This is a genomic window from Micromonospora sp. NPDC050686, from assembly GCF_040654475.1.
In the GTDB taxonomy this organism is placed as follows: domain Bacteria; phylum Actinomycetota; class Actinomycetes; order Mycobacteriales; family Micromonosporaceae; genus Micromonospora.
In genome coordinates, this window is record NZ_JBFAID010000028.1 from 1 (window position 1) to 57,671 (window position 57,671).

Genomic DNA, 57,671 nt, shown 5'->3' on the forward strand with positions numbered 1-57,671 from the left:
GGTCCGTGGACTGGCGCCCCACCCGGCCACGATCTCCCACATCCCAGCCAGGATGTCTCCGGCCTTCCGACTGGGGATCATGACTGCGTCCGTGATCCGCGAGTACCCGCAGGTCATCGCGAGCACCGGCAGGATCCGCTCAGCCCCACCGCCAACCGGGATCGGCTGGGGTGGGAACCACAGGTCGCACTGGGCGACCTCGCCCGGGTCGTACTCGACTCGGTCGGTCGGGTCCGGTGGAACGAACAACGGGCGCAGCTCCCGAACCCGGTCCTTGAGGATCGTCAACGATTTCGTCCACCCGATCCGCTCAGCGATCACCGTCGCCGGCATCCGCGGGAACTCCGCGAGCAACGCCCGGATCTGCGGCTCGACCTCGTCCACAAGCGAACCGCGGGGGCCGCGCTCACGCGATGGCGGCGCCTCGGCCCGAAGCGCCGAACGGACCGTGTTACGCGCCAAACCCAGCCGGCGCGCGATCTCCTTGATCGGAACACCCTCGGCCCGATGCAGCCGACGGATCTCAGCCCAATCTTCCAATGCGATCACCCCTCCAGCCTCGGAGGGGTCAGTCCCAATCCGCCGCTAGAGGGTCAGTCTCAGCGCGTCGTCGACACCGTGCCCGACCCGTGCCTGGTGGACCGGTCAACAGGGGTCAACAGCGGCCTGTCGCAGGGCAGCGAAACGTTCCTTCCGCGCTCGGCAACCAGGTGGGACGACCACCCGAGCGGTGATCAATGCGGTTCCCAAGCTGACCGTGCGACATGCCGGCGATGACCGGTCCTGGGGCCGCCGCTGGGCCGTCTGGGCCGGCCAGTTGAAGGCCAGCCGAGGGCCATGCTCAGGAACGAGTACTCGGATGCCGGCAATCGTCCTTCGCGCGGCGGCATTCCGGCATTGAATGGCTCGCATGGAAAGTGCTGGTGCGGCCACAGGTGTGGGGGTGAGGCTCCTCCGGGGCGAGCGAAGCAAGCAGGAAACGAGCTTCGTCGAACTCTTCTTCGATCTTGTGCTGGTCTTCGCTCTCAATCGAGTGGTGGCTACCAGCACTTCGCAACTGGCGTCTTCCCCCTCTGGTGCAGGGGGGTGGGCGAGGTTACTGCAGGCACTGCTGCTGATCCTGCCGCTGATCTGGGTCTGGTCAATGACGGCCTACAGCACGGCGCGCTTCGAGCCCCGCCGCCTGGCGGTACAGGTCATGGTGCTGGCGACGGCCTTCGGTGTGCTGCTCCTGGGCATCTTCACGCCGAAGGCGTTCGACGGCAGTGCGTGGATGTTCGCCGGGGTCTACGTCGCGCTCCAGGCCGGCCGGGCGCTGGTGGTCGCTTTGGCGCTGCGCTCACATTGGCTACAGCGCCTCTATTGGGGAATCCTGGTTTGGTTCTGCGTGTCCGCGGTGGCGTGGCTGCTCGGTGCCGCCGCCCACGGTACGGCCAGGATGCTGCTCTGGTCGCTCGCGATCGTCATCGAGTACGGATCAGCCCGGCTGGGCTGGTGGGTGCCGTGGCAGGGACGGGAGCGCATCCTGGCTTGGGAGTCCTCTGCCGGACATCTCGCCGACCGGTACCAACAGTTGGTGCTGATCGCGCTCGGCGAGACGATCCTCGCGGTCGGGATCGCCTACACCGAGACGCCCGGGAACCCACGCCTGGCGCAGACGTTTGGGCTGGTGATCGCGTTCATCACCGCTGTGCTGCTTTGGCGCATCTACTTCTACAAAGCAGGTGAGCTGTTCGGGACGGCGGTCAAGTCGGCCGCCAGTCCCGCCAGCCTGGGCCGAGTAGCCGGCACCGCCCATCTGCTTATGATCATCGGGGTTGCCGCCACCGCCATCGGCAATGAACTGGTGCAGAAGCACCCGAGCGGCCACACGTACAAGTCCTGGCTTGCGTTGATGCTCGGCGGCCCGGCTCTGTACGTGGCGGGCCGCACGTCGCTGGAGTGGGTTGTCTTCTCCCGCGTATCCAGGCACCGACTGCTCGGCATTGCTGCCTTGCTGCTGCTCGCCGTGCCGCTGGCCTTCGCTCCGCCGCTGACGGTGGTCGCCGCAGTGCCCGTGGCGCTGCTCGCGATCGCCGTCGCCGACGCTCGCCGGGCAGTTGGAAAGCCGCCTGAGGCACCCACGCCGCCGGGCTGACCATGGGCGGCAGACTGAGGACGCCATGCTTCGTAAACAAGGCCGGCGGGCAAGGCTGGAGCGTCAGTAGGAAGTCAGCCGACCCCTCCTCGCCCAGCACGCGATCGATGGCCGAGGCAGCCTGACGAGCCCGCGCCGGCAGGACGTGCCCGTAGGTGTCGGCCGTCATCCAGATCGTGGAGTACCCGAGCAGCTCCATCACCGTGCGTAGCTCCTCGCCCTTGTCGAGCAGGAACGTGGCGAACGCGTGCCGTAGATCGTGCAGGTGCAGCCAGTCCAGGCCGGCAGCCGCACGCAGCTGCTCGAAGCGCCGGTTGACGTTCCGCCGGTTCTGCAGCAGCAGGAGCAGAGAGACAAGTCGGCTAGCGCGCACGCCGGAGGATCTATCCCGGCCCACTGACAAAAGATGTCAGGGGAGGGTGCCTAACCTGCGGGACATGGACAACAGCACCGCATTCGGCTTCTTCACCGGCACCTACGACGTCGTCAACCGGTGGCGCACCGACTTCCTCGACCCCGCCGAGGGCGCCGATCGCTGGGAGGAGTTCCCCGGCGTCACCCGCGCCTCGGTGCACTTCGACGGCCGGGCCAGTTTCGACGAGATCACCTTCCCGACGAAGGGCTTCGCCGGTCTGACCCTGCGCCTGTACGACCCGGAGGTCGATGCCTGGTCCCTGTACTGGGCCAGCAAGCGCACCGGCATTCTCTTCCCACCCGTTACCGGCCGATTCGGCCCGGACGGCACCGGCGTTTTCCACGGAGACGACGAGCACGACGGCCGCAAGATCCGGGCTCGCTTCATCTGGTCGGAGATCACGGAGAACAGCGCCCACTGGGAGCAGGCGTTCTCCTTGGACGGGGAGCAGACCTGGATCACCAACTGGCACATGCACATGACCCGCCGCCCCGCCTGAGCCAGCGAGTCAGCAATGCGGCCGAGAGCGCGACGACCAGGGCGACGCGGACGTTGCGGGGCGGCTGCGGAGTGGCCTTGGGAATCTACGGATCAGATGGCGGCACCCGTTCTCGGCCTCGTCGCGGGGGCGCCAGCTCGTGCAGTAGACGAGTTTGATCTTCAACCGACCAGAAGTTTTCCATCAGCGCGTTGTCGAACGAGTCGCCGACGGAGTCCATCGACGGCAGGATCGCGTTGCCTTGCAAGCGTTCCGCGAACCGGAAGGACGTGTAGTTCGACCCCCCGATCGCTGTGATGAATCGACTGGCCGTCGCGGACGTCGCGGGACCAGATGCCGTACTCGAGGGCGGCGAGGATCAGGTCGGTGTCGCAGCGGTCGGAGGTCTTCCACCCGACGATCCGCCGAGAGAACGCATCACGGACCGCGGCCAGCCAGAACACGCCTTCACCACACGGGATGCGGGTGGCGTCGGCGACCCACAGCCGGTTCGGTACGGCAACCAAGTTTTGTCATCGGTGTGCATCGTTGTGTGGTGCGGGTGGGTGTGGTCCGTCCGGGTTGGCGGCGAGGCGTTCCAGGACGTCGGAGACGTCCGGGGCCTGGACGGGTTTGGCGATGTAGTAGGTGGTGGTGACCTCTTCGCTGGAGTGTCCAAGCTGTGCCGCGCCGCTCTTGGTGTCGGCTTCTTCCTTGATGAGTGTGGCGACGGTCTCGCGGAAGGTGTGTGGGGTGACCCAGTCGAATTCGGTGTCGACGCGAGCCTGGCGCCACTGGTGGTGGACGTTGTTGGGGGCCGGAAGAACCGTTAGCGAGACAGGCCCATCCGCGCCGGCGTTGGTGCGCCAACGACCGGCCGTCAGGGTTGCTGGGCGGTGACTGGTTCGATGTGGTGCCGGCGTGCCAGTACGACGATGGCCAGGACCGCCATGGTGACGATGGCCAGGAGTGAGAGGAGGTAGGGCTTGCCCGGGATTACCTGGGCTGAGATGAGGGAGAAGTCCCACATCCCGTGGATGATGGCCGGCACGGTGATGCCGCCGGAGCGGCGCCGGATGAGGTAGAGGAAGTAGCCGGCGACCATGGTGGTCAGTACCTGGGCGAAGGCTACGGCACCTACGGCGAGCAGGTTGGTGGCGTGGGCGAGGGCGAAGATGACCGTGGACCACAGGGCGACCTTTCCTTCGGTGAACCCGGTGGAGCGGAACACGGTCACCCCGAGCCCACGGAACATCAGTTCCTCGCTGGCGCCGATCAGCAGCGCGGAGAGCAGGAGTGTCAGGGTGAAGGTGGCGCCCTTGGTGGCGAGGACGCCGTAGTCGGTCACGATGAGAGCGCAGGTCGCCATGCCGATGGGCACGACCACGACCCAGCGCTGGACCGGATGGTTATCCCGCAGGACCGGCGGCCACCAGCGAAGCCAGGAGATGGCCGCGATCACCAGCACGACGGAGACCGCCTCCGGAACTGTGATGCCGCGCCACATCTCGTTCAGCGTTCTGGGCGCGGCGTACCTCGTTTCCAGGCCACTGGTCAGGGTCAGTGCCAGCCCGTGGAGCACGACCAGGTAGGCGACGACCATGCCGACGAACGTGACCACGGACAGGCGTCGGCTGTCCGCCGGCAGGAGGTGCCGCGAGTGCGGCGGCGGCGTCATGCCACCCTCTGTTCCTTCATACCGAGTCAGGTCCACGCCTCGCCGCCGTATCACGGCGCCGGCTACCCCGCTTCGGCCGAATCATTCCGGCCCGTACCGTGCCAAAACTTTGTTTAGGGCTGTGTGCTGGAGATTTGCCTGGCGGATCAAGCGGCTCGACGATTGATGACGCCGCCCAGGACGCGGCGTCGCCGGATCGGCTCGTCGATCCGGCGAGGGCGTCGGGGTCGTAGTGGATGCTGCTCCAGGCTCTGGTGGGGCCGGTGCCGGACGAAGTGGTCCTCGTAGTCGCGCACATCGGGCTTGTGCGGCTTTGATGAGCTCTTTGACCGTCTGGTTGCCGGGGGTGTTGAGGACGCGGGCAGTGCTGTCCACCGCTTTTCGCTTCCGGGGGGCGCCAGCCCGTAGCGCGCTGGCCACCGCCAAGACACTGGGGTGCCTTCCGAACCACGATGTTGCCTTCCGGGTCGAGATTTCGCACCCAGGCTGCCAGGTCCCGCAAGGCTCGCTCCAGCTTCGGCCGCGGCCGTGCCTTCACAGCCTTGCCGTAGGCGGCCACCAGCTGCACGACGGCCCCGCCGACGTGTTCGGCGTGGTTGTCCTGCGCCCACCGGTCCAGATCAGTACTCCGTTGCTGGTCGTGTTGACCCCGTAACAGCACGCCTCGGGCGGGGCGACCATGCCGGGGGCCGGGGCGGCGAGGTCGGCCGAGGGGTCACCCGGGAACGTTCGTTGGCCGGATCCGGCCATGCCCATCCATTGATCCTGGCGGCGCCCATTGTGAAGGATGCACTTCGAGGTAGTTAGAACGTTTCATATCGTCGACAGGAGCCGGCGCATGGTGCCAGCAGGACGTCTCCGAGCCGGACGGTGCGCCGTACTCGCGCTGCTCGTCGCACTCTCCGGGCTCGTGCTCCCAGCAGGTCCGGCCGCCGCGCTGGCGCCGGAGGCGCCGCAGCTGACGATCGGCGACGTGACCACCGAGCGGGCGACGAACCCGATCGGGTTGGACGCCCCGAAACCACGCCTTGGCTGGACAATCAGCGCCTCCGCCCGCGGCGTCGTCCAGGAGGCCTACCAGGTGCGGGTGGCCACCAACCCGGACCGGCTCGATGACCCAGACGTCTGGGACAGCGGGCGGGTCACCTCCCGGCAGAGCTCGCTGGTGGCCTACGCGGGCCCGGCACTGGAGCCCCGCACCCGCTACGCCTGGCAGGTCCGGGTCTGGGACACCGCCGGACGGACCTCCGACTGGAGCACGCCCGCCTACTGGGAGACCGGCGTCAAGGGCCCCGACGGCTGGCAGGCCGACTGGATCGGCCTCGCCTCGCCCACCGCGTCCTGGACCGACTACACGGTGCGGACGACGGTGCGGCTGGAGAAGGACGCGGTGGGCATCTTCCTCCGGGCCAGCGGCCCGGGCAACGCCTACATGTGGCAGTTCTCCATCACCGGTGGGGTACCCAAGCTCCGGCCGCACGTACGTACCGCCGGGAACTGGGCGGTCATCAAGGAGGTGCCGCTCAGCGACATCGTCCCGGCCGACAAGCTCACCGCCCCGCACACCCTGCGCATCACGGCCAACGGCGACACCTTCACCACCTGGGTCGACGACGTCCAGGTCGACGTCACCACCAGCGGGGCGCACCGCTCCGGGTCGGTCGGCCTGCGCTCCAGCGGGACCGAATCCGGCGTCTTCTCCAACTTCTCGGTCACCAGCGGCGACCAGACCCTGTTCGCCGCCCCGCTCACCGACGGCGAGAACCCGTTCGCCGGAGGCACCCCGACCCCGACCGGCCTGCGGGTCTCGGGCGACACCGAGGCCATGCTGACAGCGCTGGACGCCAACCCGCTGCTGCGCCGCGGCTTCCGGGTCGACGGCGAGATCTCCCGGGCGCGGGTCTACGCGACCGCGCTCGGCGTCTACGAGCTGTCCCTCAACGGCCAGCGCGTCGGCGACCACGAACTGGCACCCGGCTGGACCGACTACGCCAAGCGGGTCCAGTACCAGACCTACGACGTGACCAGCCAGCTACGGCAGGGCGACAACGCCTTCGGCGCCATGCTCGGTGACGGCTGGTACTCCGGCACGATCGCCTGGTTCGGCACCGACAACTACGGGTCCCGGCCGCACCTGAGCGCACAACTCGTCATCGACTACGCCGACGGCCGCACCGAGACGGTCCGCACCGACGGCACGTGGCGGGCGACGCCCGGCCCGTTCCTGCAGAGCGACCTGATACACGGTGAGACCTACGACGCCCGGACATTGCCGGCCGGCTGGGACCGGCCCGGGTTCGACGACTCCGGCTGGTCACCGGCCACCGTCGACGACACCGACGCCACCGCCAAGCTGGTCGCCCAGGTCGACCCGCCCGTCCGGGTGGTGCAGGAGCTGCCCGCCCGGGCCCTGACCCAGCCCACACCCGGCACCTGGATCTTCGACCTCGGCCAGAACATGGTGGGCAAGGTCCGGCTCAAGGTCGACGGGCCGACCGGCACGACCGTGCGCATCCGGCACGCCGAGGTACTCAACCCGGACGGCACCGCCTACACCGCCAACCTCCGTTCGGCGAAGGCCACCGACTACTACCGGCTCGCCGGCGGCGGCCCCGAGACGTACGAGCCGACCTTCACCTTCCACGGCTTCCGCTACGTCGAGCTGACCGGCTACCCGGGAACCCCCGACCTCGGCACCGTGACCGGGCTCGTCATGCACACCGACGGGGAACTGACCAGCCAGTTCGAGACCTCGAACCCGATGGTGACCAAGTTGCACAGCAACATCACCTGGGGCCAGCGGGGCAACTTCCTCTCCATCCCCACGGACACGCCCGCCCGCGACGAGCGACTCGGCTGGACCGGAGACATCAACGTCTTCGCCGAGACGGCCACGTTCAACATGGACAGCCTGACGTTCCTGACCAAGTGGCTCCAGGACCTGCGGGACGCCCAGTCGGCCAATGGCGCCTACCCCGACGTCGCGCCCCGCGTCTGCTGTGGCGACGGCGCGACCGGCTGGGCGGACGCCGGCATCACCGTTCCCCACACGCTCTGGCAGCGCTACGGCGACACCCGCGTCATCGAGGAGCACTACGCGTCGATGGTGCGCTACGCCACCTGGCTGCAGAACACCAGCTCCGGCAACCGGCGTACCAACGCCGGGCCGTACCTGGACTGGCTCAACCTCGACGACTCGACCCCCGCCGGTGTCCTCGGCACCGCCTACTACGCCTACAGCATCCGGCTGCTCGGCGAGATGGCGGCCGCCATCGGCAAGGACGCCGACGCCGCGCGCTACACGGCGCTGTCCAGGGACATCGCCGAGGCGTTCGTCGAGGCGTACGTGGCGGCCGACGGCACGGTCCAGGGCGACAGCCAGACGGGGTACGTCCTGGCCATCGGCATGGGCCTGCTGCCCGACGGGTTGCGGGCCAGGGCCGCCGAGCGGCTGGTCGCCAACGTCGAGCGGCACGACTGGCACCTGGCCACCGGCTTCCTCGGCACGCCCGACCTGCTGCCCGCGCTCAGCGACACCGGGCACCTGGACGTCGCCTACCGGCTGCTGCTCAACGACACCTACCCGTCGTGGGGCTACGAGATCGCCAAGGGCGCCACGACCATCTGGGAACGGTGGAACTCGATCATGCCGGACGGCAGCTTCGGCGACGTGTCGATGAACTCCTTCAACCACTACGCCTACGGCGCCGTCGGTGACTGGATGTACCGCACCGTCGCCGGCATCCAGCCCGACCCGCGCAACCCGGGCTACGCCCACGTCACGATCGCGCCCCGGCCCGGGGGGAACCTCACCTGGGCGCGGGCGTCGTACCGGTCGATGCACGGCGTCATCAGCACCGACTGGAAGCTCGACGAGCGGGGAGACATGCGCCTGAACGTGGCCGTCCCCGCCAACACCACGGCCACCGTTCGCATCGCCGCACCATGGCGGCACGCGGTCACCGAGGGTGGGCGGCCGGCGGAGCAGGCCGACGGCGTGCGGTTCGTCGAGCTGGACGGCGGCGCGGCGGTCTACGAGATCGGCTCCGGCTCGTACGCCTTCGCGGTCGACCGGGTGCTCGGCGACCTCGGCGAGGCCGCCGACGCGGTACGGGGCGCGGTCGCGCTGGTGGACGAGCTGGCCGGCGACCTCCGCCCGTCCGTCGCCCAGCACCTGCGCGCCCAGCTCGCCAAGCTCACCACCGAAACGGCGAAGACGGGCACGTCGTACGCGACGGGCGATGCGCCCGCCACGGCGGCCGATGTGCACCGCGCCCTGGCGACCGCCGCCGACCTCGACCGGTGGCTGCGTACGCAGGTCAAGGCCGGTCGGATGCCCGCGGCGACCGCGGACCGGTTCAACTCGCTGCTCGGCCGGGTCGACCAGCGGCTCTCCGCCGCATCGTCGGCGCTGATCGGTGCGGTGGCGAAGCTGGACCTTCCGGTGGGCGAGCGGCTCCCGGGCGATCTGGTCCGGGCGACGGTCGTGATCAGCAACGGCGGTGCGAAGCCGCTGACCGGTGTGACCTCGACCGTGCAGGCGGGTGAGGACTGGACCGTGACGCCGGTGGGCAGCCACGACACGGAGGTCGCCGCGGGAGCGGCCGTACGGCACAGCTACGACCTGCGGGTCCCGGCCGATCAGTCGCCGTCGACGGTGCCGGTGACCGGGTCGGCCAGCTACCGCCACCAGGGCGGTACGGCGACCGTGCCGATCGCCGGGTCGCTGACCACGGTGCCCGCGGTGGTCATCGTGTCGACGACCGCCGAGCCGGCCGAGGTCACGCCCGGTGGCACGACGACGGTGCGTACCGTACTGCGCAATCGTTCGACGGCGCCGGTGGCGGGCAAGCTCACCGCCACGCCGCCGGACGGGTGGAACGTCGAGCCGGCAACCAGGTCGTACGAGCTGGCTCCCGGCACGGAGACCGCCGTGACGACCGCTCTCACCGCACCCCTGTCGGTGACGGAGGGGCCAGCCGGTGTCACGGTCGCCACCGGGGCCACCGACGCCGAGCGCCGCAGCCTCACCGTGCCGGTGCGGTTCGACAACCCGCCGCCGGACGCGCTGGACCACGTCGACCTCGGCGACGCGGCCTCGGAACAGGCCCACAAGCTCACCGCCTCGACCCACTCGGGCACCAACGTCGAGGCCGGGCGGACGCGGCGCTACACGAACGTCACCTACCCCGGCGGCTGGTTCGAGTTCGACCTCGCCGTCGAGCCGGGCCGACCGTTCGTCCTGCGGGCGGTGGAGACGTACGACCAGGCGCAGCTGAAGGACTACGAGGTCGTCGTCGACGGTGCGGTCATGCATTCCCGCTCGTACCGGCGCACCGCGGGCGGGGCCGGCACGGTGAGCTTCCAGTTCGTCGTGGACCTGCCGGAGGCCACCCAGGACGGCATCGTGCGGGTGCGGTTCCGCGACACCGGCGAGGGCTACGACCCGTCGATCGCCGACGTCTGGTCGATGCCGGTGCCGGCCCGCCCGGTCGCCGGCGACCTGCCCTGAATCCGCCCATCGGCCACGTCCGAAGTTTTTCGAGGAGAAGACCATGGCGCAGACACCACCCCCGATGCCGGGCGAGCCGGACGCAGGGCTCGGCCGCCGCTCGTTCCTCGGCCTGGGCGTCGCCGGTGCGGGAGCCATCGCGATCGGCACCACGGTCGCCGCGCCGGCGGCGGCCGCCCCGCCCCCCTCGGCCAGCGCCGGACCCCTCGCGCTGGACCGGCTGACCACCGAGTACGCCGGCGAGCGGCTCGGGACCGACGTGCGACAGCCCCGGCTGTCCTGGACGGCCACCGCGCCGGGGCACGGCGCCACCCAGAGCGCCTACCAGGTACTCGTCGCCACCAGCAGGGGTCGGCTCGCGCCCGGTGCCGCCGACGTCTGGGACTCGGGCCGGGTGGCGTCCCCGCAGGCCGTCGCAGTGGCGTACGCGGGGCCGCCGCTGGCGGCGCGGACCCGCTACCACTGGACGGTGCGGGTGTGGAACGCCGAGGGCCGGGTGACCGACTGGGCTCGCCCCGCGTGGTTCGAGACCGGCCTGCTCGGCGAGGGCTTCGGCGCGGCCCGGTGGATCGGGGCCCGACCCGACGTGGAGCAGGCGCCGCTCGACCTCACCGGCGCGTCCTGGATCTGGTCGCCGGGCGCGACGGCGAGCAACGCGCCGGCCGGGACACGTTGGTTCCGCGGGCGGCTCGACGTCCCCGCCGGCACCGAGATCGTCGCCGCGCACCTGGTGATGACAGCTGACGACGACTACACCGCGTACGTCGACGGCCGGCAGATCCTGCACGCCCCGCAGCAGACGAACGGCTGGCGCAGCGCCGAGGTCGCCGACGTCACCGAACTCGCCCGGGCCGCCGTCGGCGGCGCCCTCGTGGTGGCGGCCGTGGCCACCAACCGGCCGGGCCCGTCGGTGAATCCGGGCGGGCTGGTCGGGAAGCTCGTCCTGGTCACCGCCGCCGGGGAGCGTCTGGTGCGCAGCACGAACGGCACCTGGCGCAGCAGCGACACCGAACGCCCCGGCTGGCAGGAGCCCGGGTACGACGACAGCGGCTGGGCAGCGGTGGCCGTCCTCGCCCCGTACGGCCAGGGGCCGTGGGGCGGCAACGTCACCGTTCCCCAACCGCGGGCGCTCGACATGGTCGGCTCGTCGTGGATCTGGGGCCCGGGTGCGACCGTCGACAACGCGCCCGTGGGGCCGCGCTGGTTCCGTGGCCGGCTCGGCCTGCCTGCAGGCCTCGAGGTCGCGTCCGCGCGGTTGATCATGTCCGCGGACGACGACTTCACGGCGTACCTGAACGGCCAGCTCACCCTCTCCGCCCCCCAGCAGACCGACGGGTGGCGCACCGCGCGCATCGCTGACGTGACCGCTCACGTTCGCCATGCGCTCGGTGGTGACCTGGTGGTGGCCGCTGTCGCCACGAACCGGGGCGGTGCGTCGGTCAACCCGGGCGGCCTCATCGCGAAACTCGTCGTCCGTACTGCCGACAGCCGGGAACTGGTCCTGGTCACCGACGGCGGATGGCGGACGGCCGGCACCAACGAGCCCGGCTGGGAGCAGCCCGGCCACGACGACGCAGCATGGTCGCCGGTCGTCGTGCTGGCGCCGTACGGGCAGGGACCGTGGGGGAGCGGGATCGAGCCACCGGTGGACGAGAAGCCGGCGCCGTTGCTGCGGCGGGCGTTCCGGCTCACCAAGCCGGTGGCCCGCGCCCGGCTGTATGCGAGCGGCCTCGCCTACCAGGTGCTGCAGCTCAACGGGGCGCGGGTGGGAACGTCGGTGCTCGACCCTGGGTTCACCGACTACGACGAGACCGTGCTGTACGTGACCCACGACGTGACGGACCTGCTGGACGAGGGAGAGAACGTCCTCGGTGCAGAGCTCGGGCGCGGCTTCTACGGCATGACCACTCGGAACGTGTGGCGCTGGCACGAGCCGCCGTGGCACGGAGAGCCCCGGCTGCTCGCGCGGCTGGTCGTCGAGCACCCGGACGGTTCGCGTACCGAGGTCGTCAGCGACGACGCCTGGCGTGTCACCGCGGGCCCGACCCGGTCCAACTCGCTCTTCGCGGGGGAGACCTACGACGCGCGGCGGGAGTTCGCGGAGTTCTCGGCGCCCGGCTTCGACGACTCCGCCTGGGACCGCGCGACCGTCCTGGACGCCCCGGCCGGCACCCTGACCGCACAGGAGCACGAGCCGATCCGCGTGATCGAGAGCGTGGCACCGGTGCGCCTGACCTCGCCGCGGGCTGGAGTGTGGGTGGCCGACTTCGGCCGGACCACCGCCGGTTGGGTGCGGCTGCGGACCACCGCCGCGGCGGGTACCAGCATCCGCCTCCAGTACGGGGAGAAGCTGCGCGCCGACGGCACCGTCGAGGCCTCCACAGGCCATGTCCAGGGTGGACGGTTTCAGCAGGACGAGTACATCGCTCGCGGTGGCGGCGAGGAGGTGTGGGAGCCGCGCTTCTCGTACAAGGGATTCCGGTACGTCCAGTTGGACGGGCTGCCCGGGGCGGCCACCACCGGCACGGTGACGATGCAGGTGGTGCATTCCGACGTCCGCGACGCCGGGGAGTTCCGGTGCAGCGAGCCGCTCTTCGAGCAGTTCGAGCGGATGATGCACCGTACGGTGCGGAACAACCTGCACGGCATTCCCACCGACACCCCGATGTACGAGAAGAACGGCTGGACCGGCGACGCGCAGGTGGCCGCGTCGACGATGGCCGGCCAGCTCGACCTGGCCCGGTTCTTCACCAAGTGGCTCGGCGACCTGCGCGACAGCCAGGTCGCCTCCGGGCAGGTGCCGGTGATCGTGCCGAGCGGTGGGTGGGGATACCAGGAGCTGGCGCCCGCGCCGGAGTGGACGACGGTCTACCCGTACCTGCTGCGGGAGATGCACCGGTGGTACGGCGACGACCGGCTGCTGCGCGACCACTGGGAGCCGGTGGTCGACTACCTGGACTGGGAACTGGGGCGGCTGCAGAACGGGCTGGCCGTGACGGCGCTCGGCGACTATCTGTCGCCCGGCACCGGGGGCAACCCGCCGGAGGACACCCGGTTGACCGCGACCGCGTACCTGCACCGGGCGCTGATCTCGATCGCCGAGGTGGGGGAGCTGACCGGGCGCGACGCGGACGCGGTCCGGTTCCGGCAGGCGGCGGCCGGCCTGCGCGACAGGCTCAACGAGACCTTCCTGGACCGGTCGCGCGGGCTGTACCGGACCGATCGGGACCCCGGCTACCGGCAGACGTCGAATGCCGTACCGCTGGCGTTCGGGCTGGTGCCCGACGACATGGCGCAGGCGGTCGTCGACAACCTGGTGGCCGACATCGAGGCGCGCGGCTGGCATCTCAACACCGGCTGTCTCGGCACCAGCGTCCTGTTGCCGGTGCTGACCGCGCACGGCCGTGCCGACGTGGCGGCCCGCGTGGCGCTGCAACGGACGTACCCGAGCTGGGGCTACTGGGTCGACAACGGCGCCGACACGATGTGGGAGATGTGGCCGACGTCGTCCCGGTCGCGGCAGCACTACTTCCAGGGAACGGTCGTCCAGTGGCTGTTCGAGAACGTGGCGGGACTGCGGCCGGCCGCCAACGGCTGGGAGCGGTTCGTCGTCCGTCCGGACGCGCGCAGCGCCGTGTCGTCGGCCTCCCTGGGCATGGATACGGTCCGGGGCCGGGTGTCGTCGGCGTGGCGGCGCGCGGACGGCGAGTTTCTGCTGACCGTCGAGGTGCCCGTCGGGGCGACCGCGGAGGTGCACGTTCCGGCCGAGCGTGCCAAGGACGTGGAGGCGTCGCCGGGTGGGCTGGTCTCTGCGCGGCGGATGGCGCCCGGCTACCTCGTTCACACGGTGGGGCCGGGGACCTGGCGATTCGTGAGCCGGTCGGAACCGGCGACATGACAGCGGTTGACCTGGAGGTAAGACTGTGCAGGAGCCTGATGCCCGCCTCGCCGCGGGTCTGACGCGGCGGCGTCTGCTCACCACGACCGGCGCCGTCGCGGTCGGCGCCGCCACCTCGCCAGCAGCGGGGCTTGCGGACGGTACACCGGCAGCAGCCGTACCGGCGGACGGTCCGGCACCGTCCGGCCTGTTGACGTCCCTGTTGGACATCCCGTTGGGCGTGTCCGCGGGCCGGCCGCGGCTGAGCTGGATCGTGCCGGCGCTGGGCCCCGCGCCCCGCCAGGTCGCGTACCAGGTCCAGGTCGCACACACCCGCCAGGAGCTGCTGGCCGACGGCGGTGTGGTGTGGGACAGCGGCCGGGTCGCCGCGAGCGACTCGGTCGCCGTAGAGTACGGCGGCCCGACGCTGCGGCCCGCGTCGCTCTACCACTGGCGGGTCCGGACCTGGACGACCCCCGACCTCGTCTCGAACTGGTCCGAGCCGCAGCAGGTGGTCACCGCTGCCGGCGACACCTGGACCGCGACACCGGTTTGGGCGCGGGACGGCTCGGTGTCCCTGACCGACGGCGTGCTGGACGCCTCGGTCACCGTCACCTCCGTCGCCGCCAGCCTCTGGTTCCGTGCGCAGAACGCGTCCAACAACTACCTGTGGCAGCTGCGTGCCGGTTCGCCCGGCGTGCTCAAGACGCACGTGCAGCGCAACGGCACCTACACGGTGCTGAGGGAGCAGCCGATTGGGCTTCCGGTCCCCACCGGCGTACCGGTGCGGCTCCGCATCGAACTGAGCGGACCGACGATCCGGACGTACCTCGACGGCACCTTGATCGACACGACGGTCGACGGCACGTACGCCACCGGCGGGATCGGCATGCGCAACGGCAGCACGGAGTCGCAGCGCTACCATTCGGTCTCTTTCACCGATCCGACCGGCAAGGTCCTGGTCGACGAGGACTTCGTCACCGGCCCGGGGGTCTTCGTCGGCGGCACGGTCACGGGCGGCGACCTGGTTCTCGACCGCGGTGCATCCCTGCTCGCCGCGCTGGGCGAGAGCAACGACTGGGCCGTGCTGCGCACCGAGTTCGACCTGCCGGACAAGCCGGTGGCCGCGGCCTTCGTCTACGCGACCGGACAGTCCCCCGAACCGGCTCGGCAGTACGTCTACAAGATGTGGCTCAACGACACCGTCGCCGGTGTCGGGCCGGTGCGGGCGATGGCCGGTGAGGCGCGCTACCAGACCCACGACGTGACGGCGGCCCTGGCTCCGGGACGCAACGCGTTCGCCGCGCTGTGCTACTCGTCGCAGGAGCGGGCGTTCCTCGCCGAACTGGTCGTGGTCTTCGCCGACGGCAGCCGCCAGGTGGTGACCACCGGCGAGCACTGGCGGGCCCGGCGGGCCGGCCGCTGGCGGCCGTCGGCGGGTTTCACCGGCGGCGGGTACTACCAGGCGCCGCAGGAATACATCGATGCCCGGCATGAGCCGGTCGGCTGGAGCGCCCCAGGGTTCGACGACGACGCGTGGGAGCCGGCCGCTGCCGTGCCGCTGACCCGACGCCTGGAACCGGCCTGGCTGAACGCGATGGCCTACACCTACCTGCGACCCGCAGCGGTGGAGCAGCTCGGACCGGGCCGGTGGCTGTGTGACCTCGGGCGGGCGGTCGTCGGCGGCATCCGGCTGTCGGTGACCGGCACCGCGGGTCAGACGGTGGAGGTCCGGCTCGGCGAGGAACGCACCGCCACCGGCGCCCGCTACCAGCTCCGGGCCGGTCAGACCTACCGCGAGGTGTGGACGCTGCGGGACGGCCCGCAGCAGCTCGAGCACTGGGGCTATCGCGCCTTCCGGTGGGTCGAACTCGTCGCCGACCCCGCACTGGACCTCGGCGACGCCGTCGAGGCGGCGGTGTTGAAGCTGCCGTGGAACGACGACGACGCCGCGTTCGAGAGCTCCGACCCCGACCTGGACCGGGTCTGGGAGATGTGCCGGTACTCGATCGAGGCGACCCGCCAGGACCTCTACCAGGACACACCTACCCGGGAGCGCGGGCCATACGAGGGCGACGCCATCATCAACCAGCTCTCCGAGTACGCGACCCAGCGCTCCTTCGCGCTGGCCAGGTACTCCATCTCGTACCTGGCCCGCCGCCCGACCTGGCCGGCGGAGTACCGCCTGCAGACCGTGATCACCGCGTGGGAGGACTACCTTGCCACCGGTGATGCCACCAACCTGGCCGCCGACTACGAGCTGTTCGTCGATCGGCAGCTCGACGAGGCGCTCAACGCCTCCGGTCTCGTCGAGAAGAACCCCGGCAGCTCCAGCCAGTCGAACGCCGACCTCGTCGACTGGCCGGCCAGCAACCGCGACGGCTACGTCTTCACCCGGGTCAACACCGTCATCAATGCCTGGCAGTACGCGGCGTTCGGCGCCCTGTCCCGCATCGCCGGCGTGCTCGGCCGTGGCGCCGACGAACAGCGCTACGCCGAACTTGCCGCGCGGCTACGGGCCGCGGCCGATGCGCAACTGCTCGACCGCACCGCCGGCACCTACCGCGACGGGGCGGGCACCGGTCACCACGCCCAGCACGCGACCGCGTTCCCGGTGGCGCTCGGCATGGCGGACGACCGCGACGTGCGCGCGCTGGGGGAGTGGCTGGCCGAGCGGGGCATGCGGGTCAGCGTCTACGGGTCCCAGTTCCTGCTCGAGGCGCTCTACCGCGCCGGCCTGGGGCATGCCGCCCACGCCCTGCTCACCAGCCGGGAGCAGTCCTCCTGGCTGCACATGATGGACGACCTGGGCGCCACCATCGTCATGGAGGCGTGGGATCCGTCGATCAAGCCGAACACCACGTTCTCGCACGCCTGGGGGTCCGCACCGGCAAACATCGTGCCGCGGTTCGTCGCCGGTGTCCGGCCACTCGCCCCCAGCGCCCGCGAAGTGCTGGTCGCCCCGCAGCCCGGTCCACTGCAGTGGTTGCGGTCGAAGGTGCCCACGATGCGGGGCCCGGTCGAGGTCTCGCTCGACCGCCGCGACGGGTTCCGGTTGGCCGTCACCCTCCCTGCGAACGTGTCCGGTCGTATCGAACTCGACCTCGCGCAGCTCGGTGTGGCCGACCCCCGGGCCCTGCACGTGCGCTCCGAGGGGCGCGCCCCCCGCAGGTCGGTGACCGACGGGCGGCTCGTCGTCACGTCGGTCGAGCCGGGCCGCACCGTGATCACCTCCGACCGCCGGAACTGAGCCCGCCGGCGGCCTCCGACCTCCAACAGGGAGAGGAACACGTATGTCACGAGCGTCCATCCGTCCCCGCGTCGTCGCGTTCGTTGCCACCGCGACCATCGCCGGGGGCGTGCTCACCGGCGCGCCGCAGGCGACGGCCGCGCCGGGACACGCACCATCGGTTCCGGCCGCCTTGACGGTCGACGACCGTGCCCACCCACTCAACGTCGAGGGGATGCCGCGGTTCAGCTGGCTGCCGCAGGACCGCGACCCCGGCGAGGTGCAGACCGCGTACCGACTCACCGTCTCGCAGGCGGGCGGCGACGTGGTCTGGGACTCGGGCAAGGTGGCGTCCGGGCAGCAGTCGTACGTGCCCTACCGGGGGCCGGCGTTGCGGGCGGGCGCCGCCTACGAGTGGTCGGTCCGGACGTGGGACCGCAGCGACCGGGAGTCCCCGGCCGGCACCGGGAAGTTCGAGACCGGCATCTCCGACGCGCAGTGGGACGGTGCGAGCTGGATCCGGCGCGCCACGAACGAAGCCGACGACTACACCCTGGCCCGCACCGAGGTGCGGGTGGGCGCAAGCCCGGTCGTCCGGGCCCGCGCGTACACGGCGGCGGATCACACCTACGAGCTGTACCTGAACGGGCGGCGGGCCGATCGGGGCACGTCGTTCGGCTATCCGGGCGAGGACTACTACCAGGCCGCCGACGTCACCGCCCTGGTGCCGGCCGGTGAACCGCTCACGATCGGTGTGCGCTACCACTGGTATGGGAGCGGCCAGGGCCGTCCCACGGGTGCTCGTGGGCTCCTCATGAAGCTCGTGGTCGAGCACGCCGACGGCTCCCGGGAGGTGTTCGTCACCGACAACTCATGGCGGGTCACCCGCGACACGCTGTTCCCCGACGGCTCCGGCCGTCGCAACGGCGAGGGCGACCGGATCGAGCGGCAGGACGCGCGCGCCGAGGTGGTCGGGTGGACGCAGCCGGGGTACGACGACAGCGCGGCACCCTGGGCACCCGCGCAGGTGGTCGGGGCGCATCCGAACGCGACCTACTCCCACCTGATCGGGCAGGAGACGCGGTTGGCCGAGACGACGGTGGCGCCAGTGGCGGTGAGCACCGCCGAGGACGGCACCGTGGTCGCCGACTTCGGTGTGGTCATCCCCGCCCGCCCGGCCGTACGCTTCGACGCCGGTGTCGCCGGCCGCACCGTCACCGTCCGGGCCGGCTACAACCTCACCGACACCGGCCGGGTCGCCACCTCCACCCTGCTGTCACAGGGCACCGACATGAGCTACCCGTACACCCAGAAGGACGGCGAGCAGGAGTTCCGGGCGTTCACCCACCTCGGCTTCCGCTACCTGGAGATCCCGGGAGCAGGCGAGGACATCGTCCTCGAGGACATCTCCGCCGTGGTGGTGCACACGGACGTTCCCAACGGCCGGGAAGCTAGCTTCGCCAGCTCCGACCCCATTCTCGACAAGGTGTGGGAGCTGATGAAGCGGTCCGCGATCTACTCGGTGCAGGAGGCGTTCGTCGACACGCCGAGCCGGGAGAAGGGCCAGTTCCTGGGTGACGCCGCGGACATCTCCTACGCCACGATGGCGGCCTTCGGCGAACGCGACGCCACCCAGCAGGCCATCCGCGAGTTCCTGCGGTCGGCGAAGCGGTACTGGAACGCCGGCGGCGATGTCGGCCGGTACAACGCCGTCTATCCGAACGGGGACGGAAAGCGCGACATTCCCGACTACTCGCTGATGTTCGTCGACTGGGTGTGGCGCTACTACCAGGAGACCGGCGACGAGGCGCTGCTCGCGGAGGCGTACCCGGCAATCCGTGACACGGCGGACTACGTGCTGCGGCACATCCCGTCGACCGGTCCGGCCGCCGGCCTGGTCACCGACCTGTCCGGCGGCAGTGGCGCCTACCGCTTCGGGATCGTCGACTGGCCGGAGCCGGGCCGGTTCGGGTACGACATGAGCGCCGCCGCACGGACGACCATCAACGCCCAGAGCGTGGACGTGCTGCGCACCACCGCGCGGATGGCCGAGACGCTCGGTCGACCGCGGAGCGAGGTGGCGACCTACGACGGACGTGCCACCGACCTCGCCGACGCAATGAACGCGAAGCTGCGCCGGGCCGACGGAGTCTACATCGACGGACTCCTGTCCACCGGCGAGCAGAGCGGCCACGCGGGCCAGCACTCGACGTCGTACGCGGTCGCCCACGGCGTGGCGCCGGCGGCCGACCACCCGGTGCTGGCCGAGCACCTCGCCTCGATGGGCATGAAGCAGGGCCCGATGACGGCCCACTGGCTGCTGCAGGCGCTCAGCGACGCCGGCCGGCCGGACGCCGTACTCCGGCTGTTGACCAACGCAGACGACCTGGGCTGGGCCAACATCCTCGCCCAGGGCGGCACCTTCACCTGGGAGGCGTGGACGCTCGACCCCGGCACCAACTTCAGCCAGTCCCACGGCTGGGGTGCGCAGGCCCTGGTGGACGTGCAGGAGGCGATGCTCGGCATCCGTACGTCGAGCCCGGGGGCTGCCGTTGTGGACGTCGTCCCGCCGGCCGTCGGGCTGACTCGGGCGGCGGGCACCGTCCACACCCAGCGGGGTCCGGTGGCCCTGGACTGGCGGCGGGTCGGCGCGGGCATGCGGGTCGAGCTCGAGGTGCCGGTCAACGTCACGGCTCGGGTGGCGTTGCCGGTGGAGGCCGGGCGGTCCTACCGCGCCGCCGGTCCGAGCCGGGCGACCTTCATCGGCATCGAGGACGGGCGGGCGATCTTCGAGGTGGGCTCCGGCCGGTCGAGCTTCCACCCGGTGGCCCAGTCGGCGGCGCAGCCGCGGTGACCGGCGTGTGGCCCGGGGCCGGTGCCCCGGGCCACGCGCCGGCTCGATGGCGCTGTTTTCGGCCCGGCTCGTGGTCGCGGGTTCAGCGGTAGTGGTCGCTGGAGGCCCGAATCACCAGTTCGGGCTGGAACACGACGTGGCGATGCTGGTGACTGCCGTCGTTCATCGACTCTTCGAGGAGAAGCTCGGCGGCGGTGCGGCCCAACTGGGCTCGGGGCTGCCGTACGGAGCTCAGGGGCACGGTCGCCGCACCGGCGAACTCGATGTCGTCGTAGCCGACGATCGCGACGTCCTCGGGCACTCGCAGCCCGTGCGCGGTCAGCCCTTGGAGCACGCCGAGCGCGAGCAGGTCGTTGGCGCAGAAGACCGCCGTGGGCCGTTCGCCGGCGGCGAGCGTCGCCACTTTGTCGGCGGCCTGCCGACCGGCGTCGACGGACAGGCTCGGTGTCGTGAAGAGCTGAAGGTCAAGCGGGGTGTCGCGGTCGGCGAGCGCGGTGGCGGCGCCGTGGTGCCGGTCCGCCACCTGGCGGATCGTGATCGGGCCACCGACGAACCCGATCCGTTCGTGTCCCCGCTCGGCGAGATGTTCGGCGGCCCAGCGCCCTCCGTTGAGGTCGTCGACGGCGACCGAGCATCGACTCGAGTGCCCGGAGCCCCGGTCGACGAGCACCACCGGAATGCCCCGCTTGACGAACGCGTCCAGCCGTGAATGCCGGCCGTCGGAGACGGGGGTCACGAGCAGGCCCTGCACTCGCTGCTCCTCGAGCATGTCGAGGTGGCGTTGCTCCCGCCGTGGGTCTTCACCGCTGTTGCACACGATCAACATCCCGCCGGCTTCCTCGACCACCGCCTCCGCGCCGCGGACGACGTCGGTGAAGAACGGGTTCGACACGTCGAGGACGAGGATCGCCACGGTACGGCTGCGCCCGGCGCGCAGTTGACGGGCGGAGTCATTGCGGACGTATCCCAGCTCGGTGATGGCGTCGAGCACCTTCTGGCGGGTGGCCGGGGCGACGAGGTCAGGCCGGTTGAGCACGTTGCTGACGGTCCCGAGCGACACACCCGCGTGCTTCGCCACTTGTTTGATGTTGGCGGCGGCCATCTCTCCCTCAAGCCTGTGGTGACCGGCGGCCGGCGGTTGATTCCGCTGCGCTGGGTGAAACGTACCAGCGGCGCCGACGGCCGTGCTGTGGGTGGGGCGAACGTGTCCGGATCAGGACACGTCGCCACCGGGGGCGGAGGCGGTCCAGGATAACGAGGTGGTAACCGGCCGGAAACTCTTGACCCGTATCGGGCCGCCGCCTAAAGTCACTGCCACTAGTGAAACGTTTCATATAGGTGATCTCGATTACCGCGCCGTTACTACTACAACCGTGAGGGGGCCACGTGCTTCCGGTCCTGGCGCTGGAAGGTGTGGACAAGTCGTTCGGTGCCGTCGCCGCATTGCGGGACGCCCGGCTGGAACTGTACGCCGGCGAGGTGCACGCGCTGGTCGGCGAGAACGGCGCCGGCAAGTCCACCTTGGTGAAGATCCTGGCTGGCGTGCACTCGCCGGACGCGGGGAGCGTGTCGCTGGGCGGCCGACCGGTCGCCTTCGGCAGCCCGGCCGACGCCCGCGCGGCAGGCATCGCCGTCATCTACCAGGAGCCCACCCTGTTTCCCGACCTGTCGGTCGCGGAAAACATCTTCATGGGTCGACAGCCGTTGAAGGGGCTGCGCCGCATCGATGCCTCGGCCATGCGCGAGCGCACCAACGAGCTGTTCGCGCGGCTCGGTGTGCGGATCGATCCGGACCGGCCGGCCCGCGGCCTGTCCATCGCCGACCAGCAGCTCGTCGAGATCGCCAAGGCGCTCTCCTTCGACGCCCGGGTCCTGGTGATGGACGAGCCCACCGCGGCGCTCTCCGGAGTCGAGGTCGAGCGGCTCTTCGCCGTGGCCCGTTCGCTGCGCGACAACGGCGCGGCGATCCTGTTCATCTCGCACCGGTTCGACGAGGTGTTCTCGCTCTGTCAGCGGGTCACCGTCATGCGCGACGGCCGCTGGATCGCCACCGACGAGATCGGCAACCTGAGCGTGGACGCCGTCGTACGCACCATGGTCGGCCGGGACATCTCCGCGCTGTTCCCGAAGGTCCCGACAGAACCGGGTGAGGTACGCCTGGAGGTCGAGGGGCTGACCCGGTACGGCTACTTCGAGGACGTCTCCTTCACCGTGCGCGGCGGCGAAATCGTCGCGCTGGCCGGACTGGTCGGCGCGGGCCGCAGCGAGGTGGCCCGGGCGATCTTCGGCGTCGACCGGTACGACGCCGGCGAGGTACGCGTCGACGGCCGGCGGCTGCGGCCGGGTCACCCGCCGGCGGCGATCGCCGCCGGCCTGGCGCTCGTGCCCGAGGACCGACGCCAGCAGGGCCTGGTGATGGAGCTGTCCATCGAACGCAACGCCACGCTGCCGCGCCGGTGGGCACTGAGCCGGCTCGGGCTGCTGTTCGGCGGCAGCGAACGGCGCTCAGCTGCGGAGTGGGCCCGGCGGTTGCAGGTGAAGGCCGCCCGCAACAGCGACCCGGTGTCCACCCTCTCCGGTGGCAACCAGCAGAAGGTCGTGCTGGCCAAGTGGCTCTCCACCGAGCCCTGCGTGCTCATGATCGACGAGCCGACCCGGGGCATCGACGTCGGCACGAAGGCCGAGGTGCACCGGCTGCTCTCCCAACTCGCCGCCGAGGGCGTGGCGGTGCTGATGGTGTCCAGTGAGCTGCCGGAGGTCCTCGGCATGGCCGACCGGGTGCTCGTCATGCACGAGGGCCGGCTGCTCGCCGACATCCCCCGGGACCAGGCCGATGAGGAGAGCGTCATGTTCGCCGCGACCGGGCAACAGGAGGCCGCCGCATGACCACGGCAGACGTACGACCACCGGCCGTCGCCGCAACGGACGAGTCGAAGCCGGAGTCCGGCGCCCGCCTCGCGCACCGGCTGTTCGTCGTGCGCGAGCTGGGCATCCTGTTAGCGCTGGTGCTCCTGGTCGCGGTGACCTTCGCAGTCAACCAGCGGTTCCTCTCCGCGCAGAACATCAAGGACCTGCTGCTCAGCTCGACCATCCTGGCGATCCTGGCCGTCGGCCAGGCCATCGTGATCATCACCCGCAACGTCGACCTGTCGGTCGGTTCGATCCTCGGCCTGGCCGCGTTCGCCACCGGGTCGCTGTTCGTCGCCAACCCCGGCACACCGATCCCGGTGGCGATGCTGATCGGTGTGGCGCTGGGTGCACTCTGCGGCGCGGTCAACGGCGGCCTGATCGCCGCGGCGCGCGTACCGGCGCTGGTCGTCACGCTCGGCACGCTGTACGTGTTCCGCGGCATCGACTACACCTGGGCCACCGGACGCCAGATCAACGCCGCCGACATGCCGCGCGGCCTACTGCGGATGGGCACCGCCACGATCCTCGGGGTACCGGTGCTCGCGCTCTTCGCGATCGCGGTGCTCGTCGCCGCCGGATACCTGCTGCGCAACTACCGCAGCGGTCGAGAGCTGTACGCGATCGGCTCGGACCCGGACGCCGCCCGGCTGTCCGGCATCGCGGTGGGCCGCCGGGTCTTCTTCGCCTTCGTGACCAGCGGCGCGCTCGCCGGGCTCGCCGGGGTGCTGTACGCGGCGCGGTTCGGCACCCTTGACGCCAACGCCGGCCTCGGTATCGAGCTCAACGTCGTCGCGGCCGTGGTGGTCGGTGGCGTGGCGATCTTCGGCGGCAGCGGCTCGGTGTACGGCGCGGCGCTCGGCGCCGTCCTGCTGACCACCATCGGCAGCGCCCTGCCGGTCCTCGGGGTCACCCCGTTCTGGCAGCGTGCCGCCGTCGGCGCGCTCATCCTGGCCGCCATCGGGCTCGACCGCGCGCTCGCCGTCCGCATGGCACGTCGTCTGCGAGGAGGCAAGACCCGTGGCAACTGACACCCTCGTCAAGCCGGCCGGCACCGGGCCGGTCGCGTGGCGTCGCCTGCTCGGCTCCTGGGACGCCATCCTCATCCTCGCGCTGCTCCTTGTGGTGCTCGTCGCCACCGCCACGATCGAGGGCGTCGGGAGCCCGCGCTTCTACCGGTTCGTGGTGCTGGAGGCGATCCCGATCGCCCTGATCGCGCTGCCGATGACACTCGTCATCATCACCGGCGAGATCGACCTGTCGGTGGCGAGCACAGTCGGCCTCACCTGCTCCGTGCTCGGGCAACTCTGGTACCTCGGCGTCACATCACTGCCGGTGCTGATCGTGGTGAGCCTGCTGCTCGGCGCCGTGCTCGGCGCGGTCAACGGCGTCTTCGTCACCGCCTTCGGCCTGCCGTCACTGGCAGTCACGATCGGTACGCTCGCGCTCTACCGGGGCCTGGCGTACGTCGTCCTCGGGGACCGGGCGATCGCCGACTACCCGCCGGCCTGGACCCAGAACGCCGTCGCCCCCATCCCCGGCACGGTCATCCCCTGGTTCGTGCTGGTCCTGGCAGCCCTCGCCGTCATGTGCGGCGTGGTTCTGCACACCACCCCGATCGGCCGCTCGCTCTACGCGATCGGCAACAACGCCGAGGCGTCCACCTTCGCCGGCATCTCGGTGCTGCGCACCAAGTTCTGGCTCTTCGTCGCCACGGGTGCCATGTCGGCGCTGGCTGGCGTCTTCTGGACGTTCCGGTTCGCCAGCGCCCGCGCCGACAACGCGACCGGCCTGGAGTTGGCGGTCGTGGCCGCCGTGCTGCTCGGCGGCGTGTCCATCTTCGGTGGGCGCGGCGGTCTCGTCGGGGTCCTCGCGGCGGTGGCCCTGCTCGGCGTCCTCCGAAACGCGCTGCAACTGGCCGACGTGCCGGCGAACGCGCTGACCATCGTGACCGGAACCCTGCTCATCCTCTCGGTTGTCGGACCGAACCTCGTGCACATGACGCGCGAGCGGATACGTCGGCGCCGTCTCGTTACCACCACACTGGAAAGGGCATCATCATGAGAACCGGACGTACCCGCATCGTCGCGACCGCGGTGCTGGCCGCCGTCGCCCTCACCCTGGGCGCCTGCGCCGAGGACACCGGCGGCGGCACGGATGCCGGCGACACCGGCAACGCCACCGGCACCATCAAGGAAGGTCTCAAGGTCACCTTCCTGCCCAAGCAGGTCAACAACCCGTACTTCGACACCTCGGACAACAAGGGCGGCAAGCCAGCTGTCGAGGAGTTCAAGGGCCAGTACGCGCAGACCGGCCCGTCCGAGGCCAGCCCGTCGGCGCAGGTGTCGTACATCAACACGCTGTCCCAGCAGGGCAGCGACGTCATCATCATCGCGGCCAACGACCAGGACGCCGTCTGCGGCTCGCTGACCGAGGCCAAGGCCGCCGGGGCGAAGGTCGTCACCTACGACTCGGACACCAAGCCGGAGTGCCGGGACGCGTTCGTCAACCAGGCCACCTCGGAGGGCATCGCCCAGTCGCAGATCAAGCTGATCTCGGACGCGGTCGGCCCGGAGGGTGGCGAGATCGCCATCCTGTCGGCGACGGCGAACGCGACGAACCAGAACGCCTGGATCGAGCTGATGAAGACCGAGCTGGCCAAGCCGGAGTACAGCAAGCTCAAGCTGGTGGCCACGGTCTACGGCGACGACCAGGACGAGAAGTCGTTCCAGGAGGCCCAGGGTCTGCTCTCGAAGTACCCCAACCTCAAGGGCATCATCTCCCCGACCACGGTCGGTGTCGCCGCCGCGGCGCGCTACCTCTCCGGCTCGTCCTACAAGGGCAAGGTGCAGCTGACCGGCCTCGGTACGCCGAACCAGATGCGCGAGTTCGTCAAGGACGGCACCGTGAAGGCCTTCGCCCTGTGGAACCCGGCCGACCTCGGCTACCTCGCCGCCTACACGGGCGCGGCGCTCGCCTCCGGGATCATCACCGGCAAGGAGGGTGAGAAGTTCACCGCCGGCAAGCTCGGTGAGTTCACGGTCGGCGCGAACGGGGAGATCCTCCTGGGCGAGCCGTTCGTGTTCAACGAGTCGAACATCGACCAGTTCCAGTTCTGAGCACGGGTAGGTGTGGTGTGCGCCGGATCTGCTTCACCCTCCAGGTAAGGCCGGAGCGGATGGCGGAGTACCGGCGCCGCCACGCCACCGTGTGGCCCGACATGCTGGCCGCGCTGAAGCGCGCGGGCTGGCACGACTACTCACTCTTCCTTCGGGACGACGGACTGCTGGTCGGCTACTTCCTGACCGAGGACCTCGACGCCGCGCTCGCGGCGATGGAAGCGACCGAGGTCAACGCGCGGTGGCAGGCCGAGATGGGCCCGTTCTTCGCCGACCTGCCTGGCGGGCGACCCGACCGCGGGTTCCGCGTCCTGACCGAGATCTTCCATCTCGAACAGCAACTTGGGGAGCAGCGATGACCGAGATCGAACCGACCACGCGCAGGCGGGTCCTCGATGCCCTGCGCCAGCAGCGCATCGAGACGCCGTCCTGGGCGTACGGCAACTCGGGCACCCGGTTCAAGGTGTTCGCGCAGGAGGGCGTGCCCCGCGATCCGTACGAGAAGGTCGCGGACGCGGCGACCGTGCACCGGTTCACCGGTGTCGCGCCCACGGTGGCGCTGCACATCCCGTGGGACCGGATGGACGACTACGCCGCACTGGCGGGGCACGCCAAGGAGCAGGGCATCGAGCTGGGCACGATCAACGCGAACGTGTTCCAGGACGACGACTACAAGCTGGGCTCGGTCACCAACCCGGACCCGAAGGTGCGGCGCAAGGCGATCCGGCACCTGCTGGAGTGCGTCGACGTCATGGACGTCACCGGATCGCGTGATCTGAAGCTGTGGTTCTCCGACGGCACCAACTACCCCGGGCAGGACAGCATCCGGGAGCGTCAGGACCGGCTCGCGGAGGCGCTGCGGCAGGCATACGACCGGCTGACCGGCCAGCAGCGGCTGCTGCTGGAGTACAAGCTGTTCGAGCCGGCGTTCTACATGACCGACGTGCCGGACTGGGGCACCGCCTACGCGCACTGCCTCGAACTCGGCGAGCGGGCGCAGGTGGTCATCGACACCGGACACCATGCACCGGGCACGAACATCGAGTTCATCGTCGCATTCCTGTTGCGCGCGGGGAAGCTGGGCGCCTTCGACTTCAACTCGCGGTTCTACGCCGACGACGACCTGATGGTGGGGTCGGCGGACCCGTTCCAGCTGTTCCGGATCATGCATGAGATCGTCCAGGCGGACGCGCTGCGCCCGAGATACGGCATCGCGTTCATGCTCGACCAGTGCCACAACATCGAGCCGAAGGTGCAGGCCGTCATCCGGTCGGTGCTCAACGTCCAGGAGGCGACCGCCAAGGCGCTACTGGTCGACGTGGCGGCGCTGACCGCCGCGCAACGATCGGGTGACGTGCTGGAGGCCAACGCCGTACTGATGGACGCCTACAACACCGACGTTCGGCCGCTGCTGCGCGATTTGCGCGAGGAGATGGGCCTGGACCCGGACCCGGTCGCGGCCTACAAGCGCTCCGGCTACCTGGAGCGGGTCAGGGCCGAGCGGGTCGGCGGGCAGCAGGCGGGCTGGGGTGCCTGACATCCGTCACCGGTGATCGGCCGGGCCGGTCGCGCCGGCCATCAGGTCGACCGACCGGCCACCGGTGCCGCGGCCGTTTCCCTTCGTTTGTCCCCGGGCGAAAGGACTGCCAGGTGCATCACGACCCGCCGAATGTCGAGCCGGCCGTGTTGACGGATGACGAGATCGCCGTGCTCGCGTTGCTCGCCGAGGGCCGGCTTACCGCGAGCGTCGCGGTGGAGCTGCACCTGTCCGAACGCAGTGTCCGCCGCCGCGTGCGGTTGATCTGTCAACGGCTGAATGTCGATACGCCGATCGAGGCGGTGGTGTGGGCTGCCCGGCGAGGACTGGTGTGACGGTCCCTTGACGCCACCAGAGATCTCCTCGTAACCTCGGAGCGACCGAATGAAACGTTTCACAACTTTAGGACGAACGGCTGACGCCCGAGGTGGCGGCCAGACCGCAACACGATGTGGCACGCCGACCGTGCCGGCCCGAGAACTGCGAAGGAAACCATGACGAACCCCGCGGTGCGCGACCTGTTGGCGCGCAGCAACCGGCTCGGCGCCGACCCGGCCAACACCAACTACGCCGGCGGCAACACCTCCACGAAGGGCATGGAGACCGACCCGGTGACCGGCGAGCCCACCGACCTCTTGTGGGTCAAGGGGTCCGGCGGCGACCTCGGGACACTCACCGAGCGAGGGCTGGCGGTGCTCCGGCTTGATCGGCTCCGGTCCCTGATCAACGTCTATCCCGGCATAGCACGCGAGGACGAGATGGTCGCCGCGTTCGACTACTGTCTGCACGGCCGTGGCGGGGCGGCGCCGTCCATCGACACCGCCATGCACGGCCTGGTCGAGGTGGCGCACGTCGACCACCTGCACCCGGATTCGGGCATCGCGATCGCCACCGCCGCCGACGGGCCCGAGCTGACCCGGAAGATCTTCGGCGACCGGGTGCTCTGGGTGCCGTGGCGCCGCCCCGGCTTCCAGTTGGGCCTCGACATCGCCGCCGTACAGCGGACCAACCCGCAGGCCATCGGCGTCATCCTGGGCGGACACGGGATCACCGCTTGGGGCGCCACCAGCGACGAGTGCGAGGCCAACTCCCGCGAGATCATCGCCACCGCGGCCGCGTACCTCGTCGAGCATGGCCGCCCCGAGCCGTTCGGAAAGTTGATGTACGAGCCGTTGCCCGAGGAGGAGCGCCAGGCTCGGGCCGCCGCCCTCTTCCCGGTGCTGCGTGGCCTCGCCTCCACCGACCGGGCACAGGTAGGCCACTACACCGACAACAATGTGGTGCTCGACTTCGTCGGTCGCGACCGGATGTCCGAACTGGCCGCACTCGGCACCTCCTGCCCGGATCACTTCCTGCGGACCAAGGTCCGACCGATGGTGCTCGACCTGCCGCCCACCGCCGGACTCGAGGAGACCATCACACGGCTGAAGGAACTGCACGCCGCCTACCGCGACGACTACCGGGCCTACTACGAGCGGCACGCCACCCCGGACAGCCCGGCGATGCGGGGCGCCGACCCGGCCATCGTGCTGGTGCCCGGCGTCGGCATGTTCAGCTTCGGGGCGAACAAGCAGACCGCGCGGGTGGCCGGCGAGTTCTACGTCAACGCCATCAACGTCATGCGGGGCGCCGAGGCGGTGTCGACGTACGCCCCGATCGACGAGGCGGAAAAGTTCCGCATCGAGTACTGGGCGCTGGAGGAGGCCAAGCTCCAGCGGATGCCCAAGCCCAAGCCCCTCGCGACCCGGATCGCGCTGGTCACCGGCGGCGGCTCCGGCATCGGCCGGGCGATCGCCCACCGGCTCGCCGCCGAGGGCGCCTGCGTCGTGGTCACCGACCGGGACGCTGCCGCCGCCGGCACCGTCGCCGACGAGATCGGCGGACCCGACGTGGCTGTCTCCGTACCCCTCGATGTCACCGATGAGGAGCAGGTCGGCGCGGCGGTGCGGGCCGCGGTGCTCGCCTTCGGCGGGGTCGACCTCGTGGTGAACAACGCCGGGCTATCGCTGTCGAAGTCGCTGCTGGACACCACAGCGCGGGACTGGGACCTGCAGCACGATGTCATGGCAAAGGGGTCGTTCCTCGTCTCCCGGGAGACCGCCCGGGTGCTCATCGCCCAGGGCATCGGCGGCGACATCGTCTACATCGCCAGCAAGAACTCGGTGTTCGCCGGCCCGAACAACGTCGCGTACGGCGCCGCCAAAGCTGACCAGGCCCACCAGGTGCGGCTGCTCGCCGCCGAACTCGGTGCGCACGGCGTCCGTGTCAACGGCATCAACCCCGACGGGGTGGTCCGCGGCTCCGGCATCTTCGCCGGTGGCTGGGGCGCTGACCGGGCGGCCGTGTACGGCGTACCGGAGGAGAAGCTCGGCGAGTTCTACGCCCAGCGCACCCTGCTCAAGCGGGAGGTGCTGCCGGAGCACATCGCCAACGCGGTGTTCGCCCTCACCGCCGGCGACCTGTCGCACACCACCGGCCTGCACATTCCCGTCGACGCCGGCGTCGCCGCCGCCTTTCTGAGGTGACAATGGTGCCGCAACGACCCGAGCCGGCAGCCGGAGCCGAGCTGGCGGCTGGGCCCATGGCAGCGGCCCGGCCAGGTCCGCCGGCGAGACCTCGCGGATCCGGGGAGATCGCGGTCGCTGCCGTCGACCTCGGCGCCTCGAGCGGCCGGGTCGTGGTCGGGCAGGTTGGCCGGGAGGCCCTGCGCCTGCAGGTGGCGCACCGGTTCGCCAACGAGCCGGTGCGCGTCGGCGGGACGCTGCACTGGGACATTCTCGCCCTCTACCGCAACGTGCTCGCCGGGCTGCGGTCGGCAGGGCCGGTCGCCAGCGTCGGCGTCGACTCCTGGGCGGTCGACTACGGACTGCTCGACTCCTCCGGCGCGCTGCTCGGCAACCCGGTTCACTACCGCGACACGCGTACCGAGGGTGTCCTGGAGCGGGTGACGCAACGGCTCGGGGCCGAGCGGCTGTACGCCACCACCGGTTTGCAGCAACTGCCGTTCAACACGCTCTACCAACTCGTAGCGGCCGCCGGCTCGCCGCAGCTCGCCGCCGCCCACCGATTGCTCATGATCCCGGATCTGATCGCCTACTGGCTCACCGGGGAGATCGGCGCCGAGGTCACCAACGCCTCCACCACCCAGCTGTACGACCTGAATCGGCGCACCTGGGCAACCGACGTGATGGCCGACGCCGGTATCCGTACCGACATCCTCGCGCCGCTGCGCGAGCCCGGTACACGGATCGGGCCGGCACTGCCCGAACTCGACCTGCCCGGTACGCCGGACGTGGTGGCGGTCGGCTCCCACGACACCGCCTCCGCCGTGGTCGCAGTGCCCGCCACCGGCGATCACTTCGCCTACATCTCCTGCGGCACCTGGTCGCTGGTCGGCGTCGAGTTGGACCGGCCGGTGCTCACCGAGGCGAGCCGGCGGGCGAACTTCACCAACGAGGGCGGAGTCGACGGCACCATCCGCTACCTGCGCAACGTCATGGGTCTGTGGCCCTTGCAGGAATCGCTGCGCACTTGGGGAAACCCGGACCTGCCCGACCTCCTGGCCGCCGCCGCCCGCGAGCCCGCGTTCCGCAGCGTGGTCGACATCGACGAGCCGGTGTTCCTGCCGCCGGGCGACATGCCCGCCCGCATCGCCGAGGCGTGCCGCCGCACCGGTCAGCCGGTGCCCGAGTCGCCGGCCGCGGTCGTCCGCTGCATCATCGACAGCCTGGCGTTGGCGCACCGTCGGGCGGTGCTGCAGGCCCAGGAACTCTCCGGCCGGCACGTCGACGCCGTGCACATCGTCGGCGGCGGTGCGTGCAACGCCCTGCTCTGCCAGCTCACCGCGGACGCGTGCGGCCTTCCCGTGCTGGCCGGGCCGGTGGAGGCTACGGCGATCGGCAACGTGCTGGTGCAGGCCCGCGCGGCCGGCGTCGTCGGCGAGGACCTGGTCGCGTTGCGGCGGCTGGTGCGGCAGGCTCAGGAGATCGTGCGTTACGAGCCTGGTGGCGAGTCCGGCGCGTGGCGGGCGGCTGCCGGGCGGGTGGAGGTGTGAAGTGCGGATCGCGCTGTTCGTGACTTGCCTGGCCGACACCTTGTTTCCCGAGGCGGCGAAGGCGACGGTGAGGTTGTTGGAGCGGCTCGGTCACGAGGTGGTTTTCCCGACCGAGCAGACGTGCTGTGGGCAGATGCACGTCAATACCGGCTATCAGCGGGACGCACTGCCGTTGGTGCGCCGGCATGTGCGGACGTTCGATCCGTATGACGTGGTCGTGGCGCCGTCGGGGTCGTGTGTGGGGTCGGTGCGGCATCAGCACGCGATGGTGGCTCGGCGGGCGGGTGACGAACGGTTGGCCGGCCGGGCCGAGGACGTGGCGGGGCGGACGTACGAGCTGTCGGAATGCCTGGTCGACGTGCTGGGGGTGACCGACGTCGGGGCGTACTACCCGCACCGGGTGACGTACCACCCAACCTGCCACTCGCTGCGGATGCTGCGGGTGGGGGACCGGCCGCTGCGGCTGTTGCGGGAGGTGCGCGGCCTGGACCTGGTCGAGCTGCCCGCTGCCGAGCAGTGCTGCGGGTTCGGGGGAACGTTCGCGGTGAAGAACGCCGACACCTCGACGGCGATGCTCGCGGACAAGATGCGCCACGTGCTCTCCACCGGCGCGGACGTCTGCACGGCCGGCGACTCGTCGTGCCTGATGCACATCGGCGGCGGGCTGTCCCGGCTACGTACCGGGGTCCGGACGGTGCACCTCGCGGAGATCCTGGCCTCGACCGAGCAGAGCGAAACCGGTGGCGAGCGGAGACGAATGGCGGTGCGGCCATGACCCGGACGTTCCTCGGCATGCCGGCGACTGCTCCGGCTGGGGTGGGGCATCTGCGCGGTGCGGAGCCGTTCCCGAGCGCCGCGCGGCGCAGCCTGGCCGACCCGCAGCTGCGCCGCAACCTCGGGCACGCCACGAAGACCATCCGGGTCAAGTCGGCCGGGGTGATCGGCGAGGTGCCGGACTGGCAGGAGCTGCGGGCGGCCGGCAGCGCGATCAAGACCGACGTCATGGCGCGCCTGCCGGAGCTGCTCGAACAGCTCGAAGCGAAGGTGGTGGAGGCCGGCGGTGTGGTGCACTGGGCCGGCGACGCGCACGAGGCCAACCGCATCGTCACCGGCCTGGTACGCGCCACCGGCAGTGATCGGGTCATCAAGGTCAAGTCGATGGCCACTCAGGAGATCGGGCTCAACGAGGCCCTCGCCGAAGCCGGGATCGCACCCGTGGAGACCGACCTGGCCGAGCTGATCGTCCAACTCGGCAATGACCGGCCCAGCCACATCCTGGTCCCGGCCATCCACCGCAACCGGGCCGAGATCCGGGAAATCTTCCTGCGGGCCATGCCCGGGGTGGATCCCGCGCTCACCGACGAGCCGGCAGCGCTCGCCGCGGAGGCCCGCCGCTACCTGCGGCAGACGTTCCTCACCACGACGGTGGCGGTCTCCGGGGCGAACTTCGCCGTGGCGGAGACCGGCACCCTCGCGGTGGTCGAGTCCGAGGGCAACGGCCGGATGTGTCTCACCCTCCCGGAAACGTTGATCACCGTGATGGGGATCGAGAAGGTGGTGCCGACCTGGCGGGACCTGGAGGTGTTCCTGCAACTGCTGCCCAGGGCCTCGACGGGGGAGCGGATGAACCCCTACACGTCGATGTGGACCGGGGTCGCCCCCGGCGACGGCCCGCAGGCGTTCCACCTGGTGCTGCTGGACAACGGGCGCAGCGCGGTGCTGGCTGACGAGACGGGTCGGCAGGCGTTGCACTGCATCCGCTGCTCGGCCTGTCTGAATGTCTGTCCCGTGTACGAGCGCACCGGCGGGCACGCGTACGGGTCGGTGTATCCGGGGCCGATCGGGGCGGTGCTGTCCCCGCAGTTGACCGGGGTGGCTGACAACGCCTCGTTGCCGTACGCCTCGTCGCTCTGCGGGGCCTGCTACGACGCCTGCCCGGTGAAAATCAACATCCCTGAGTTGCTGGTGCACCTGCGTGACCAGGCGCCCCACCCGAGGGCTGAGGCGGCGGCGATGGCGGCTGCCGCGTACGCGATGAACCGACCCCGGCTGTACGAGACGGCGCAGCGGGCCGCACGGCTGAGCCGGCTCGCCGGCCGGCGCGGCCGGGGCCTGCCCCCGCCGCTTGATGGCTGGACCGGTAGCCGTGACCTGCCGGACCCGCCGGCCCAGACGTTTCGGGAATGGTGGGCCGGACGATGAGCTCCCATGACCTGGTGCTCGGCCGGCTGCGAGCCGCCCTCGCGGCCGGCGGCCCGGCGGCGCCCATCGAGGTGCCGCGCGACTACCGGCAGGCGGGCGCCCTCGACCTCGAGCAGTTGGTGGAGCGGTTGACCGACTACCGGGCCCAGGTGCACCGGATTGCCGCGGCTGCCGTCGCCGACACGATCGCCGCCATCCTGCCGGCGGGGGCCACCGTCGTCGTACCGCCGGGCCTGCCGCCCGCCTGGCTGCCGTCGGCGGTGACCGCGCTGCCCGACCACGGGCTCGACATTCGACAGATCGGCGCGGCAGACGGTGTCGTCACCGCGGCGGCGGTCGCCGTCGCCGAAACCGGCACGGTCGTCCTCGACGGCTCGCCCGACCAGGGCCGACGAGTCATCAGCCTGCTACCGGACCTGCACGTGTGCGTGCTCCGCGCCGACCAAGTGGTGGCAACGGTGCCCGAAGCGCTCGCCCGGCTCACCCCGCACCGCCCGCTGACCTGGATCAGTGGACCCTCCGCCACCAGCGACATCGAGCTCAACCGGGTGGAGGGCGTGCACGGCCCCCGCACCCTGCACGTGATCCTGCTGCCCTGATGCGATGAAGGAGCGGGGCCTCCGCTCCTCGTGAATCTCGCTCTGGGCGTGCCGTTTGGCGTTCACTCGGAGGTGTTCACGTCCGTCACGACGTTGGAGGCCCCTGTGAACACAGACTACGACGGCCGGCAGGTGGTGGGTATCGATCTGCACCGGCGACGTACGGTCATCGTGCAGCAGACCGAGGCCGGTGACCGGCTGGGTGTCACGCGCATCGACAACGATCCGTTCGCCCTGGCCGAGCAGGTGGCCGGCTGGGGTGAAGCACCGCAGGTGGTGTTGGAGGCCACCTACGGCTGGTACTGGGCCGCTGACGTGCTCGCCGACGCCGGTGCGCAGGTGCACCTGGCGCACCCGCTGGGGGTGAAGGGGTTCGCCTACCGGCGGGTGAAGAACGACGTGCGTGACGCCTCTGACCTTGCGGATCGGCTGCGGATGGGCCGCTTGCCTGAGGCGTGGATCGCTCCCCCGGCCACCCGCGAGCTGCGGGAGTTGGTGCGCCACCGGGCCAAGCTGGTCGCGGTGCGTTCGGGGTTGAAGGCCGGGGTGCACGGGGTCTTGGCCAAATGCGGTGTGAGCGTGCCGATGAGCGACCTGTTCGGCGTTGCCGGGCAGCAGCTGCTCGCCGAGCTGCGCCTGCCGGATGTCTATGCCGGGCGGGTCGCTTCGCTGCGGCGGTTGATCGACGCGTTCGGGTTCGAGATCGACCTGTACGCCAAGATGACCAGCGCCCGCCTGTCCACTCACCCCGGCTATGTCGCGGTGCAGGCCATCGACGGGGTCGGCCCGATCCTGGCCGCGCTGTTCGTGGCCGAGATCGGCGACGTGCACCGCTTCACCCGCCCGGAACAGTTGTGCTCCTGGGCCGGGCTGACCCCACGCCACCGCGAGTCCGACACCAAGATCCGGCGCGGCCGGATCACCAAGCAGGGCTCTACCCTCGTGCGCTGGGCCGCCGTGGAGGCGGTGCAGCGGGTGCGCCGCGGCCCGATCGCCGCCACCCGGGCCCGTATCGGCGAACATCGCGGGGCGAACATCGGCAAGGTCGCCGCCGCCCGCAAACTCCTCACGCTGGTCTACTACGGGCTACGCGACGGGCACATCCGTTGCCTGGCCCGAGCGGCGTGAGCACAGTCTGGACGCAGCCAGGACGCGAGGCCGACGCAGGTCTGACCCCCACCGGCCGGTGGCGCGGTCGACGTCTCTGATTGACCCCGCCTGGCTGCGGCCGTATCACTCCATGCCGCCACGCGCCGGCGGCGAAGGGATGACCGGCAACCAGACCCCTACGGCCTGACAGTTGCCACCCGTCCACACCGGACGTTGGAGAAACACGGCCCCCCACAACCGAACAACGCTGTTCCCGGCGCCACGATCATGCGCCCCTCGGAGCCGGCGTCAAGGCCAAGCCCCCTACCGGGGGTCGACCTACAGTCGAGCCTTGACCCCGACCCCTCGCCGGCGTTTGTCCGCACCGACCCGGGAAACCAGCAGAAACCGGCCACAACCACCCCTGGCGCAGGGGTTGACACGACCCCACTCCTTCAGGGATGACCTGCCCGGCTGGGAATCGGCGGGCAATCCGGTGCACGGCTCTGCCCAGCGCTGCTAGCCGCTCGCAGCGCCCTTGAGCCGGCTGCTGAATATCCAGCAGGCGTCCGATCTCTGTCCCCCTGGGTCGCCCCTCGCTGTCGACGTCTGCGCTGGCCCGCGCCAACCCCCGTGACCGACTTGCGGCAGGGCCCCAGGTCGGCCGGTGATTGCAGGACCGGCGGCCGGACTCGGCCAATCTGTTCGCCGCTATTGCCATCCCGTTTCACGTCCGCCAAGCTCGTTAGAACCCCAATGTAGTGAAACGATTCAATTTATCGAAGTTGGAGACGGTGGAACCCCGGTTGACACACCTCGCATCCCGAACGAGAAGGAGCACAAAGTGCCACCCAACAAAAGATCGACCTGCGCCACGTTTGCGGCCCTGGGACTGTTCCTAGGCTTGGCGTTACCCCAACCGCTGGCCGCGACAGCCGCTCCCGGCGATCCCGCCAATGTGGGCAACGTCGAGGTGAGCCAGCTGAATGTGGACGGCCGTTACGACTCACCAGACGGGCTCGACAATCTGCGCCCCACGCTGGCCTGGCAGATGGTCGAGACCGACCGCGCCAAGTCCCACCCCTGTTACCACACTCCCGCGAATGTCCCCTGCCCAGGAGACGAGCAGTCCGCCTTCGAGGTGCAGGCGGCGCGGTCCGTCGCTGACTTCAAGAACGAGAAATTGATCTGGTCGACCGGTCGGGTCAAGGGCGCCGAGCAGCGCGTGACGTACGGCGGGAAGCTCGGCTCGCGGGACAAGGTCGCGTGGCGGGTGCGGGTCTGGGATGCCAACGGCAAGCCCTCCCAATGGTCGGAGGCGGCAACCTGGTCGATGGGGCTGATCGACCAGAGCGACTGGGGCGACGCCCGGTGGATCGACTACCCGGATCGGACCGAGAACCAGCCGCTGCCGCTCTTCGCCCGCCAGTTCGCTGTGCCGACCGGTAAGGAGGTCGCGGACGCGCGCCTCTACCTGTCCGGCGTCGGTCTGCACCACGCGACCGTCAACGGCAAGGAACTGACCGACGAGGTGCTGGCTCCCGGCAACTCCAACTACCAGCTTTCCAGCGAGTACCGGGTCTACGACCTGACCACGGCCCTTCGGACCGGCGCCAACACCATCGGCGTGGAACTCGGCAACGGGCCCGCATACGTGCGCCGTAGCGTGACGAACCCCGCCGTCGGTCGGACCTCGCCCTACTCCTGGTGGCAGAGTCAGCTCAAGGGCGACGGTGTGCTCGCCGCCGATGTTCCCGCCGCCGCGACGAACGTCAAGCTGAACGCGGTGAGTGGCTACCACGTCGGCGGCACCATCAACATCGACACCGGTGGGGGTGGCGACCGCCTGGAGTCCCGTACGATCACCGCGATCGGGACGGCCGGCGCCAGCGGGACCGGGATCACCGTCACGCCGGGTCTGTCGCTCGCGCACTCGGCCGGTGCCCGCGTGACCGGTTCGGGCAACAACATCGCGGCCAGCGACGCCTCCGCCGGGGCGGCGGTGACGCCGCGACTGATCGGCCGCGTGGAGATCGGCTACAGCGACGGAAGCACGGACGTCGTCGTCACCGATCGATCCTGGCGTGCCGCCCTGGGTGCACTGGTCACCGACGCCTGGTACTCGGGTTCGGACTACGACGCCAGCCGGGAACAGCCGGGCTGGAACCTGCCCGGCTCCGACCTGAGCGCGACCGCCAAGCGCCGCGACGGCGCCGACATGGGGTGGACCAGCGCCGGCATCGCATCGCCGCCCAACCTGGCGACCAGGCTGGTCGCCAGGGCCGGTGAGTCGGTCAAGGTGCAGGAAGAGTTCAAGCCGGTCTCGGTGACAAACCCGGTGCCCGGCACGTGGGTCTTCGACTTCGGGCAGAACATCGTCGGTTGGCCGAAGCTGAACCTCGGCGCGGTGCCGGCCGGCACCACCGTCAAGGTGGCTCCAGCCGAGTCCCTCAACGCCAACGGCACCGTGAACCAGGCCTCCCTCATGGGCGGCGGCGGCTCCCGGGGGACCAACCTCTTCAACACCTACACGGCGCACGGCGCGCCGGGCGGTGAGTCGTGGCACCCCAACTTCAACTACTTCGGCATGCAGTGGGTTGAGGTCACCGGCCTGCCCGCCGGGTACACCCCGACCGTCGACCTCGTCACCGGAGTCCGGCTGCAAGCCGACACCCCCATGGCCAGCACGTTCAACAGCTCCAACGCGCGCATCAACCGGATCCACAAGATGGCGCGCTACTCCTTCGCCGGCAACATCATGTCGGTCATCACCGACTGCCCCGGGCGCGAGAAGCTGTCGTATCCGGCCGACTACACCATGCCGATGGGGGCCATCCACCGGAACTACGAGCTCGGCGCGTACCTGCGGACCACGATGCACCACCTGGTCGAGGGCCAGTCGCTCGCCGACACTCCGATGGCCGGCAACGTGGCGCTGAAGACCCCGGTCTACGACTGGGGTTACACCGGCCAGTTCGGTGACGAGATCAACTGGGGTAACGCGATCGTCCTGGTGCCGTGGATCCTGTACGAGCTGTACGGCGACACCCAGACCATGACGACGTACTACGACCAGATGGTGAAGTTCATCGGCTACATCCGACGGGAAAAGGTAGGCACCGGCGCGAACGAGCACATCGTCAACGCGGCGCTGGCCGACTGGGTCTCCGCCCAGCAGACCTCCGGTCGGATCACCGGCACGTGGGGTTACCACGAAATGATCAGCAAGATGGCCAAGATGGCCGAGCTGACCGGGCACCAAGCGGACGTGCAGGAGTACACGAAGCTGGCCGCGGATATCAAGGCGGCCTTCAACCGCGAGTTCTTCAACGAGTCGCTCGGCTACTACACGGCCAACGGCAACGCCGGCACCAGCGGCGCCACCCAGGCGGCGCAGGCGCTGGCCCTCGACGCCGGACTGGTGCCCGAGGACAGGCGTCAGGGTGTGCTGGACTACCTGGTCGAGAACATCTACGCGTTCCAGCCCAACGGTGGTGGGCCGCACTTCAGCGGTGGCACGATCGGACTGGCCCCGACCGTTCGGGCCCTCATGGACGGCAACCGTGACGACGTGCTCTGGGACGTCCTGCAGGAGGACACCCAGCCCAGCTACGGGTACTTCATGCAGTCCACCACGGCCAATCCGGGTGGGATGACGACGATCGGTGAGCGCTGGACCCGCGGCGACTCGAAGAACCACATGATCCTCGCCCAGATCGAGGAGTGGTTCCAGTCGGGTCTCGCCGGAATCCGGAAGGCCGACGGCGATGTCGCGTACCGGAAGCTGGTCTTCCAGCCCAAGCCGGTGGGCGACCTGACGTTCGCCGAGGGGAGCTACAAGACGCCGCAGGGCGTGGCGAGCAGCTCGTGGACCAAGTCCGAGGGCCACTTCGAGCTGAAGATCACGGTGCCGACGAACACCGCGGCCGAGGTTTGGGTGCCGAACAGTGCGGGTGAGACCACGGCTCCGCGACGCGCAAACTTCCTGCGCGTCGACGGCGACTACCGGGTCTACTCGGTTCCCTCCGGCGATTTCACCTTCACCTCCGTCGCCGGATAACGCCTCAGCAAGCGCACGGCAGTAAGCGGCTCCGGCCCCCATGGACCCTCGGGTCCACGGGGGCCGGAGTCTCAGTGAGCCACAGCGTCCTGATCGGCCAGGAATTGCTGCTCCCGACCACGCCCCCGGCCAAGCCGACCGAGCCACGGCCAGTCGAATTCGAGGGTGGCGACCATGAACCGTTCTACTGAGGTCTTGGCATGTGGCTGGGACGAATTGTGGGAGGCGGCCTCGCTCAGCGAGGCCGCCTTCCTAGGCTAGGGGCCCGCTATCGCCCCTTGCAGGTGACTTCTCGATGGCGTACGGCTGCAGGATGACGGGGCCGTTAATTCCGTATACCTAGCCGCCGAGCGGCCAGGCTGGCGTTGATGGGAATCCCCGCGTGGCTTCGATGAGCTGGTTCTGCAGGGCTGTGCCGACCTTCACCTCGATCGTGTTGGTCCCGGGCTGCAGCACCTGGCCGAGGTCGGCGCTGGCCGTCAGCTGGTTGATCGGGATGGATCTACCGTTCGGCGTGAGAACGGTCGAGGATCTTCTGAGCGGGTGTCGCCCGGCATCGCGGTGGAGCCGGCGTAGCGGGCAGCCTGCGCCAACGACCGCCCAGCGCGCGACGCCGGTCAGGATCAGCTCGGCCAGGCGGGCAGGCTGCGGGTGGACAGCGGAATGCTGGCAGGGTAGGTCAGCAAGGAAGGCTCCCGTACTGGGCAGTGCGTCTTGGTCGACTGTTGTCCTACCGGGAGCTTCGTTCTGTCTGGAGCAACGGCACGCCGCCTCCGCCGGCCTGCTCAACCACCGTTGACCACGATGAAATGGCTCAATCCGCAGACGTGGCCGAAGGCGGCCATCTCTTCCGATCCAGTTGTGAGGTGCGACAGGTCTTGCCTACTGTCCCCTGTAACGTTTCACTGGCACAGCAGCGTCCAGCCAAAGGTGGCCCCCATGCGGTACGTCTTCGACAGAGTTCGTCGTCTCGCCGGCGTGCTGCTGATGGTGCTGGCGCTGATCCTGACCGGGCTCGGCGCACCGACGGTGAGCGCGAGCGCGCGGCCGGCGGAGGGTGATGGGGTGGAGCTCGTCGACCTCAAGGTCGAGCGCAAGCCCGAGCCCGTCGGCATCGACCTCGACCGTCCCCGGTTCTCGTGGATCATCAGCACCACGGAGCGCGACGTCCGTCAGGAGTCGTACCGCGTGCGGATCGCCACGGGAGGGAATGTCGTCTGGGACAGCGGGGTCGTCGAGTCCGGCCGCTCCTTCGACGTGGAGTACGACGGACCGATCCTGCAGTCGACGACCGGGTACGAGTGGACGGTCGACGTGGTCACCACTGCAGGCGGGGCCAGCGGGTCGTCACAGTTCCGGACGGGATTGATGACCGCCGCCGACTGGGGCGACAGCAGGTGGGTCGGCGGGCAGCCGCCGTCGCGCGACCCGCTCGTCGGGTGGGACACCTACACCGCGGAGTTCGACTTCACCATCGACCACGTCGCGTTCGGTGCCTTCGTGCGCGCGCCGAGCCCGAACAACGCCCTGATGTGGCAGGTCTCCGTCGACGGTGGCGTGCCCCGCCTGCGCCCCCACCGTCGCGTGAACGGGAATTACACCCTCCTGGCGAACCCCGGCGTCGACATTTCCTCGGCGGTGACGGTCAACCAGCTCACCACGCGGTCCAACAAGCTGAGTGTCACCGTGGGACCGGGCACCGACCAGTCCAGCGTCCACGTGGTCACCCGCATCAACGGCATCGAGGTCGACTCGCGCAACGTCACGCAGGCCGGCAACATGCAGCGCGGCTTCATCGGCTTCCGCTCCGACGTCGCGAGCGGGCAGCCGGAGCGGTCGCGGGCCCACGGGGTCAAGGTGACCCGGACCGAGGACGGCCAGGTGCTGGCCGACATCGACTTCTCCACCGGCTTCAACCCGTTCAGCGGCGGCACGGTCGTCAACGGCTCGCTGGCGCTCGTGGGGACCATCAACACGGTCCTGGCGCCTGCGCCGGCCGCTGCCCCGCTGCTGCGCAAGGAGTTCGCCGTTGACGGGCCGGTGCGCAACGCGACGTACTACGTCGCGGCCGGCGGCTACGCCGACGTCAGCCTCAACGGGTCCCCCGTCAGCGATGCCATGCTCTCCCCGGGCTTTACCGACTACGACGACACCGTGCAGTACGCGGCGTTCGACGTCACCGACCGGCTCATCGAGGGGCCGAACGCGATCGGCATGGAGCTCGGCCGCGAGTTCTTCGCGATGACCGGCGGCAACGTCTGGAACTGGGAGCGGCCGACCTGGCGTGACGAGCCGATGGCGCGAGGCATCCTGCACATCGTCTACGCCGACGGCAGCGCCGAGCGCGTGGTGACGGACGACTCCTGGACCTACCGCGAGGGCCCGACCCGTTTCGACGACCTCTACGCCGGGGAGCGCTACGACGCGCGCTTCGCGGTCCCGGGCTGGAACTCCGCCGGCTTCGACGATTCCGCGTGGAGTGTCCCGAGGGTCGCGACCGGGCCGAGCGGTGTCCTGGTGAACCAGCGCCAGCAACCGGTCCGGGTCACCCGGTCCTTCCCCGCGGTCGGCATCACCGAGCCCGCGCCGGGCGTCTACGTGGTGGAGTTCCCCAACGTCATCGCCGGCATGGTCGAGTACACCGTCCGGGGCCCGGCGGGCACCACGATCCGGGCCGCTCACGCGGAGAAGCTGCTGGCCAACGGTCGCGTCAACATGAGCAACAACGGTGGCTTCCAGGCCGGCTTCCAGACCGACTACTTTACGTTGGCCGGGACCGGCGAGCCGGAGACCTGGATGCCCAAGTTCTCCTACAAGGGCTTTAAGTACATTGAGGTCACCGGTTGGCCCGGCGACGACCCGCCGGCGCTGAGCGCCTTCACGGCCAAGCGGGTCAACACCGACGCCGAGCAGACCGGTCGGTTCGAGGCCTCGAACGGCACTCTGAACGGCGTCCACGAGATCGTGGTGAACACGCTCTACAACAACATCCACCACATCCCGACCGACACCCCGATGTTCGAGAAGAACGGCTGGACCGGCGACGCCGCGGTCGGTGCCGAGATGTTCATGCTGAACATGGATGCCCACGAGCTGTTCGCCAAGTGGCTGCGCGACGTCCACGAGAGCCGGGAGGTCAGTGGCTCCCGCGCCGGTGCCCCCATGGTGATCGCGCCCAGCTCGGGCAACTGGGGCGCCTGGGGACCGTCTCAGCCCTGGCACGCGGCCTACATCATGATCCCGTACTGGCTGTACCAGTACGGCGGCGACGACCGGGTGATGACCGAGCTCTACGACGGCATGAAGGGCTACATCGACCTGGAGTACGCCCAGCGTCGAGCCAACGGCACCGTGATCAGCAACCGGCTCGGTGACTGGGTGCCACCCACGGGCAGCCCCGCTGGCGGTCACGCTCCGGACGAGGACAACCGCGTGGCCGGCACGGCGTACCTCTACATCATGCTGCGCACGATGGAGCGGGTCGCACAGCACCTGGGCAAGGAGACCGACGCCACGCAGTTCGCGGCGAAGGCGGACGCCACCAAGACGGCGTTCAACGACGTCTACTTCCAGAGCTCACAGGACCGCTATCGCGGCGAGGGTGCGGACGCCAACCGCTACCGGCAGGTCCACAACGTGCTGGCGCTTGCCTTCAATCTCGCCCCCAACGAGGAGGCCGCCCAGCGAGTCGCTGATCGGCTCGCCAAGGATGTGGTCGAGCGGGGCTACCACCTCGACACCGGTACGCTGGGCACGAAGTACCTGCTGCCGGTGCTCACGCAGTACGGCCACGAGGACGTGGCCTACCGGGTGGCGACCCAGACGACGTACCCGAGCTGGGGTTACAAGCTCGCGAACGGCGCGACCACCGTCTGGGAGCACTGGTCCCTGCAGGCCCGGTCGTTGGGCCACTACTTCCTCGGCACCCTGGAGGACTGGAACTACCACTACGTCGCCGGCATCCGGCCCTCGGCCGCGACGGGCTACCGCGACATCACGATCGCCCCGGCCGTCACCGGCCTGCTCGACCACGCGTCTGCGACCACGCAGACGCCGTGGGGTCCGGTGTCCAGTGACTGGCGCCAGCAGGATCGCCGGCTCACCCTCGACGTGCACGTCCCCGTCGGTACGACCGCCACGGTCGAGGTCCCGGGCGCCAACCGCTGGGCCGTGTCGGAGAGCGGACGGCCGGTGGCGGACGCTCGCGGTGTACACGAGGTGACCGTCGCCGACGGCGTCGTACGGGTGGTCGTCGGCTCCGGTGACTACCGGTTCGGCTCCGACGAGCAGCTCGGCCTGGTCGGGGCGGCGATCGACACGACGGAGCCCCTCGCGGCCCTCGTCGACGCCGCCCGCCGGGCCGGCCACCTCAACCCCGGGCAGGCGCAGCGGTTGTCCGAGGCGGCTGCCACCTCCGGGGCGAGGGCCCGCGACGCCCACGCCGCCCTGCTCACAGGCGACACCCGAGCGGCCACCCGTCACCTGGCCGCCTCGCATCTGGCGCTGGAGTCGATGGCCGACATCCTCGCCGGACTGGACGCCGACGGCCTGGAGGACCTCGCGACCTCGGTCGACCGGGCGATGTCCGCGGTGTCGGCGGCGGCGTCGGACCTGTTGGGTCTGTCGCTGGAGGCCGAGGTCAGTTCCGACGTGCTGCGGCCCGGGGACCGGGTCCCCGTCCAGCTCGCCGTGGCCAACGCCGGTTCCGAACGGCTGGTGAACGTCCGTGGCTCGCTGACCGGGTTGGGGGAGGGCTGGGCCACCACGCCCTCGTGGGTGCGGCTGACCAACCAGCTGCCGCCCGGCGGCACCGGTGAGGGCCGGCTGGAGCTGGCGGTCCCCGAGCAGCAGCGACCGGGCACCGTGCGCGGCGACGCCGAGGCGACCTACGTGTACGCCGACGCGACCCTGACCGTGCGCAGCCCGCTCGAGGTCTCGGTGCAGTCGCCGGTGGTCGTGGAGTCGGTCGCCGCCGAGCCGGCCGAGGTGCGGCCCGGCGCGTCGGCGACCGTAACCGCGACGGTGCGCAACATCGGACGCGCCACGACGTCCGGCCGGCTCCGGCTCGATCTCCCGCAGGGATGGCAACCGGTCACCGATGCCGACCTGACGGTCCCGGCCGGGGAGACCCGCAGCGTTGCCTTCGGCGTGGTCGTCCCGCGTGCGGCCCAGCAGGCCGTCGAGGACTTCACGCTCACTGCGCAGTTCCGCCGTGACGGCGAGGTCCTCGCGACCGGGACCGGCTCAGTCCGGGTCGCGACCACCCCGGACGTCACCGACGCCCTCGACCACGTCGACCTCGGCAATGCCTCGTCCGAACAGGCGCACGGGCTGACGGCGGCGCCGTCCTCCGGGACCAGCACGGAGGCCGGACTGACCCGCCGCTACGCCGGACACCTCACGCCGTTCTCGTGGTTCGAGTTCGACCTGGCCGTAACCCCGGGCAAGGCGTTCGTGGTCCGCGCGAGCGAGACCTACGACCGTGCCCAGATCAAGCGCTACAAGGTCTACCTCGACGGTGAGGAGGTGCTGCTGCGCACCTTCGAGCGCTCCGCCGCCGGTGCCGGCACGGAGACCTACGAGCTTGTCGTCCCGGCCTCGCTCGCGGCCGCCGACGGGTCGGTCCGGATCCGGTTCGAGAACCAGGACGACCCGGCCTACTTCGACCCGTCGATCGCCGACGTCTGGTCGCGCCCGGCCTCCTGAGCCCTCTCCGCCGCTCCCCAGTCCCGCCCCAGCCCCGAAGAAGCTGTGAGGTTCCCTCGGCGAGGGCGACGTTCGAGCAGCGGAGCGGCATTGACGGAAACCGCATTGAAACAGATGATCTTTACGGTGAACCTCCTACGGCGGTTCCCTCCGATTCAGAGCACCGCCGTCCGTCCACTGCGGTGCCCAGGTAAGCCTGCACGACCGACAGGAGTGCCCGTTGAAGTCGATCATCCCCGCCGTTCGCCACTCGAGAACGGCCGCCATCACCATGTTGAGTTCCCGATGGCCAAGACGGGTGGGTGCCCTCGGCATGGCGGTCGTCATGTCCGTCACCGGGGCCACGGCCGCCGCCGCGGTCCCCGATCCAAAGCCGAGCGCTGCCGTGAACGGGCTGGCCATCGCGAAGGTCAAGGCCACCACCAAGGCCGAACGTCAGAAACTGATGGACCTTGGTCTGGATGTAATCGACTTCACCGGCACGCATGCCGAGGTGCTGCTGCACGGCGCGGCTGACCGCGCGCAACTCGCTGGCGGAAGCTGGCAGGTGGAGGTATCCGACGCGACGGACCAACTCGCCGGCATGACGGCCGAGCGCGTGGTCGAGGCGCAGCGGGAAGCAGCGCGGCAGGCGAACCCTGCGATCGCCTCCAGCCTGCCGACCGGCCGCGTGTCGTACCGGACGCTGGACGAGGCCGAACGTGAGATGCGAGAGCTCGAGCGCCGCTACCCCGACAAGGTGAAGGTGTTCGAGCTCTCCCGGAAATCCCTGCTGGGGCACACGATCCTGGGCATGGAGATCAGCAGCGACGTGCAGACCGACTCCGGTGAGCCGGTCTTCCTGACGACCGGCCTGCACCACGCTCGCGAGTGGCCGACGCTGGAATTCACCATGGAGTTCGCCCAGGACGTCCTGCAGAGCTACGCCACGAACAGCCACATCAAAAAGCTCGTCGACTCCTCTCGGTTGATCATCGTGCCAGCGGTGAACCCGGACGGCTACACGATGTCGCGGGAGTTCATCAACGAGATGAAGCGCAAGAACTGTCGGGTCGCGGCCGGCGAGGTGCCGACCCGGGAGCAGTGCGCGGCCGCGGACAGCCGGCAACTCGGCGTGGACCTGAACCGCAACTACGGAGCGTTCTGGGCCGGCCCGGGATCGAGCGCCTCTCCGACCGCCGAGAACCACCACGGCGCGGCCCCCTACTCCGAGCCGGAGATCGCGGCCATGACCGACCTGCTGAACAGCCACCAGGTCGTGGTCGCGGTAAACAACCACACGCCGGATGCCCGGTTGCTGCGCGCCCCGTCGTCACCGCTGGAGCCCGTACCGGCCGAGGTAGCCCTCTACGACGGCCTGGCGCAGCAACTCGGCGCGGCCCTGGGCGGCTGGCCGACCGGTCCCTGGCCCGACGTCTACTACGTCGCCAGCGGCGTGGCGGAGCAGGAGGGCCTGTACGCGAACGGCACCCTCGGCTTCACGCCGGAGCTGACGCCGGGACACAGCGGCCTCGAACGGTTCCACCCGCAGTACCAGTACGTCATCGACCAGTACCGCGGAACCGGGTCCTACGCGGGGTCGAGCATCCGCGACGCGCTCCTCATCGCCTGGGAAGCCGCCAACGATCCGCATACGCACTCCATCCTCACCGGGTCAGCCCCGCGGGGCATCGAGCTCACCATCAGCAAGGACGTCTCGGTTGACTCCTCGCCGGTCGAACGCGACGGCGAGATGGTCGTGCTGCCGTCCGACCTGCACATCGAGAGCACGATGCGGGTGCCCGACAACGGGCGGTTCGAGTGGCATGTCCTGCCGTCTCTGCGGCAGAGCCAGCAAAGCTCCACCCTGCTGCAGGAGAGCTGGGTGGTGTCGTGCCGGAACCCCCAGGGCAAGATCCACCGTTCGGTCAGGGTCACGATCGGCCGCGGCGAGACGAAGGCCATCGACATGAGCGGCTGCCCGGCCGGGCCGAAGAAGCCGATCGGCACCGAGCGCTGACGTCGACGTAGGCGTCGCCTGGCGGGGCAACCCGCCAGGCGACGCTGTCCCGGAAGCCGACGGCAATCTATGTCGCCTGCCAGGAAGGTATCCGCAGATCACAGCGGTAAGGAGCGGCTCGATGGCCCGGCCTTGGAGCAGCCTGGGTGCAGGTTGGCGAAGTGGTCACCGTGTCCGAAGTGCGGCCGTCAGGGGCGAGCTGCTCCAGCTACGCCGCTGTGACGCTTGAATTTTCGTCAGGGCCGACACATGCCGGCCCAGCGGCATGGGATGCTGCTGGACCGGCACAGGTGTCGAGGACATTCGCCTGTCGGCCCGGTAGGAGCTCGACGGCGTGGACCTACCGGTAGTCGGCGTCAGTGGTGAGGACACCGAAGAGCTGGCTGGTGTTGACGTTGTAGCCGAGGGTCAGGTATCGGCCTGCCGACAGCTCGATGCTGGACGGGTTGGCCTGGTCACCGTTGCCCGAGTCGTAGATGAGCGTGGCCGGTTCGCGGCTCCACGTCGCGGCCGGGTCGTCGATCATGCGTCCCTCCGTCGGCCGGCCGCTGAGCAACGGGTTGCCGTAGGTCATCAGCAGCCGGCCCTGAGAGGTCAACAGTTGGTGGTGTGAACGCGCGGGGATGTCGGTGATCTCCGGCTGCGACCAGGTGCGGCCGTTGTCGTGCGAGCGGACGACCTGCAGCCACGCGTCCGGCGACTCGATGCGGATGCCGCTGATGACCTCACCTGAGGGCAGGACCGTGAGGTTGGGTTCGGCGTACTTGTAGCGGGGGTCGGCGGCCAGGGTGACCTCGGAGTCGCGGGTGAAGGTGCGTCCGCCGTCGGTGGAGCGGATGACTGTGGCGCGCCACTGCGTTTCGCCGGGCCAGTTGCCGTACAGCGGCAGTAGCACGTCGCCGTTGGCGAGTTGGACGGGAGCGCCGTGGGAGGCGACCACCCGGGGCCCGGTGGTGCCGAGTGCGGAGTCGACGTGCGTGGGTGTGTCCCAGGTGGCGCCGCCGTCGCGGGAGCGTGTGGTGAACACGCCGTTCTGGTAGGAGGTTCCGTCGGTGTTCCAGACGGTTTCGAAGTACGAGACGAGCAGGGTGCCGTCGGACAGTGTCGTGATCTTGGGGTCGCGGGCGTCGTAGCGGGTCTGGACGGCGGTGGTCGGAGAGCTCCAGGTCGCACCGTTGTCGGTGGACGTGGTGACCTTGATGACGCCGTTGGCCCGGGTGTGGCCTGGCGAGGCGTAGTACACGACGACCAGTGCTCCGTCGGAGCGGCGGGTGACGTCGGGGAAGCGGATCTGCAGCGGTGCGGTCTCGCTGGCGACCAGCACCTTGGCGAACCCGACGTTGATGATGTTTCCGACCTCGGTGGTTACACCTTCGGTGTCGGTGACGCGGACGCGCAGCGTCGTGCGTCCGAGGGCGTTGAAGGTGTGAGAGGTTCGCACCACCCAGGTGCGGTTCTCCTCGGTGACGGTTGCGGGTTCCCAGTCGTTGCCCCAGTTGACCTCGGCGAGGGCGGGTTGGGCATTGACGGTGGCGACCTCGGCGTCGGTGATGACCTGGCCGCGTTCGGGGTTGGTGTTCCAGGCGAGGGTGGGCTCCAGGCCCTTCGCACGGGGCTTGGTGTCCTTGAGGGCGAGGTTGTCGAACTGCAGGCCGGTGCCGGCCGGGGCGGCGCCGTTGGACGCGAACTCGATGCCGGTCACCGCGGTTGCCGCACTGGCGCGTCTGGTGGTCTTCAGCCGGCGGTCACCGACGGCGAGGACGACCTCGGTGGTGGTGGCCTCGACGGATATCTGGGCGTACTGCTGGTCGATGCCGCTGACGGGCCCGATCAGGCGCCATGTCTTCCCGTCGTAGGCGGAGACCAGGTATTCGCTGGAGATGCTGGATCGGCTGACGAGGAACCGCCACAGGCCGAGGGATCCGTTGTCGCCCTGGCCGTGGATCGCGATGATCGACGGCTGTGTGCCGGTGACGGCGAGGTCGAAGTTGAACCTGCGGGCCTCGACCGGTGCGCCGGGGAAGACCACTCGTGACTGGAGGGTCGTGCTCGCGTCGTCGAGCTGGATCGCCTGGTCGTCGGCGGGCCCGGCGAGCCGCTGCACGACCCGCACATCGCCTTGGACCAGGGACGCCTGGGGCGGAGGTGCGCCGAGGGTGTCCTTGTTGAACGTCCAGACGTTGTTGGGGGCGGCGAGGGCGGGCAGGGGGAGGAACAGGGCGGTGATCGCCGCGGCGGCGACGGCGAGTCGGGCTGGGCGGGCGAACAGCATGGTCGATTCCTTTCGGAGGACTGCGCCACACTGAACTCGGAATAACGTTCCACGTCAATAGAAGTGGCGTTGCCGGTGGCGAGGCGGCGAGGCGGCGCCCGGAGGCTGGGTCACTGCACGGCGCGGTGTCGGGCCCTGCTTGGCGACTCGGGGCGGCGTTGCGGTGGGGTGCCGGGCAGAGCTGCGCCCACATCGCCGAGGTGGACGGCCATCGCCTGTTCGGCGGCGGCGGGATTGCCGTCGATGATCGCGCCGACCAGGCCGGTGAGTTGGGTGAGGGTGCGCCTGCGCAGGGCGGGATCACCGGATGTGGCGCGCCGCGAGTAGCCGGCCGCGCGGCGCAGACTGGCGAGCACGTCGGCGAGGACGCGGTTGCCGCAGACGTCCGCGACGATGTCGTGGACCGCGATGTCGGCACGGGCGAACGCGTCGACCTCGTCGATGTGCGCGGCGGCGTCGCGCAGCGCGTCGCGTAGCAGCCTGCGGTGCCGGTCGGTGGCGGCCTCGGCTGCCAGGGCGGCGGCGAAGGGCTCCAGCCGCATCCGGACGGCGAGCAGGTCGGCAAGGTCGAGACCGGTGAGGTACGCCCCGGAGCGTTGCCTGATCTCGATCACCCCGTCGTCGGCGAGGCGGCGCAGTGCGTGCCGCAGCGTCGGGCGGGACACCCCGAGACGCTGGGCCAGGGTCCGCTCGGCGGGCAGCCGGTCGCCGGGCTGCAACGCGCGTGTGGCGAGGTAGGCGCGCAGGCGGTCGTCGAGGTCTTCCGGCAGGTGGTCGTTCACTTGACGGATTATGCCTGCGCTGGAGAATCTGGTCTAACCAGATTGGTCAGACCAGATTGGATACCACCATGCGGATCGGCAGCGTGTGCACCGGCCAGGGCGTCAGGGTCGCTGTGCAGCGGGATGGGGGGTTCTACCCCGTGCGCCACGACGGGGGCCTGCGGTCGTTGATCGCGACCGGTGTCCCCGCGTCCGAGTGGATGATCGATGAGGACCCGCTGGCCGCACCCGAGCTCGACGTGCCGGTGATCCCCAGCAAGGTCGTCGCGATCGGCCTCAACTACCTCGACCACATCCGGGAGACGGGCGCTGAGCGGCCACAGGCCCCGCTCGTGTTCACGAAGTTCCCGTCCAGTCTGCTCGCCGACGGCGGCTGCATCGTGGCGGACGCCTCGCTCACCGAGCGGATCGACTGGGAGGTCGAACTTGCGGTCGTCATCGGCCGGCGCGCTCGACGGATCCTCGTCGACGCCGCCCTCGACCACGTCTTCGGCTACACCGTCGGCAACGACGTCTCCGCTCGTGACGTCCAGTTCTCCGACGGCCAGTGGGTACGCGGCAAGAGCTTCGACACGTTCTGCCCGCTGGGTCCGGTGGTGGTGACCGCCGACGAGATCGGTGACCCGCAGGGGCTCGGGTTGCGTACCCGCGTCAACGGCGAGACGGTGCAGGACTCCTCGACCAGGGAGATGCTGTTCGGGGTCGCCGAGCTGATCTCGTTCTGCTCGCACAGCTTCACCCTCGAACCGGGCGACGTCCTGCTCACCGGCACCCCCTGGGGTTGCGGCGAGTTCGCGACGCCGCGGCGCAGCCTGCAACCCGGCGACGTCGTCGAGACGGAGATCGACGGGATCGGGACCTTGCGCAACCCGGTCGTCGCGGCCTGAAGGTGCGGTGAGCGGGCGCGGGAGCAGCGCCCGCTCACCGTGACACGCCCGCAGGCGGAAGCCTAGGCGTCGAAGAGCACGACCTGTCGGGTTGCCGCCCCGGATGCCAGCCGGTCGAAGCCCTCGTTGACGTCGTCGAGCCGCAGCCGCTCACCGAGCAGCTGGTCCGCGGGCAGCAGGCCTGCCTGGTAGAGGGCGATGTAGCGGGGGATGTCCCGACGCGGGACGGCGCCGCCGAGGTACGACCCGACGAGGGCGCGTTCCTCCGCGACGAGGGACACCGCCGGGATCGTCAGCGTCTGCTCGGGGTGCGGTAGCCCGACCGCGACGGTGGTGCCACCGCGGCGGGTCGCCGCGTACGCCTGGGCGAGCACCGCTGCGTTGCCGACGGCCTCGACCGCGGTGTCGGCCCCACCGTCGGTGAGGTCACGGATTGCGGCGACCGTGTCCGGGCCGGCGTCCAGGACGTGGGTGGCACCGACCTGGCGGGCGAGCGGATGCTTCGCGGCGACCGGGTCGACCGCGACGACCGGGTGGCAGCCGGCTGCCCGTGCACCCATCACCGCCGCCAGCCCCACGCCGCCGAGCCCGAACACCACCGCCGACGTGCCGGGACGCGCCCCGGCGGTGTTCACCACCGCGCCTACGCCGGTCAACAGGGCGCACCCGAACAGTGCCGCGTGCTCCAACGGCAGGCTGCGGTCGACCGCGACGAGCGAGTCGGCCGCCACCACGGTGTACTCGCTGAATGCGGACACACCGAGGTGCTGGTGCAGGTGCGTGCCGGCGCGGCGGAACGGCCGGCGGCCCGAGACGAGGGTGCCGGCGGCGTTGGCCGCCGCGCCCGGCTCACACAGCGCCGGCCGACCCGACTGGCACGGCACGCAGCCGCCGCAGGCGGGCACGAACGCGCACACCACGTGGTCGCCGGGGCGCAGGCCGCGTACATGCGCGCCGACGTCGACGACGACGCCGGCGGCTTCGTGGCCGAGCACCATCGGCAGTGGGCGCGGACGTGAGCCGTCAATGACCGACAGGTCGGAGTGGCAGAGACCGGCGGCGGCGACCTGCAGAAGGACCTCGCCGGGCCCGGGCGGGGCCAGGTCCACCTCACCGACTGTCAAGGGCCGGGTCCGGGCGTACGGCGCCAGCCGGCCGCTGTCCTGTAGGATTGCCGCCCGCGTGCTGATCACGGTCAGACGGTTCCGTCGGCGCGCATGCCCTTGAGCACGTCGCGGGCCGCTTCCAGCGTGCGGTCGATGTCTTCTTCGGTGTGGGCGCCGGAGATGTGGTTGCGCTTAAGGCTCATCGGGAGCATCAGGAAGCCCGCCTCGGTCATCCGCCGGTGGAATGCCACGTACGCGTCGTGGTTGTTGCCCAGCAGGTCCCGGTAGCCGCGCACTGGCCCGTCGACGAAGTAGACCAGGAAGACCCCGCCGAACCCGGTGACGACGCCGGACACGTCCAACTCCTCGAGGATGCCGGCGAGACCGGCGCGGATCCGGTCGCCCAGACGGTGGGTGCGCTCGTAGAAGTCGGCGTTGTCCCGCAGGTAGGTCATGGTGGCGATGGCTGCCGCGGCGCAGACGGGGTGGCCGTTGTAGGTGCCGGCGAGCAGCACGTCGCCGCCGGCGGAGCTGAACCGCTGCATCAGGTCGCGGCGTCCGGCGACTCCGGCGATCGGGTAGCCGTTGGCCATCGCCTTGCCGAAGGTGGTGATGTCGGGACGCACACCGCAGACCTGCTGGTAGCCCCCGGGGGTGTGCCGGAAGCCGGTGATCACCTCGTCGAAGATCAGCAGGGAGCCGTGCTCGGTTGTCAGGCTGCGCAGCCCGTCGGCGAACTCCTGGGTGGGCAGGAGGGCGCCGACGTTGTGTGGGATCGGTTCCAGGATGATCGCGGCGATCTGCTCGGGGTGCGTCTGGTAGAGGGCGCGTACCGAGTCCAGGTCGTTGAACTCGGCGATCAGGGTGGCGTCGAGTGCCTCGTCGAGGATGCCGGCCGACATCGGGTCGCGCCCGTACGCGGTGTCCGGGCCGGAGATGACGTTGCGGGCGACCGCGTCGTGCCAGCCGTGGAAGCCGCCCTGGAACTTGATGATGTAGCGCCGGCCGGTGACGGCGCGGGCCAGCCGGATCGCCTGGGCGGTGGCCTCGCTGCCGCTAGTGGAGGCGATCATCTGCTCAGCCGACGGGATCAGGTCGGTGACCAGCCGAGCCAGCTCGATCTCGATGTCGGTGACGCCGATGCCGGTGAGGTCGAGTCCGCCGAGGGCGTCACGTACCGCGCCGTTGACCACGGGGGCGTTGTGGCCGAGCAGGATGGCGCCGAAGGCGGCGTGGTAGTCCAGGTAGCGCTGCCCGTCGGCGTCGGTCACGTAGGCGCCGGACGCGGCGGTCAAGGCGAACGGTGCGCCGATGTAGCGGGTGGCCGAGTTGACGCCGCCCGGGATGAGCGCCGATGCGGCTTCGTGGCGTGCGAGGCCTGCGGGCTTGCTGGTGGTGGCTGCCATCAAAACCGTCCCATGAATGTGGAATACCGTTCCACAACGGAAGGTATGGATGTCCTCGTTCCATGTCAACAGTGGATTAAGGTCCTTGACAGCGGTCAATCGAGACCCCCAAGATGGCCGACCATGGAATCAAGTTCCACGACGTCGCGGCCCGATGTCGGGGCGGTCGGCGTGGTCGTCGTCGGCACCGGCTTCATCGCGGACCTGCACCTCGCCGCGCTGCACGCCCACCCCGACGCGCAGTTGATCGGCGTCGTCGACGTCGTCCCCGCCCGCGCCGCCGCCGTGGCCCGCGCCAACGGCGGCGTGCGCTGCAGCACGGACCTGGCCGAGGCACTCGCCTGGCCCGGGGTGCACGCCGCGGTCGTCTGCACCCCCAACATGACCCACGCCGACATCGCCACGCGGGTGGCCGCCGCCGGCAAGCACCTGCTGATCGAGAAGCCGCTGGCAGTCACGGCGGCGCAGGCCGCCGAGGTGGTCGACGCCCACGACCGTGCCGGCACCACCCTGATGGTCGCCCACACCCACCGCTTCTACGACTACGGCCGCGTCGTACGCGAGCAGATCACGGCCGGCGCCGTCGGCACCCCTCGCCTGATCCGCCTCGCGATCCTCGGCGGCTGGATCTGGCCCGACTGGCGGGGCTGGAACCTCGACCCCGCCCGCAGCGGCGGACACGCCCTGCACAACGGCGTACACCTGCTCGACCTCGTCACCTGGTGGATTGGCCAACGCCCGGTGAGCGTGTACGCCCGCGGCGCCAAGCAGACGTCCGCGCACCTGGACATCTACGACCACCTCGACATGGTGGTCCGCTACGAGGACGGCGCGGTGGCGATCTGCGAGATGAGCCGCGGACACCGCCCACAGACGCTGTCCTACCGCGACGTGCTCGTGCAGGGCGGCGCCGGCACGCTGACCGTGCCGTGGGACGGCGAGGCGAGCCTCGTCATCGACGAGCGCGGGCCGGCGAACCTGCCGATCCCCGGCGGCGACGGCTTCGCCCGGCAGATGGCGGCCTGGATCGCCGCCGTGCGCGGCGACGCCCCCGCCCCGGTCAGCGGGGCGGACGGCATGCTGGCCGTGGCGCTCGGTGCGGCGGCGGAGCGGTCCATGGCCACCGGCCGCCCCGTGCCGGTCGCCGACATCCTCGCCGAGGTGACCGCATGACCCGCCGGCTGCGGGTGCTGCTCGCCGGATACACCGGCGCCGGCACCCAGAACCACCAAGCCGACATGTACGAGCCGGCGTTCACCGCCCACCCGGGGTTCAGCGTCGTCGGCGTCACCGACACGGCCGCGACCGGCGACGCCGACCGGGACCGGGCCCGGGGCAGAGCCGAAGCTCTCGGCGTGCCGTACGTGGACGACCTCGACGACGCGCTCACCACCGTCGACGCCGATGTAGTCAGCGCCTGCGTGCCCCTGGACGCCCGGCAGAGTGCGGTGACCGCCGCGCTGCGCGCGGGCCGGCACGTGCTCGTCGACAAGCCGATGGCGCTGTCGGCCACCGAGTGCGCTGCCATCGCCGCCGTCGCGGCCGAGACCGGGCTGGTCTGCCTGCCGGCGCACCATCAGCGTTTCCACCCGGCGGTGCGGGCCGCGTCCGCCGCAGTCGCGTCCGGCCGGGTCGGCCTGCCCTGGAACGTGCAGGGCGACTTCCTCGTCGCCGGCGGGGACCCCTGCCCGCTGGGCGAGCTCGCGAACTTCGGGGTGTACCCGGTGGACGTGGTGCTCGCCATGACGGCGCTGCCCGTCACCGAGGTGTTCGCCCACGACAGTGGGGACGGGCCGGCGGTGCTGTGCCTGCGTCACGAGCGCGGCATGACCAGCACGCTGACCGTCGGCCGCGTCCAGGCCATCCCCGACGAGCCGATGGCGGTGCACCGTTACCGGATCAGCGGCTCGCACGGAGTGCTGATGGTCGACCCGACCCGCTTCCCGGTGACCGTGCGCAGCGCCGCCGGCCGTCGGGTCACCGGGTTCGGTGGCGGCACGGTCACGGCGCTGCTCGACGAGTTCCACGCCGCCGTGTCCACGGGCCGGCCCGCCGCGGTCGGTGCCGACGACGCACGCGCCGTCGCCGCCGTCCTGGAGGCGGCCGCCCGGTCGGCGCGGACCGGCTCACCCGTACCCCTGGAGGCTCGCCCATGAAGCTGCTCACCTACCGCCGAGGCGGCGCCGTACGGCACGGCCACCTCGTCGACTCCGACACCGTCGCCGAGTGGGGCGACGGTGACCTCGGCGGACCGCTCGCGGCCGTCGGTGACCTGGCCGGGTGGCAGCCGCCGACGGCGCAGCGGTTCCCGCTGGCCGACGTCACCGTGCTCGCGCCGCTGCTGCGTCCGGGCAAGCTGCTCGGCGCGGCCGCCAACTACCAGGACCATGTGACCGAGTCCGGTGCGGCGCCGCTGGACAAGTCCACCCTCGTCCCCCGGCTGTTCCTGATGCCGCCCACCGCGATCGTCGGCCCGCACGCGCCGATTCCGATGCCGACGGTGAGCAGCCAGGTCGACTGGGAGGCGGAACTGGCCGTGGTCATCGGCCGCACCGCCCGTGACGTCGGTGTGGATGCGGCTCTGGGGGTGGTCGCCGGGTACTGCGTGGCCAACGACGTGTCCGCTCGGTCGATGGACTACGGCTTCGACCGGGGCGGCGACAAGGCTGTCGACTTCTTCGACTGGCTCGCCGGCAAGTGGCTCGACGGGTTCGCCCCGCTGGGCCCCTGGCTGGTCACCGCCGACGAGGTGCCCGATCCGCAGGCCCTGCCGATCGAGCTGACCGTCAACGGCGTCACCCGCCAGTCGGCCTCCACGAAGGACATGATCTTCAGCGTCGCGGAGCTGGTGTCGTTCGCTTCGCGCCTGATGACGCTGGAACCCGGCGACGTGCTGATGACCGGCACGCCGGCCGGGGTCGGCGCCACGACGGGGGAGTACCTCTCGCCCGGTGACGAGATGACCGTGCACATCGACGGCTTGGGCTCGCTCACCAACTGCGTTGTCTCTGCGGACCATCCCGCCCGTACCTGATCGCGAGGAGACACCATGAAGAGACGCTTCGGCGCCTCGCTGCTGCTGGTGGCCGCCCTGGCCCTCGGCTCGACAGCCTGCTCTGACCCCACCGCCACGACTACCTCCGGGGGTTCCGGCAAGGACACCCTCAACGTGTACCTGTACCAGAAGCCGAAGCGCTTCAGCCCGCTGGACACCTTCCAGGGCGCGGACCAGCAGGTCATGTCGCTGATCTTCGACAACCTGGTGACGGTCGACGACCAGTACGGCTACGAGCCTCGGCTGGCCGAGAAGTGGGACATCTCGCCGGACGGCGGAACCTACACCTTCCACCTGCGCAAGGGACTGAAGTGGAGCGACGGTAAGCCGTTCACCGCCAAGGACGTCCTGTTCACCTACCAGCTGCTGGTCAACCCGAAGGTCAGCGACGGCATGGCGGGCCGGCTCGCCAACGTCGCCGGGGTGACGGAGTTCGCCGACGGGAAGGCGCAGAACGTCAGCGGCCTCTCCGCCCCAGACGAGAACACGTTCGTGGTGAAGCTCGCCAGCCCCGACCGGGGTTTCCTGTCGGCGATCGGCGGCGGCGCGTACGCCTACATCCTTCCCGAGCACGTTCTGGGCGGCGTGCCGGTGGAGCAGCTCAAGGACCACACGTTCTGGTCCGAGCCAAAGGTCGGGATGGGTCCGTACACGTTCGTCAGCTACAAGACCGACCAGTACGTCGAGGTGGCGGCCAACCCGAACTTCCGG

35 protein-coding genes and 1 pseudogene (1 of these 36 running past the window's edge) are annotated in these 57,671 nt (G+C 70.3%); 27 read left to right on the forward strand and 9 right to left on the reverse strand.

Annotation, left to right across the window (positions count from 1 at the left end; genetic code table 11):
* Positions 1-549 (reverse strand): sigma factor-like helix-turn-helix DNA-binding protein (locus AB0H57_RS18850; RefSeq protein ID WP_357508058.1); only part of this gene is annotated, 549 nt, incomplete at its 3' end.
* 394 nt (positions 550-943) lie between these two features.
* On the opposite strand from AB0H57_RS18850, the gene AB0H57_RS18855 reads away from it, so the two are divergent.
* Complete coding sequence (locus AB0H57_RS18855) at positions 944-2,137, forward strand: low temperature requirement protein A (protein ID WP_357508060.1); 1,194 nt, start codon at positions 944-946, stop codon at positions 2,135-2,137.
* Positions 2,138-2,285: 148 nt separating this feature from the next.
* Here AB0H57_RS18855 and AB0H57_RS18860 read toward each other — a convergent pair.
* A pseudogene (locus AB0H57_RS18860) lies at positions 2,286-2,534 on the reverse strand (tyrosine-type recombinase/integrase); the annotation flags it as partial.
* 40 nt (positions 2,535-2,574) lie between these two features.
* Here AB0H57_RS18860 and AB0H57_RS18865 point away from each other — a divergent pair.
* A complete protein-coding gene (locus tag AB0H57_RS18865) occupies positions 2,575-3,051 on the forward strand; it encodes a hypothetical protein (RefSeq protein WP_357508062.1) in 477 nt (158 codons plus the stop codon).
* Positions 3,052-3,212: 161 nt separating this feature from the next.
* On the opposite strand, the gene AB0H57_RS18870 is transcribed toward AB0H57_RS18865, so the two are convergent.
* Positions 3,213-3,557: a DDE-type integrase/transposase/recombinase gene (locus AB0H57_RS18870; RefSeq protein ID WP_357508065.1), complete on the reverse strand. Its 345-nt coding sequence runs from the start codon at positions 3,555-3,557 to the stop codon at positions 3,213-3,215.
* 353 nt (positions 3,558-3,910) lie between these two features.
* Entirely contained in the window at positions 3,911-4,708 is a 798-nt protein-coding gene (locus AB0H57_RS18875; protein ID WP_357508067.1) for a CPBP family intramembrane glutamic endopeptidase, read from the reverse strand.
* Positions 4,709-5,618: 910 nt separating this feature from the next.
* Here AB0H57_RS18875 and AB0H57_RS18880 point away from each other — a divergent pair.
* The 4 genes from AB0H57_RS18880 to AB0H57_RS18895 all read left to right on the forward strand — a co-directional run bounded on the left by AB0H57_RS18880 (position 5,619) and on the right by AB0H57_RS18895 (position 20,180).
* Positions 5,619-10,220: a family 78 glycoside hydrolase catalytic domain gene (locus tag AB0H57_RS18880; RefSeq protein WP_357508069.1), complete on the forward strand. Its 4,602-nt coding sequence runs from the start codon at positions 5,619-5,621 to the stop codon at positions 10,218-10,220.
* 43 nt (positions 10,221-10,263) lie between these two features.
* On the forward strand, positions 10,264-14,118 hold the full coding sequence (locus AB0H57_RS18885) for a family 78 glycoside hydrolase catalytic domain (protein WP_357508071.1): 3,855 nt from the start codon (positions 10,264-10,266) through the stop codon (positions 14,116-14,118).
* Between the two features lie 190 nt (positions 14,119-14,308).
* Positions 14,309-17,347, forward strand: a complete 3,039-nt coding sequence (locus AB0H57_RS18890; RefSeq protein ID WP_357508073.1) for a family 78 glycoside hydrolase catalytic domain — start codon at positions 14,309-14,311, stop codon at positions 17,345-17,347.
* Positions 17,348-17,390: 43 nt separating this feature from the next.
* Positions 17,391-20,180 carry a family 78 glycoside hydrolase catalytic domain gene (locus tag AB0H57_RS18895; RefSeq protein ID WP_357508075.1) on the forward strand — a complete coding sequence of 930 codons (2,790 nt, stop codon included), beginning with the start codon at positions 17,391-17,393 and terminating at the stop codon, positions 20,178-20,180.
* A gap of 82 nt (positions 20,181-20,262) precedes the next feature.
* Here the strand turns inward: AB0H57_RS18895 and AB0H57_RS18900 are convergent, their stop codons facing one another.
* Positions 20,263-21,258, reverse strand: a complete 996-nt coding sequence (locus tag AB0H57_RS18900; RefSeq protein WP_357508077.1) for a LacI family DNA-binding transcriptional regulator — start codon at positions 21,256-21,258, stop codon at positions 20,263-20,265.
* A gap of 308 nt (positions 21,259-21,566) precedes the next feature.
* On the opposite strand from AB0H57_RS18900, the gene AB0H57_RS18905 reads away from it, so the two are divergent.
* The 16 genes from AB0H57_RS18905 (at position 21,567) to AB0H57_RS18980 (ending at position 47,452) form a co-directional block, all read left to right on the forward strand.
* Complete coding sequence (locus AB0H57_RS18905) at positions 21,567-23,066, forward strand: sugar ABC transporter ATP-binding protein (RefSeq protein WP_357508079.1); 1,500 nt, start codon at positions 21,567-21,569, stop codon at positions 23,064-23,066.
* The gene (locus AB0H57_RS18910) at positions 23,063-24,118 is read left to right on the forward strand and encodes an ABC transporter permease (protein WP_357508081.1); all 1,056 of its coding nucleotides are present in this window, start codon (positions 23,063-23,065) and stop codon (positions 24,116-24,118) included. The genes AB0H57_RS18905 and AB0H57_RS18910 overlap by 4 nt, the downstream gene beginning before the upstream one ends.
* Complete coding sequence (locus AB0H57_RS18915) at positions 24,108-25,151, forward strand: ABC transporter permease (RefSeq protein WP_357508083.1); 1,044 nt, start codon at positions 24,108-24,110, stop codon at positions 25,149-25,151. The genes AB0H57_RS18910 and AB0H57_RS18915 overlap by 11 nt, the downstream gene beginning before the upstream one ends.
* Complete coding sequence (gene rhaS, locus AB0H57_RS18920) at positions 25,148-26,206, forward strand: rhamnose ABC transporter substrate-binding protein (RefSeq protein WP_357508085.1); 1,059 nt, start codon at positions 25,148-25,150, stop codon at positions 26,204-26,206. The genes AB0H57_RS18915 and rhaS overlap by 4 nt, the downstream gene beginning before the upstream one ends.
* Before the next feature lie 17 nt (positions 26,207-26,223).
* Positions 26,224-26,565 (forward strand): L-rhamnose mutarotase, encoded by a 342-nt coding sequence (locus tag AB0H57_RS18925; protein WP_357508087.1) that lies wholly within the window; start codon positions 26,224-26,226, stop codon positions 26,563-26,565.
* Positions 26,562-27,743 carry an L-rhamnose isomerase gene (gene rhaI, locus AB0H57_RS18930; RefSeq protein ID WP_357508089.1) on the forward strand — a complete coding sequence of 394 codons (1,182 nt, stop codon included), beginning with the start codon at positions 26,562-26,564 and terminating at the stop codon, positions 27,741-27,743. The genes AB0H57_RS18925 and rhaI overlap by 4 nt, the downstream gene beginning before the upstream one ends.
* Positions 27,744-27,856: 113 nt before the next feature.
* Positions 27,857-28,078, forward strand: a complete 222-nt coding sequence (locus AB0H57_RS18935; RefSeq protein WP_357508091.1) for a LuxR C-terminal-related transcriptional regulator — start codon at positions 27,857-27,859, stop codon at positions 28,076-28,078.
* 159 nt (positions 28,079-28,237) lie between these two features.
* Positions 28,238-30,268: a bifunctional aldolase/short-chain dehydrogenase gene (locus AB0H57_RS18940; RefSeq protein ID WP_357508093.1), complete on the forward strand. Its 2,031-nt coding sequence runs from the start codon at positions 28,238-28,240 to the stop codon at positions 30,266-30,268.
* A gap of 56 nt (positions 30,269-30,324) precedes the next feature.
* Complete coding sequence (locus AB0H57_RS18945) at positions 30,325-31,797, forward strand: rhamnulokinase family protein (protein ID WP_357508095.1); 1,473 nt, start codon at positions 30,325-30,327, stop codon at positions 31,795-31,797.
* A 1-nt stretch (position 31,798) separates the two neighbouring features.
* Entirely contained in the window at positions 31,799-32,572 is a 774-nt protein-coding gene (locus AB0H57_RS18950; RefSeq protein ID WP_357508097.1) for a (Fe-S)-binding protein, read from the forward strand.
* Positions 32,569-33,999: a lactate utilization protein B gene (locus AB0H57_RS18955; protein ID WP_357508099.1), complete on the forward strand. Its 1,431-nt coding sequence runs from the start codon at positions 32,569-32,571 to the stop codon at positions 33,997-33,999. The genes AB0H57_RS18950 and AB0H57_RS18955 overlap by 4 nt, the downstream gene beginning before the upstream one ends.
* Entirely contained in the window at positions 33,996-34,598 is a 603-nt protein-coding gene (locus AB0H57_RS18960; protein WP_357508101.1) for an LUD domain-containing protein, read from the forward strand. Before AB0H57_RS18955 ends, AB0H57_RS18960 begins: the two co-directional genes overlap by 4 nt.
* Positions 34,599-34,628: 30 nt before the next feature.
* Complete coding sequence (locus tag AB0H57_RS18965) at positions 34,629-35,726, forward strand: IS110 family transposase (protein ID WP_357508103.1); 1,098 nt, start codon at positions 34,629-34,631, stop codon at positions 35,724-35,726.
* Between the two features lie 934 nt (positions 35,727-36,660).
* A complete protein-coding gene (locus AB0H57_RS18970) occupies positions 36,661-39,747 on the forward strand; it encodes a family 78 glycoside hydrolase catalytic domain (RefSeq protein WP_357508105.1) in 3,087 nt (1,028 codons plus the stop codon).
* Positions 39,748-40,686: 939 nt separating this feature from the next.
* Positions 40,687-45,453: a family 78 glycoside hydrolase catalytic domain gene (locus AB0H57_RS18975; protein ID WP_357508107.1), complete on the forward strand. Its 4,767-nt coding sequence runs from the start codon at positions 40,687-40,689 to the stop codon at positions 45,451-45,453.
* Positions 45,454-45,673: 220 nt separating this feature from the next.
* Positions 45,674-47,452, forward strand: coding sequence for a M14 family zinc carboxypeptidase (locus AB0H57_RS18980; RefSeq protein ID WP_357508109.1), 1,779 nt, complete (start codon positions 45,674-45,676; stop codon positions 47,450-47,452).
* A gap of 340 nt (positions 47,453-47,792) precedes the next feature.
* Here AB0H57_RS18980 and AB0H57_RS18985 read toward each other — a convergent pair whose 3' ends face one another.
* Together AB0H57_RS18985 and AB0H57_RS18990 are read right to left on the reverse strand one after the other, a co-directional pair.
* Positions 47,793-49,724, reverse strand: a complete 1,932-nt coding sequence (locus AB0H57_RS18985; protein WP_357508111.1) for a sialidase family protein — start codon at positions 49,722-49,724, stop codon at positions 47,793-47,795.
* Between the two features lie 110 nt (positions 49,725-49,834).
* Positions 49,835-50,506 (reverse strand): FCD domain-containing protein, encoded by a 672-nt coding sequence (locus AB0H57_RS18990; protein ID WP_357508113.1) that lies wholly within the window; start codon positions 50,504-50,506, stop codon positions 49,835-49,837.
* Between the two features lie 200 nt (positions 50,507-50,706).
* On the opposite strand from AB0H57_RS18990, the gene AB0H57_RS18995 reads away from it, so the two are divergent.
* Complete coding sequence (locus AB0H57_RS18995) at positions 50,707-51,393, forward strand: fumarylacetoacetate hydrolase family protein (protein ID WP_357508115.1); 687 nt, start codon at positions 50,707-50,709, stop codon at positions 51,391-51,393.
* Between the two features lie 62 nt (positions 51,394-51,455).
* Here the strand turns inward: AB0H57_RS18995 and AB0H57_RS19000 are convergent, their stop codons facing one another.
* On the reverse strand, positions 51,456-52,586 hold the full coding sequence (locus tag AB0H57_RS19000) for a zinc-dependent alcohol dehydrogenase family protein (protein WP_357508117.1): 1,131 nt from the start codon (positions 52,584-52,586) through the stop codon (positions 51,456-51,458).
* Between the two features lie 2 nt (positions 52,587-52,588).
* Complete coding sequence (locus AB0H57_RS19005; protein WP_357508119.1) at positions 52,589-53,905, reverse strand: aspartate aminotransferase family protein; 1,317 nt, start codon at positions 53,903-53,905, stop codon at positions 52,589-52,591.
* A gap of 123 nt (positions 53,906-54,028) precedes the next feature.
* Between AB0H57_RS19005 and AB0H57_RS19010 the strand changes: the two genes are divergently transcribed.
* The 4 genes in view from AB0H57_RS19010 to AB0H57_RS19025 are tightly spaced (at most 15 nt apart) and all read left to right on the forward strand, a layout consistent with a single transcriptional unit that may run on beyond the window.
* Complete coding sequence (locus tag AB0H57_RS19010; RefSeq protein WP_357508121.1) at positions 54,029-55,078, forward strand: Gfo/Idh/MocA family oxidoreductase; 1,050 nt, start codon at positions 54,029-54,031, stop codon at positions 55,076-55,078.
* Entirely contained in the window at positions 55,075-56,061 is a 987-nt protein-coding gene (locus AB0H57_RS19015) for a Gfo/Idh/MocA family oxidoreductase (RefSeq protein ID WP_357508123.1), read from the forward strand. The genes AB0H57_RS19010 and AB0H57_RS19015 overlap by 4 nt, the downstream gene beginning before the upstream one ends.
* A complete protein-coding gene (locus AB0H57_RS19020; protein ID WP_357508125.1) occupies positions 56,058-56,939 on the forward strand; it encodes a fumarylacetoacetate hydrolase family protein in 882 nt (293 codons plus the stop codon). The genes AB0H57_RS19015 and AB0H57_RS19020 overlap by 4 nt, the downstream gene beginning before the upstream one ends.
* Positions 56,940-56,954: 15 nt before the next feature.
* A protein-coding gene (locus AB0H57_RS19025) for an ABC transporter substrate-binding protein (RefSeq protein ID WP_357508127.1) crosses the window boundary here: on the forward strand, positions 56,955-57,671 show its 5' end (the start). Its footprint extends 894 nt past the window's final position; the window shows 717 of its 1,611 coding nt (coding positions 1-717); its start codon is at positions 56,955-56,957; the stop codon falls past the right edge of the window.

Excerpts from the sequence above, each read along its gene's own strand:
- rhaS (WP_357508085.1), top strand. The coding sequence starts at position 25,148 with ATGAGAACCGGACGTACCCGCATCGTCGCGACCGCGGTGCTGGCCGCC.
- AB0H57_RS18895 (WP_357508075.1), top strand. The coding sequence starts at position 17,391 with ATGTCACGAGCGTCCATCCGTCCCCGCGTCGTCGCGTTCGTTGCCACC.
- AB0H57_RS18975 (WP_357508107.1), top strand. The coding sequence starts at position 40,687 with ATGCGGTACGTCTTCGACAGAGTTCGTCGTCTCGCCGGCGTGCTGCTG.
- AB0H57_RS18885 (WP_357508071.1), top strand. The coding sequence starts at position 10,264 with ATGGCGCAGACACCACCCCCGATGCCGGGCGAGCCGGACGCAGGGCTC.
- AB0H57_RS18985 (WP_357508111.1), bottom strand. The coding sequence starts at position 49,724 with ATGCTGTTCGCCCGCCCAGCCCGACTCGCCGTCGCCGCCGCGGCGATC.
- rhaI (WP_357508089.1), top strand. The coding sequence starts at position 26,562 with ATGACCGAGATCGAACCGACCACGCGCAGGCGGGTCCTCGATGCCCTG.
- AB0H57_RS18875 (WP_357508067.1), bottom strand. The coding sequence starts at position 4,708 with ATGACGCCGCCGCCGCACTCGCGGCACCTCCTGCCGGCGGACAGCCGA.
- AB0H57_RS19015 (WP_357508123.1), top strand. The coding sequence starts at position 55,075 with ATGACCCGCCGGCTGCGGGTGCTGCTCGCCGGATACACCGGCGCCGGC.
- AB0H57_RS18995 (WP_357508115.1), top strand. The coding sequence starts at position 50,707 with ATGATCGATGAGGACCCGCTGGCCGCACCCGAGCTCGACGTGCCGGTG.
- AB0H57_RS18865 (WP_357508062.1), top strand. The coding sequence starts at position 2,575 with ATGGACAACAGCACCGCATTCGGCTTCTTCACCGGCACCTACGACGTC.
- AB0H57_RS18960 (WP_357508101.1), top strand. The coding sequence starts at position 33,996 with ATGAGCTCCCATGACCTGGTGCTCGGCCGGCTGCGAGCCGCCCTCGCG.
- AB0H57_RS18955 (WP_357508099.1), top strand. The coding sequence starts at position 32,569 with ATGACCCGGACGTTCCTCGGCATGCCGGCGACTGCTCCGGCTGGGGTG.
- AB0H57_RS18910 (WP_357508081.1), top strand. The coding sequence starts at position 23,063 with ATGACCACGGCAGACGTACGACCACCGGCCGTCGCCGCAACGGACGAG.
- AB0H57_RS19005 (WP_357508119.1), bottom strand. The coding sequence starts at position 53,905 with ATGGCAGCCACCACCAGCAAGCCCGCAGGCCTCGCACGCCACGAAGCC.
- AB0H57_RS18940 (WP_357508093.1), top strand. The coding sequence starts at position 28,238 with ATGACGAACCCCGCGGTGCGCGACCTGTTGGCGCGCAGCAACCGGCTC.
- AB0H57_RS19020 (WP_357508125.1), top strand. The coding sequence starts at position 56,058 with ATGAAGCTGCTCACCTACCGCCGAGGCGGCGCCGTACGGCACGGCCAC.
- AB0H57_RS18945 (WP_357508095.1), top strand. The coding sequence starts at position 30,325 with ATGGCAGCGGCCCGGCCAGGTCCGCCGGCGAGACCTCGCGGATCCGGG.
- AB0H57_RS19010 (WP_357508121.1), top strand. The coding sequence starts at position 54,029 with ATGGAATCAAGTTCCACGACGTCGCGGCCCGATGTCGGGGCGGTCGGC.